Annotated in this window: 43 protein-coding genes and 1 pseudogene (2 of these 44 cut by a window edge); 10 read left to right on the top strand and 34 right to left on the bottom strand. The window is 52.7% G+C overall.

Translation table 11 applies throughout. From position 1 onward, the window contains the following. The 27 genes and pseudogenes from ITX55_RS13785 to galU (ITX55_RS13655) all read right to left on the bottom strand — a co-directional run. Positions 1-362, bottom strand: partial view of a polysaccharide pyruvyl transferase family protein gene (locus ITX55_RS13785; protein ID WP_223085153.1) — the 5' end (the start) only. 820 nt of this gene lie to the left of the window's left edge; 362 of the gene's 1,182 nt are visible here — the first part of the coding sequence; the start codon lies at positions 360-362; its stop codon lies beyond the left edge, outside the window. 16 nt (positions 363-378) lie between these two features. Beyond that, entirely contained in the window at positions 379-1,521 is a 1,143-nt protein-coding gene (locus ITX55_RS13780; RefSeq protein ID WP_072627997.1) for a glycosyltransferase family 4 protein, read from the bottom strand. A 14-nt stretch (positions 1,522-1,535) separates the two neighbouring features. After that, positions 1,536-2,435, bottom strand: coding sequence for a glycosyltransferase (locus ITX55_RS13775; protein ID WP_223085152.1), 900 nt, complete (start codon positions 2,433-2,435; stop codon positions 1,536-1,538). Next, positions 2,432-3,589, bottom strand: a complete 1,158-nt coding sequence (gene glf, locus ITX55_RS13770) for a UDP-galactopyranose mutase (RefSeq protein WP_223085151.1) — start codon at positions 3,587-3,589, stop codon at positions 2,432-2,434. The genes ITX55_RS13775 and glf overlap by 4 nt, the downstream gene beginning before the upstream one ends. A gap of 4 nt (positions 3,590-3,593) precedes the next feature. Further along, positions 3,594-5,489 carry a DUF4422 domain-containing protein gene (locus ITX55_RS13765; protein WP_108680371.1) on the bottom strand — a complete coding sequence of 632 codons (1,896 nt, stop codon included), beginning with the start codon at positions 5,487-5,489 and terminating at the stop codon, positions 3,594-3,596. Positions 5,490-5,518: 29 nt separating this feature from the next. Continuing rightward, positions 5,519-6,259, bottom strand: a complete 741-nt coding sequence (locus ITX55_RS13760) for an ABC transporter ATP-binding protein (RefSeq protein WP_072628001.1) — start codon at positions 6,257-6,259, stop codon at positions 5,519-5,521. Next, positions 6,259-7,026, bottom strand: a complete 768-nt coding sequence (locus ITX55_RS13755) for an ABC transporter permease (protein WP_072628003.1) — start codon at positions 7,024-7,026, stop codon at positions 6,259-6,261. The genes ITX55_RS13760 and ITX55_RS13755 overlap by 1 nt, the downstream gene beginning before the upstream one ends. Before the next feature lie 313 nt (positions 7,027-7,339). After that, positions 7,340-8,227, bottom strand: a complete 888-nt coding sequence (galU, locus tag ITX55_RS13750) for a UTP--glucose-1-phosphate uridylyltransferase GalU (protein WP_033650619.1) — start codon at positions 8,225-8,227, stop codon at positions 7,340-7,342. A 487-nt stretch (positions 8,228-8,714) separates the two neighbouring features. Further along, on the bottom strand, positions 8,715-9,728 hold the full coding sequence (gene galE, locus ITX55_RS13745; protein ID WP_033650618.1) for a UDP-glucose 4-epimerase GalE: 1,014 nt from the start codon (positions 9,726-9,728) through the stop codon (positions 8,715-8,717). Between the two features lie 432 nt (positions 9,729-10,160). Then, complete coding sequence (locus ITX55_RS13740) at positions 10,161-11,537, bottom strand: TolC family outer membrane protein (protein WP_033650617.1); 1,377 nt, start codon at positions 11,535-11,537, stop codon at positions 10,161-10,163. A 2-nt stretch (positions 11,538-11,539) separates the two neighbouring features. Then, positions 11,540-12,871 (bottom strand): HlyD family type I secretion periplasmic adaptor subunit, encoded by a 1,332-nt coding sequence (locus ITX55_RS13735; protein ID WP_042784051.1) that lies wholly within the window; start codon positions 12,869-12,871, stop codon positions 11,540-11,542. A gap of 54 nt (positions 12,872-12,925) precedes the next feature. Beyond that, positions 12,926-14,692 carry a type I secretion system permease/ATPase gene (locus ITX55_RS13730; protein ID WP_033650615.1) on the bottom strand — a complete coding sequence of 589 codons (1,767 nt, stop codon included), beginning with the start codon at positions 14,690-14,692 and terminating at the stop codon, positions 12,926-12,928. Positions 14,693-15,071: 379 nt separating this feature from the next. Next, positions 15,072-18,065: a DUF4214 domain-containing protein gene (locus ITX55_RS13725; protein WP_072628005.1), complete on the bottom strand. Its 2,994-nt coding sequence runs from the start codon at positions 18,063-18,065 to the stop codon at positions 15,072-15,074. Between the two features lie 647 nt (positions 18,066-18,712). Then, positions 18,713-19,783, bottom strand: a complete 1,071-nt coding sequence (locus tag ITX55_RS13720) for an acyltransferase (protein WP_232096706.1) — start codon at positions 19,781-19,783, stop codon at positions 18,713-18,715. Between the two features lie 80 nt (positions 19,784-19,863). Next, positions 19,864-21,210, bottom strand: a complete 1,347-nt coding sequence (locus ITX55_RS13715) for a cellulase family glycosylhydrolase (RefSeq protein ID WP_223524052.1) — start codon at positions 21,208-21,210, stop codon at positions 19,864-19,866. Positions 21,211-21,282: 72 nt separating this feature from the next. Then, on the bottom strand, positions 21,283-22,677 hold the full coding sequence (gene wcaJ / locus ITX55_RS13710; RefSeq protein ID WP_072628010.1) for an undecaprenyl-phosphate glucose phosphotransferase: 1,395 nt from the start codon (positions 22,675-22,677) through the stop codon (positions 21,283-21,285). A gap of 119 nt (positions 22,678-22,796) precedes the next feature. Next, complete coding sequence (gene cpsG / locus ITX55_RS13705; RefSeq protein WP_042784047.1) at positions 22,797-24,170, bottom strand: phosphomannomutase CpsG; 1,374 nt, start codon at positions 24,168-24,170, stop codon at positions 22,797-22,799. Between the two features lie 58 nt (positions 24,171-24,228). Continuing rightward, complete coding sequence (locus ITX55_RS13700) at positions 24,229-25,644, bottom strand: mannose-1-phosphate guanylyltransferase/mannose-6-phosphate isomerase (RefSeq protein ID WP_042785671.1); 1,416 nt, start codon at positions 25,642-25,644, stop codon at positions 24,229-24,231. A gap of 15 nt (positions 25,645-25,659) precedes the next feature. Then, positions 25,660-26,820, bottom strand: a complete 1,161-nt coding sequence (locus tag ITX55_RS13695) for a glycosyltransferase family 4 protein (RefSeq protein ID WP_033650610.1) — start codon at positions 26,818-26,820, stop codon at positions 25,660-25,662. Between the two features lie 173 nt (positions 26,821-26,993). Further along, positions 26,994-28,058 carry a glycosyltransferase family 1 protein gene (locus tag ITX55_RS13690; protein WP_033650762.1) on the bottom strand — a complete coding sequence of 355 codons (1,065 nt, stop codon included), beginning with the start codon at positions 28,056-28,058 and terminating at the stop codon, positions 26,994-26,996. 37 nt (positions 28,059-28,095) lie between these two features. After that, positions 28,096-29,418: a hypothetical protein gene (locus tag ITX55_RS13685; RefSeq protein ID WP_033650609.1), complete on the bottom strand. Its 1,323-nt coding sequence runs from the start codon at positions 29,416-29,418 to the stop codon at positions 28,096-28,098. A 1-nt stretch (position 29,419) separates the two neighbouring features. Continuing rightward, complete coding sequence (locus ITX55_RS13680; protein WP_147880303.1) at positions 29,420-30,556, bottom strand: glycosyltransferase family 4 protein; 1,137 nt, start codon at positions 30,554-30,556, stop codon at positions 29,420-29,422. Between the two features lie 104 nt (positions 30,557-30,660). Then, positions 30,661-32,838, bottom strand: a complete 2,178-nt coding sequence (wzc, locus tag ITX55_RS13675; RefSeq protein WP_033650607.1) for a tyrosine-protein kinase Wzc — start codon at positions 32,836-32,838, stop codon at positions 30,661-30,663. 12 nt (positions 32,839-32,850) lie between these two features. After that, a complete protein-coding gene (locus ITX55_RS13670) occupies positions 32,851-33,285 on the bottom strand; it encodes a protein-tyrosine-phosphatase (RefSeq protein ID WP_033650606.1) in 435 nt (144 codons plus the stop codon). A 10-nt stretch (positions 33,286-33,295) separates the two neighbouring features. Beyond that, positions 33,296-34,431, bottom strand: a pseudogene (locus ITX55_RS13665) (polysaccharide export protein). A gap of 436 nt (positions 34,432-34,867) precedes the next feature. After that, the gene (galU, locus tag ITX55_RS13660; RefSeq protein WP_072628009.1) at positions 34,868-35,761 is read right to left on the bottom strand and encodes a UTP--glucose-1-phosphate uridylyltransferase GalU; all 894 of its coding nucleotides are present in this window, start codon (positions 35,759-35,761) and stop codon (positions 34,868-34,870) included. A 53-nt stretch (positions 35,762-35,814) separates the two neighbouring features. Next, on the bottom strand, positions 35,815-36,711 hold the full coding sequence (gene galU / locus ITX55_RS13655) for a UTP--glucose-1-phosphate uridylyltransferase GalU (protein ID WP_033650760.1): 897 nt from the start codon (positions 36,709-36,711) through the stop codon (positions 35,815-35,817). Positions 36,712-37,329: 618 nt separating this feature from the next. Here galU (ITX55_RS13655) and ITX55_RS13650 point away from each other — a divergent pair. Further along, positions 37,330-38,913 carry a TerC family protein gene (locus ITX55_RS13650; protein WP_033642457.1) on the top strand — a complete coding sequence of 528 codons (1,584 nt, stop codon included), beginning with the start codon at positions 37,330-37,332 and terminating at the stop codon, positions 38,911-38,913. Positions 38,914-38,944: 31 nt separating this feature from the next. Here ITX55_RS13650 and dcuC read toward each other — a convergent pair whose 3' ends face one another. From dcuC to udk, 4 genes are all read right to left on the bottom strand, one after another. Then, entirely contained in the window at positions 38,945-40,297 is a 1,353-nt protein-coding gene (gene dcuC, locus ITX55_RS13645) for an anaerobic C4-dicarboxylate transporter DcuC (RefSeq protein WP_108680368.1), read from the bottom strand. A gap of 173 nt (positions 40,298-40,470) precedes the next feature. Continuing rightward, positions 40,471-42,303 (bottom strand): outer membrane assembly protein AsmA, encoded by a 1,833-nt coding sequence (asmA, locus tag ITX55_RS13640; protein ID WP_147837798.1) that lies wholly within the window; start codon positions 42,301-42,303, stop codon positions 40,471-40,473. Between the two features lie 44 nt (positions 42,304-42,347). Further along, positions 42,348-42,929 carry a dCTP deaminase gene (gene dcd, locus ITX55_RS13635; RefSeq protein ID WP_019454407.1) on the bottom strand — a complete coding sequence of 194 codons (582 nt, stop codon included), beginning with the start codon at positions 42,927-42,929 and terminating at the stop codon, positions 42,348-42,350. Between the two features lie 125 nt (positions 42,930-43,054). After that, positions 43,055-43,696 carry a uridine kinase gene (gene udk / locus ITX55_RS13630; protein ID WP_033642454.1) on the bottom strand — a complete coding sequence of 214 codons (642 nt, stop codon included), beginning with the start codon at positions 43,694-43,696 and terminating at the stop codon, positions 43,055-43,057. Positions 43,697-43,928: 232 nt separating this feature from the next. Between udk and ITX55_RS13625 the strand changes: the two genes are divergently transcribed. Next, entirely contained in the window at positions 43,929-44,558 is a 630-nt protein-coding gene (locus tag ITX55_RS13625; protein ID WP_187048758.1) for a phosphatase PAP2 family protein, read from the top strand. 44 nt (positions 44,559-44,602) lie between these two features. Here the strand turns inward: ITX55_RS13625 and apbC are convergent, their stop codons facing one another. Next, positions 44,603-45,715, bottom strand: coding sequence for an iron-sulfur cluster carrier protein ApbC (gene apbC / locus ITX55_RS13620; protein ID WP_033650602.1), 1,113 nt, complete (start codon positions 45,713-45,715; stop codon positions 44,603-44,605). 159 nt (positions 45,716-45,874) lie between these two features. Between apbC and metG the strand changes: the two genes are divergently transcribed. The 8 genes from metG (at position 45,875) to sanA (ending at position 55,632) form a co-directional block, all read left to right on the top strand. Beyond that, positions 45,875-47,902 carry a methionine--tRNA ligase gene (metG, locus tag ITX55_RS13615; protein WP_187048757.1) on the top strand — a complete coding sequence of 676 codons (2,028 nt, stop codon included), beginning with the start codon at positions 45,875-45,877 and terminating at the stop codon, positions 47,900-47,902. A 224-nt stretch (positions 47,903-48,126) separates the two neighbouring features. Then, the gene (locus ITX55_RS13610; RefSeq protein WP_042784043.1) at positions 48,127-49,194 is read left to right on the top strand and encodes a sugar ABC transporter substrate-binding protein; all 1,068 of its coding nucleotides are present in this window, start codon (positions 48,127-48,129) and stop codon (positions 49,192-49,194) included. A gap of 131 nt (positions 49,195-49,325) precedes the next feature. Further along, the gene (locus ITX55_RS13605) at positions 49,326-50,540 is read left to right on the top strand and encodes an MFS transporter (protein WP_033650599.1); all 1,215 of its coding nucleotides are present in this window, start codon (positions 49,326-49,328) and stop codon (positions 50,538-50,540) included. Between the two features lie 138 nt (positions 50,541-50,678). Next, entirely contained in the window at positions 50,679-51,086 is a 408-nt protein-coding gene (locus ITX55_RS13600) for a CidA/LrgA family protein (protein WP_033642448.1), read from the top strand. Further along, a complete protein-coding gene (locus ITX55_RS13595) occupies positions 51,083-51,778 on the top strand; it encodes a CidB/LrgB family autolysis modulator (protein ID WP_072628018.1) in 696 nt (231 codons plus the stop codon). The genes ITX55_RS13600 and ITX55_RS13595 overlap by 4 nt, the downstream gene beginning before the upstream one ends. Positions 51,779-51,915: 137 nt before the next feature. After that, positions 51,916-52,800 (top strand): cytidine deaminase, encoded by an 885-nt coding sequence (cdd, locus tag ITX55_RS13590; protein WP_223085149.1) that lies wholly within the window; start codon positions 51,916-51,918, stop codon positions 52,798-52,800. Positions 52,801-53,021: 221 nt separating this feature from the next. Beyond that, on the top strand, positions 53,022-54,719 hold the full coding sequence (locus ITX55_RS13585; protein WP_004938945.1) for an NAD-dependent malic enzyme: 1,698 nt from the start codon (positions 53,022-53,024) through the stop codon (positions 54,717-54,719). Between the two features lie 169 nt (positions 54,720-54,888). Continuing rightward, entirely contained in the window at positions 54,889-55,632 is a 744-nt protein-coding gene (sanA, locus tag ITX55_RS13580; RefSeq protein ID WP_004938948.1) for an outer membrane permeability protein SanA, read from the top strand. A gap of 843 nt (positions 55,633-56,475) precedes the next feature. Here sanA and mglC read toward each other — a convergent pair. Beyond that, positions 56,476-57,486 carry a galactose/methyl galactoside ABC transporter permease MglC gene (gene mglC / locus ITX55_RS13575; RefSeq protein WP_033642445.1) on the bottom strand — a complete coding sequence of 337 codons (1,011 nt, stop codon included), beginning with the start codon at positions 57,484-57,486 and terminating at the stop codon, positions 56,476-56,478. Positions 57,487-57,497: 11 nt separating this feature from the next. After that, positions 57,498-57,671, bottom strand: partial view of a galactose/methyl galactoside ABC transporter ATP-binding protein MglA gene (mglA, locus tag ITX55_RS13570; protein ID WP_004938959.1) — the 3' portion only. It continues 1,335 nt past the right edge of the window; only the last 174 of its 1,509 coding nucleotides appear in the window; the start codon falls outside the window, past its right edge; it ends in the stop codon at positions 57,498-57,500.

The raw sequence follows: 57,671 nt of genomic DNA, 5'->3' as shown, positions 1-57,671 counted from the left end.
TGAATGCTGGTGGTGGAGGCAAACGCCTTGGACATCAAACGTTCACGCAACGGTAGCGTGTAAGGATCGGCAAGCTTCTCTTCCAGGGAGCCATCATCGCCCAACGCTTGCACCAGCCGCCATAAATAATCCACGCATCGCACACCGGGAAACAATCCTGAGGCAACGACGGCGTCAACGGCATCCAGATAAATGACGCAATCCGGAAAGCGCCGCTGTAATTCCGTTACCCAAAATCGCGTCAGCATATCATCGCCAAAATTGGGCATACCTGCAGCGGAAACCAAATAGAACACTTTTACTACCGAAACAGGAACATCCTCATTACATTTTTTCGTCCACAGTTTCGTAAAAAAAGTCACTACGGCGCTCCTGAAGTTAATAACTTCTGGTTGCAATCGCACGTTGATAAAGCTTCAAAGTATCGTCAATCACCAACGACGACGCAAACTTATTCTCGATACGCTCACGGCTGCGCACGCCCATCTCAACGCGCTTGCTTGGACTGGTAAGCAACTGCTCCAACTTCTCTGCCAAAACCTCGATATTGCGCATCTCCACCAGGCTGCCGGTGTACTCATCAATAATCAGACTTTGGCAACCACCCACGTCATAAGCGATGCAAGCACGCCCAACCGAAGACGCTTCCAGCAAAATACGCGGAATGCCTTCTGAATACGTAGAAGGCAGAGCGACAACGTTAGAGGCCTCAATCAGGCTGTAAACGTCGCTGCAACGACCCAACCAATTGATGAGCCCCTGCTGGTGCCATTCTTCTATTTGCGACAGCGGAATCGCATCCGGATCGTCAACAATGGAAATTCCCGCCACATTCAACACAAAATCCACGCCTTTCTGCGCCAAGCGCTTTTTCACCTCGACCAGATCGCCCAAACCTTTGCTCCAGAGCAATCGGCTGGCGAACAAGACGACCGGTTTTTCGCGGTTGATTTCTAGCGAGTAGTGATAAATATCGGGGTTAATGCCGGCACCATCGATAACAACCGTTTGGCTTTTTTTCGCTTCAGTCAGCGCTAGAAGTCGATCGCGGTCGTGTTCGTGCTCAAAGGCCAGCAAGCATTTTTTGTTCTTAAAGATATGATTGTACGAATGTAACGTCAGATAACGAATGACGTTCATTGACAATTTATCTTCCATAAAGACACGCCCAAGCCCGACAAAGCCCAGAATAATCGGTTTGTTGTAAAAACGCGCAAAGAACCCCCCCATCAAACAAGGTTTGATAGTGATGCAATGCAGTACGTCTGGGTCAATTTTTTTGAGCAACGACCATACCTTGGCCAATGAACCAAAGAAGTTGAACGGGTTGATGGACAGCTCAGATACTGATGAATCGTGGCAGATAAAACCTTTATCTGCCAACTTTTGCTGAATGTCGTCTCCCACAAAGTGGCTAACAACGTGGATTTCATAGCCAGCAGCCTGAGCCGCCAGCGCTCTTTCAACCCAATGCAGTTCAAAGTACCAATCTGAGTTGATAAAATAACAAATCTTTTTCATTTAACTCTTACCGGCTAATGTTGTTTACCATTTTTACGTGATATACCGTCAACAATACCGCGCACTACGTATTTAATATATTCACCTTTTTTGCCTTGAGAGGTAAAAGAAAGTAAATATTTTGCAATACGTAACACGATAGCTCCGAGTGAGTAAGGTCTTTCATGTTTTTTGAAAAGCATCCTTGAGAGGAGCAGGTTTCTGACCAGATAGTAGACTTTCCAGGACGGGTTTATCCCCCCCTGGCTAGCAGGCACATCGTGCAGAAATACCAACTCTGGTGAGTACCGGAACCGATACCCTTGTTGACTCAACCTGTAAGAGAAGTAAAGATCATCATAATAAATAAAAAGTTCTGGCCAAATGTACTCAATGTTAGCGGCTAAAACGTCTTTGCGTATTATTGCACCAACAAATGAGAAAGTCACGACATCCGCAGGCTTAAACTCTGCGGGGATGTAACGTTCGGGTCTGGCAATATAACCCAACGTGTTTACCAACGACGTAGGCATCTTGCTGAAAGGTACGTTCATTTTGCATAACGTCCCTTGTCTATCCAGGACTCGGCAACAGTAGGCCTCATAGTCGAACCGTTGCGCCAATTCAGCGAAACGTGTCAACAATGTGCGATCGGGATAAGCGTCATCATCGAACATAAACACCCAGTCGGTGTCTATCTTACTCGCAATATATTCACTTCCGAGCCTGAACCCGCCTGCGCCGCCGTCGTTTTGCGCAGCGCGTATGGCGTGCAAACGGTTATCTTCGATACTGTTTAGCCACGACTGCGTTTCGTCGGTCGACGCGTTATCGACAATGACAATGTCATCAAACGGCAACGCAGAGGTTGCCGCCCAACACTGTTTCAATTTTTCCAGGCGATTGAATGTAACAATTAACGCCGAACATCTCATCTGATGCTGACCGTGAATACTGGCATAGCGTTTTCTTGCTCCAGACTGGCCAGATAGGTTTCAGCCGTTTTCAGTGCTTCGGCAATGGTCACGTCCATATCCAGGTAGCGATACGTACCCAGGCGGCCAATGAAGGTAATGTCATGTTCTTTTTCGGCCAAATCGACGTATTTTTCCAATAATGCCATTTCACCGACCTGACGAATCGGGTAATAAGGGATATCATTTTCTTCGCAAGTGCGGCTGTACTCTTTATAGCAAACCGACCCTTCGTGCTGTTCCCAAGGGGAGAAGTACTTATGCTCGGTGATGCGAGTATAAGGTACCGACTGTTCACAATAGTTCATCACCGCACAGCCTTGATAATCCCCTTCCACGGTAAATTTCTCAAAGTCCAGCGTACGGTAGCCGAGGCGCCCAAACTGGAAGTCATAGAACGCATCCAGCGGACCGCTGTAAAACACATGATCGTAGCCCTCACGATCCTGCATTTGGAACTGGGTATCCAACGTCACCGAGATATTCGGGTGATCCAGAATACCTTCCACCATTTTGGTATAACCGTCTTTCGGCATCCCCTGGAACTTATGATTGAAATAGTTATCATCATAATTAAAACGAATAGGCAGACGCTTCAGAATCGAAGCCGGCAACTGTGCCGGGGACATGCCCCATTGCTTGATGGTGTAACCTTTGAAAAAGGCTTCATACAGTTCTTTGCCGACAAAGCGCAGCGCCTGTTCTTCGAACGATTGCGGGTCGGTGATACTGGAATCGCCTTTCTCGGCGATCAAGGCTTTCGCTTCCGTTGGTGAACAAGTTTTTTTGAAGAATTGGTTGATGGTGTGCAAATTGATCGGCAGCGAGAAAACCTGGCCGTTTACCGTCGCTTTTACGCGGTTAACATAAGGCATCATTGTGGCGTACTGATTCACAAAGTTCCAGACTTGCTCGTTGTCGGTATGGAAAATATGCGGACCATAAGTATGCACCATCACGTCCGTCTTTTCATCCCGAGCGTCGTAGCAGTTGCCAGCGATATGAGTACGACGATCGATAATATGAATTTGATGGCCTTGCTCAGCCAATTTTCTCCCGATCACTGCACCGGAAAAGCCTGCACCTACGATTAAGATTTTCTTACTATTCTTCATCAAGTTATCCGATAATTACACGTCTGACCTTGTAATAATACTTCGTCATTAGATTACGACGCGAAGAGCCCTTTGGCGCTAACTTATTAACGACAGGCATTAGCGCGCGCTTGATCTTAGTCTGCAACAATTCTTGCTTCTGTTCTACCTTCTGACCCAACCGAGGGAAACCGGCAGGAGCTATAAGACGTTCATAAGCTTCCAATGCCCAAGGAGTCTGTATGATGTTCTTATGATAATTATCGAAGAAATCCACATGACGCGTATTCCAGGGTTTGTTTTCACCTGCAAAATGGATCATTTTAGGCTTGCTGCGTGCATCGAGAAAACGCATGTAAGTCGCAAAAGGCAAATTCGGGAAGAAATCATTAGTATTGCCATTGCCATGATAAACATTCCACTCCAGCGGCAAATAATGCACACGACCATGGAAAACTTTATTCATAATATCTTGATCAAGGAACCAATAGGTTTTGCTTTTCATTGCAGCCATCAACCTGGAGAACGTATTCTCCTGATTCATCTGCTCAATATTAAAGACTAAGATACCCGCCTGGAAATAGCCGTCCGGATCCGCCATTCCCAATGAGGTCGACAGATATTCTTTCGCCGGCATAACGCCATCGCTGGACTGCGACATTGCGCCAAACAACACAAAACCTTCCATGACGATATCTTTGACCGCCGCGATCAGGTTATCGCCTAACGGCACATCTAGCAATTCGGATAGATCGTTTTCCACTACGGTATCCGAGTCGATAAAGATCACCTTGTCAAACTGGGCAAACAGCTTAGGAATAAATAGACGAGCATAGGTCGCCGCACTGAAGTGGGCGCGAGTAAAGACACTTTTCATCTCTGAGAACGCATTGACGTCAAAGAAACGCAGATGAAAATTCTTATGTTCCGAGAGCATAGAGAAGAAACGTTTCTTACTCGCAAGTGAAACGCCGTTCTCTAACACCACCAAGTCATAATTAAGCTCGGGATTGGCATGCTTGATAATAGAGTTAATCAATGCCGCACCACTGATCGCATAGTTATCATCAAAGCAGATAACTATCGGCACATTGTTAGCCGTAAAACTTGGCTTGAGCGTGGCAGTGAACGTTTCCTGTTGAACGAAAGTGCGCTGCAATTCTTTTATTTTCAAGTTGCGTCTAGAGGCCTGATACTCAATATAAATATTTAGCAGACGCTCGGAAATGTGCCCAACAACTCGTTTTTCTTGGATACTATAATTTTTAAACCTAAGCTCAGACTCAAGTTTATCTAAAATAGAGAACAACCATACGGAATACTCATCAAACATGTCCTTTTTCATAACAAACATATTTGTATAATAACCGTCCGATGCATTATTAAACTTGTCGGCCGCAGCCTGGTACTCTGGGTAAAGCTCACCAAGAATCTTTAACGCAGCATCGTAATCTTCTATATGCAAATAATCGGAAATTTTATAATGTTGGTAATTGTTTTTACTACCCGCAGCACTGACATTCCATTTTTTCGGGAGAATAACATCCACACCGGTAAGACACCGCGAGATTTGCTCGTCATTCAAGCCAAACTGTTGGTGGTAAGCTTCATCAATCTTCTCATGATTAACAACCCCCCAGTTATCCTCTTGGTAGTTTTGGATATCAGAAAAATTAAAATGACGGCGATAGTGCATAAAACCGATAAAGTCGGCAGGCTTAGCGTTTTTCCAAACCCAATAATGAGCAGTGAGCTCACAATAAAATGGGTTTTTAAAGGAAATATTGTCACCTGTATTATCACCTGGACATCCGATATCGTTGAGGCTATTGTTCTTCCCAACGTGAATAGGATACACGAGCGTCGAATCAAGAAAGGCGCTCGGCTTATGGTGACAAGTGTATATACTAATCTTTTCCATTCAAACCACCTAATAATAAAAAAGTAAACTCAGGCCATAGCTGCTCTATATTGAGATATAATAGAGTGTGCGTCACCGATACTTTTCATTTTGTGGTTCTCGATCCAAATAACCTTGTCACAGATTTTTTCCACATCCTCTAAATTATGACTAACAAAAAGAATTGTCACGCCTTTTCTTTTAAACTCATTGATCGTATTAATGCATTTACGTTGGAAGGCAATATCACCCACTGCCAACACCTCGTCAATGATGAGAATGTCCGGATCAACCTGCGTAATAACAGAGAAACCCAGCTTCGCTAACATACCGCTGGAGTAAACTCGGATGGGCTCGTCAATAAATTCACCTAGCTCGGAAAACTCGATGATTTTATCCAAACGCTGCTTTAACTCCTTACGACGAAGGCCCAACAGCGTCGCATTCAGTCGAATATTCTCACGGCCAGTCAGCTCGGGGTGAAATCCACCGCCTAACTCCAGCATCGAAGCCACCCGGCCAACTACATGAACCGAACCGGATGATGGTTTCATCACACCGGCGACCAAACCAAGCGACGTACTCTTCCCCGCACCATTGCGGCCAATAAGTGCAACCGACTCGCCTTTTTGCACCTGGAAGCTGATATCCTCTATCGCCAGATAACTACGACCGCTCAGTAAGCTTAGTGCCCGACGCGGGTTAAAAATCAGCTCTTTAATGCCAGATCCAATATGATGGTATAATGGATAGCGCTTAGTGACGTTTTTAAATTCTATTGCTACGCTCATTATAATATCTCTGCAAATCTGTACTTCAACTTATTGAAAATGCTGACACCAATGATAATGAACAGCAACGCATATCCGTAGAGCATGCCTATTTGATGATAATCAATTACGCCATTCATAAAAAGATCACGCCAACTCAGTATCATGTTAGCCAGTGGGTTAAAATCAATCAGGAAGCGATATTGCTCAGGAATCATATCGCCGGAGTACAAAATCGGCGTGCAGTAGAACATCAGCATGATGCCCAGCGTGATGAAACGTTCCAGATCGCGGAAGAAAAGGTTCAGCGTCGATAACATCATCGCGATCCCGAAGGTCATCATCATCTGCGCAATGCCGATAAGCGGAACCCCCCAAAGCCAGTCAATCGATGGACGCATGTCATAGACATAGAGAAAAACAATAATAACCGGAATGGTGCAAAGGAAATGCAGGCATTCCATCAGGACATTACTAAAAGGAATGACCGAACGCGGAAATACGGTTTTTTTTATAATTTGCGCATTAGCAATAAAGGAATGCAAAGAGTTCGACGTAGAACTTGCAAACCACTGCCAAGGGAACAGACCTGTAATAATGAAAATGGTATAGTTTGGTATTTGAACCCGCATGACCAATTTAAAAATAAAATAATAGATCATAGCAAAGAGTAATGGATTTGCGATTGACCATAAATAGCCAAAGAAGCTGCTTTTATATCTTACTTTTAATTCTTTCTCTGTGATGACCGAAGCCAAATCCCACAGATAACCTAAGCTATACTTCATATAAAAACTCGATTTAAGATTGAAATTCCCTGACAGATGAAACATGGCCGTACGTCTTCAGGTCCAGCGTAGCCAGATGGCATGACGGGTAGAATGTGTTGCTGAATTAATCGCAGCCACGCTACCGCCCCTGGCGTTGTGGCAACCAGAGCACACTTAAAACAACCTGTTGATTTTACTTCATAACCGGGAAAACTTCCTGCACCCAGTTAGCTACACAGCGCGATGAGCGCGTGTAACCTGCCCTCAAGCTACATCCAGCCAATTCATTTTACTTTAGGAATCGGCTGGATTCGTCAGGTATAGCAGACGCTTAAGCCTGCAACATCCCCTTTAACCACTCAGAAAATGCTTCACCCTGCGTCGGATGACGAAGACCATACTCAACAAAGGCCTTCATATAACCTAATTTATCACCGCAGTCATGCGAACGCCCAACCATCGCGAAAGCCTCAACCGGTTTTTGCTCCATCAGCATGGCGATAGCATCGGTAAGCTGGATCTCACCGCCAGCGCCATAAGGCGTTTTTTCCAGCAGCGGCCAGATATCAGCAGCCAAAACATAGCGGCCAACGACAGCCAAATTTGAAGGTGCCTCTTCTTGGGAAGGTTTTTCGACGATCGCATGCATCGGTACGCTTTGGCCTGGCGCCACGGCCACGCCGCGACAATCAACCACGCCGTATTTGGACACGTCTTTTTCTGGCACAGGTTCTACCATGATCTGGCTGCGACCGTGCGCTTCAAATTCAGCGATCATGCTGGCGAGGTTATCTTTCGTCAGATCAGAGGCGATGTCGTCCATCAGCACATCCGGCAGCAACACGGCAAACGGCGCATCACCGATCAGAGGTCTGGCACAGAGTACCGCATGGCCCAACCCTTTGGATTGCCCCTGCCGCACATGCATCAGGGTTACGCCTTTCGGACAGATAGACTGAACTTCTTCCAGCAGTTGGCGCTTAACGCGTGACTCCAGCATGCTTTCCAATTCAAACGAGGTGTCAAAATGGTTTTCAATAGCATTTTTTGACGAGTGCGTAACCAGAATAATCTCTTTAATACCGGCGGCGACGCATTCATTTACGATGTATTGGATAAGAGGTTTGTCGACAACCGGTAGCATTTCCTTAGGAATCGCCTTAGTGGCCGGTAACATGCGGGTACCAAGACCGGCAACGGGAATGACAGCTTTCAGCATATCTGTGGGGGCTCCCAACGACTTCAGTTTCATTAATGCAACATGTCAAAATTATCGCGATAACATTTCGACGTTATCGCCGTCCTCGGTTATGCAACCAAGAGACCGCTATTTTCTTCGGGCTGAATTATACACCCATGTGGGAAGTTAATACATTAACGCCACATAGACAAAACGTCATTTGTCTATGCAGTAACCGCCAGCCACCAAGAAAAACCCTAACACACTGAATAACAATAAAAAATAAACCATTCATGCTTTCAAACTTGTCCTAAAAACCTCCTGACGCCAGGTGCCGTTTTTGCTACCGCAGGGTAAGAGTGGCCAAAAAAAGCAAAATTTAATAAGCACGCTAATAAAAACACCGGTTAATTGAGAATGATTATTAATTACAAGAAAAGTACTCCCCGGTATCTTCATGACCAACAACGAAAAAGCCCACATCGAGATGTGGGCTTTTTCGTTGCTTAACTTTATATCAGTTTTCTTACTTATACCCTTGCGGATTTTTCTTCTGCCAGTTCCAAGTGTCGCGCATCATGTCATCAATATTCCGACGTACTTTCCATCCTAGCTCTTGATATGCCAGATCCGCGTTCGCCCAGAAAGCAGGCAGATCGCCGTCGCGGCGAGGCAAGATTTGGTAAGGGATCGTTACGCCGGAAGCTTTTTCAAATGCCTGAACCATCGCCAACACCGAGTGCCCTACACCGGCCCCCAGGTTATAAGCCTTAAATCCGCTGATCTTCGCCAGATGATCCATCGCTTTGAGATGACCGTCGGCCAAGTCCATAACGTGAATATAGTCGCGCTCGCCCGTGCCGTCTTTTGTTGGATAGTCACCACCGAAAATACCCAACTTCTCCAGTTTGCCGATAGCCACCTGCGAAATATAAGGCAGCAGGTTATTGGGAATACCGTTAGGATCTTCGCCGATCAAACCCGATTCATGAGCGCCGACCGGGTTGAAGTAACGCAAGGCAATAATCGAAAACTGCGGTTCAGCCTTAGCGAAATCCTGCAGGATCTGCTCCACCATCAGCTTAGACGTGCCATAAGGGCTGGTCGTGCCGCCGATCGGTGTCGTTTCAACATAAGGCACCGGCGAATTGGCGCCATAGACAGTGGCGGAGGAACTGAAGATGAAATCATGTACGCCGGCACGGCGCATAGCATCCAACAGTACCAGCGTGCCGGTGACGTTATTCTGATAATACTCAAGCGGTTTGCGCGTTGACTCTCCAACAGCCTTGAGGCCGGCGAAGTGGATCACGGCAGTGATATCATGCGCGCCGAAGATACGATGCAGGCATTCAGCATCCTGAACATCGCCTTGATAAAACACCGCGGCTTTCCCCGTCAGTTTCTCCACGCGCTGCAATGACTCCGCAGACGAGTTGGACAAATTATCCAGCACCACAACGTCCTCGCCACGCTCCAGAAGCGATAGCACGGTGTGCGATCCGATGTAACCAGCGCCACCGGTAACTAAAATTGCCATATCAACCCCTTACGCTTCGATAGCATCGAAGCATAGTTACTCGTTCTATAAGAAGACCGTTTGTTTCATGAGACGTTCACGCAAACCATCCATTGATGACAAAGCGCATAATACAGCTCAATGGTTCACGCATGAAGAGAAAACGGTATGTGCGCCTCTTGAGCGATGAAGGGTTAACTGCAGCATCACCTTTTCCTGGGGGTGAACGTGGCATCGCGCTTGGGTGGCTTCTCGTTATCTTTCGGCAGAATTCGATACCCTCTCAGGAGCATGACCGCATTCCAAGCCCAAGCCCAAGCCCAAGCCCAAGCAGACATTCTTTATGAATCAAATAAAAAACAAGTAAACGCAACCTGAGAAATACACGCATGAAATTGAAAAAGAGCAGCTTAACGCTGCTCTTTCAGATTAATGCTTATAGTGGAAGAACCTCTAGCGATTACGGGCAAAATACTGCGCGACGCGCAGCACATCCTTCTCGTCCAAGGTGCCGGAATCGCTCAACAAGGTAATCCAAGACTTGATATAGGTGTATTTGGCGGAGGCCAAGTCACGCTGGGCGCTGTAGAGCTGCTGTTCGGCGTTGAGCACATCGACGTTGACACGCTGCCCCGCCAACACGCTCTGCCGGGTCGCCGTCACCTGCGTAGTCGCCGACTTCACCGCCAATTCGTAGGCCGCCAGTTTGGCACGACTGCTGATGCACAGATTGAACTGCTTGCGCAGATCGTTCAGCGTCGTGCCGACTTGCGTGTCCATTTCGGCCATCGCCTGGCCGTAGCGCGCCGCGGCCTGCCGGGTGGAGGCCGCCACGCCGCCGCCGGAGTAAATCGGCAGGCTCACCTGCACGCCGATGCTGTCGGTACGATATTTCTGGTTAACCGTGTTATCGCTGCTGGAGTCGTTTTCCGAATGCGAAGCGTAAAGTTGCACGTTCGGCATAAAGCCGGCGCGGTTTCTCTCCACTTCGTATTTCGCCGCATCGACGCCATGGCGCGAGGCGGCCAGCACTGGGTTGTTTTCCAGGGCGATCTTTTGCCACTCTTCAAACTTCGACGGGATCAGCGGCGCCACCTTGAATTGCCCTGGCCGTAAGCTCTGCAGCTCATCCAATTGATTCAACGGCACGCCGATGATCACCTCCAGCTCACGCTGCGCAGCGTCCAGCGCGTCGCGCGCTTCTATCACCTGCGCCTCTGCCAGGCTGTAGCGCGCCTGCGTTTCGGAGACGTCGGTCAGGGTCCCCTCACCCGCGCTCATCAGACGATCGTTCAACGCCAACTGTTCTTTATAGGCTGCTTTCTGCGCCTCGGCCAAGGCGATTTGATCTTTGGCATAGGCCACTTCGACATACGCGCTGATCACCCTCACCGCCAGATCGAGCAGTTTGCCGCGATAGCGCTCATCCGACATCATCGTCTGCGCCACGCCGCCTTTATAACGCGCATAGGCCTCATAATCGAACAGCGGCTGCGTCAGCGTCACCGAGCTGGAGTAGCTGCGGTACTGCTGGCGCCGCGTCGCTTCCGTAATGTTGCCAAAGAAGTCGCTTTGTGGATATTTCTGGGTTTGCCAGTTACGCGGCGAATTCTGGTAATTCAGCGATACCTTCGGCAGCAGCCCCGCCCTGCCGATATTTTCGTTTTCATCTCCCGCTTCTTTCTCTTTTATAGCCGCCCGAAAAGTCGGGTCCTTTTCTAATGCCAGCGAATATGCGTCTAAAATCCCTATCGAATAAACCGGCGCAGACATCGCAAACAAAAGGGTGCCGATAACCAGACCGGCAGCCTGTCGTTTTGAATGAATCAAAATTATTCCTCGGTTAATGAAGTATGAGCGCGATCCAAAATAGGTTTAAACAGATAGCTCAGCAGCGAGCGCGACCCCGTTTTCACGAACACCTCCACCGGCATCCCCGGCTTGATGTCCTCGCCACTGAGCATTTTCATGCCCTCCGGCGAGACCGTGACCTGCATCTGGTAGTAGGGTTCGCCATTGGTTTTGTCGACCAGACGGTCGGCGGAAACCAACGTGACCGTTCCCGGAATTTTCGGGGTTTTGTTTTGGTTGAAGGCGGTAAACATCAGATCCACCGGCAACCCGTTGTACACCTTATCGATCAGGTCGACTTTGAGGCGAGAATCCACCACCAAAGTCGCCTGGCTGGGCACAACGTCCATCAGGTGGTCACCCGCTCCCACGACGCCCCCCTGAGTGAAGATATTCAATCCGACCACGGTGCCGTCCACCGGTGAGGTGATGGCGGTGTTGCCCAGATCGAAATCGGCCATTTGCAGCTTGTTGCGGAACTCGCTGGCGTCCATTTGGGTTTGCGCCAGCTGCGTTCTGACCTCGCGCTGATAATCAGCAAAGCGCTGATCGATGCGTTGCTGAGATTCCTGCAGTTGCTTTTGCAATTGGCCAATCCGCCCGACGGTTTCGTCGATACTGCTGTTCACCTCGGCGAACTGGCGTTGAATTTCCAGGTAGCGGTTGCGCGGCAGGTATCCGTCCGCGGCCAACTGCTTCATGCTGTTCATCTGTTCACGCAAACTGGAAAGCTGGATCTGTTTATTGGCACGCGAATCCTGCAGGCCTTTCAACTGGAAGCGGATCCCGTCCATCGACTGCTTATAGCCGTCTATTTCACTTTGCAGCCCTTGGCGGCGGGAAGCGAACAGCTGCGTTTGCAGCGCAATAATCTCCGCGACGCGCGGCTGATCCTTGATCTTGGCGAAGATCGGGGAAAACGTGACATTGCCCAGCCCGTCCCGTTCAGCAAGCAGGCGCCCTTCGGTAGCCAAGGTGGTGTAGTACTGATCGCGCAGCGAATCGACCTGCGCTTGCGCCTGCACCTGGCTCAGTTGCACCAGCACCTCGCCGGCTTTCACCTTATCGCCGTCTTTCACCGCGATATTTTTGATGATGCCACTGGCCGGAGCCTGCACCGTTTTACGATTGCCGGAAACGGTTACCGAGCCCGGCGACGCCACCCCTTTATCCAGAGGCGCAAACGCCGCCCAGGCCAAGAAGCCGAACACTCCCACTCCCAGCGCCAACCACCCCAGGCGGGTATAACGACGCTCATCCAACGGGATCTGTTCTGAGTACGAGTCATGCGGCTCGCCAATATGCGTAGACATACCAACTCCTTTGACTGCCGGCGACGCAACGGCGCCGCCAGGCGAGTTCACGGCTTAATTAGTTTGAGTTTTAGGGATATCGCCTTCATCCGGCTCGGAGTTCACCGCACGCACCGCCTGCGGAGGCACCTGCGCTTTTTGCGCATTCGCCAGGGCCTGCAATACCTGCTGCGTTGGGCCAAACGCATTGACATTCCCGTTAACCAGCAGCAACAGCTTGTTGGTCATCGCCAGCAGATTGGTGCGGTGAGTAATCAGGATCACCGTTTTATTGCGCTGTTTAAGGAACGTAATGGCCTGGTTCAACGCCCGTTCACCGGCATCGTCCAGATTGGAGTTGGGTTCATCCAGCACGATAAGAGACGGATCGCCATACAGCGCACGTGCCAAACCGATACGCTGTTTCTGGCCGCCGGACAACCCGGCGCCACCGCTGCCGATCACCGAATCATAGCCATTGGGAAAGCGCAGAATCAGCTCATGCACGCCGGCCAACTTGGCGGCCTCAATCACTTTCTCCGAGTCCAGCTCGTTGAAGCGGGCGATGTTCTCCGCGATGCTGCCGGCGAACAGCTCAATATCCTGCGGCAGATAACCGATATAGGGCCCCAACTCGTCCTTGTTCCACTGGTAGATGTCGGCATTGTCCAGTCGCACAATGCCTTCACTGACCGGCCAGATGCCGACCAATAGACGCGCCAGCGTCGATTTGCCGGAGGCGCTTGGCCCAATAATCCCCAACACGTCTCCCGGCTGAACGGCGAAACTGACGTTATGCAATACCGCGCTCCCCTTCGAGCCCGGCGGCGTAGCGGTCACCCCTTCAACGGAAACCACCCCTTCCGGACGCGGCAGCGACATGCCGGTACCGCGAGGCGGATGCTGTTCCAGCAGGCGCACCAGACGCTGATAAGCCAGCTTGGCGGAGCTCCAGCTTTTCCATACGTTAATCACTTGCTCAATCGGCGCCAGCGTACGCCCCATCAAGATGGAACCGGCGATCATCATGCCCGGCGTGATGTGCCCATCGATCGCCAGCCAGCCCCCCAGCCCCAAAACCAGCGACTGGAGCGACAAACGCACAAACTTGGTGATCGATGTCACCCGCGATGCCCGCTCGCTGGCGATACGCTGACTATTCAGGAAGCGCTGGTGTAAACCGAACCAGCGTCCCTTCAGGTTAGGCAGCATCCCCAGTGCTTCGATCACTTCGGCATTGCGCAAATTCGTGCTGGCCAGATTGCCTGACATGATTGAAAGCCGGCTGGCATCCGCCAGCGGCTTCTTCGACACCACTTCGTTGATCACCGCCAGGGCGATCAACAGCAAGGAGCCCACCAGAGCGAACAACCCCAACCAAGGGTTAAACAGGAAAATCACCAGCAGATAGATCGGGAACCAGGGCGCATCGAAGAAGGCAAACAGCGCACTACCGGTCAGGAATTGGCGCACGTTGGTCAGATCGCTCAGCATCTGGCCGGCATCTGACGAGCCGTTCTTTAAATTCGCCTCGTAAGCCGCCGTATAAATGCGCGTATTGAGGCGCATGTCCAGCTGGCTGCCGATGCGGATCACCACCATGCTGCGTACGTATTCCAGCAAGGACATCATGCCGAACATACCCAGCATGATCAGCGTCAGCATTAACAGCGTGATTTCATTGCGCGAAGGCAGCACCCGGTCGTAAACCTGGAGCATGTAAATGGAAGGAACCAGCATTAACAGGTTAATAAACGCAGTAAATATACCAACGGTCCAGAAGACTTTGCTGCGTGTACGTATAACATCCGCAATTTCGTTGCGCGGGATAAATTGATTCACGTTCTGCCCTTACATCATGTGCACTGTCAGTCCAATCCGCATTGACCCCCTCCCTAAAGAAATTCCTAAAAAAGAATTATCCCGAGAAGGCTCACCCCAAAGAAATGCCCGAGACTGCAGATACTTTCGTTAACTATAGGTAGAGAAAGTGAAAACCGGCAAGGTGGGTCATAAAAAAAAAGCCGGTCAACGCGCCTGACAAAAGCCCAACAAAACAATGCGATATGAGAAAATAAAAGCAGGGAGGGAAGATAACGAAATGGAATAACTTAGAGAGAATGACGCCGCTCACAAAATAAAACATGCGGGGGATTACGCCCCCGCATTATTTAACCCCAAATAGTTCCATATGGAATTATTTGTTATTGCAACTTTACCCTTAGGCGTAGTGCAGAGTATCCACCAATTGCTGGTGGTTCTGGCCAGTCAGGTAAATGACCGTATCGTTGGCATCCAGCGTGTGGTTATTGTTATTGTCAATAATCACATAGGAGTCAGCATTGTTACCTGTCCCGCTGAACACCACCGAGGCCACGCCCACCTTCGCCGTCAGCGAGTTAGGATTGCTCAGGCCCAGGATGCCACCCAACAGACCGACAACGCCGGTGGTCAGACCGCCAACCAGCGAACCTAACAGCGCATCCAACGTATCTGAAGCGCGAGTACCGTAATCCGCCACCGCGGTACCGGTGTTGGACAGGGTCAGGCCGGAAGCGGCATCGACGATCTTGTCTTTCGCGGTGCTGAAGTCGGTGATGGTGACCCCCGCCTGCGAGTTACTGGATTTCAGATCGTAAGTATTCGCTCCGTTACCGCCAGTCAGCGTGGTGTTACCCAGCACGTTGAAGCTGTCGGTCGTCGACGTCCCTTCCACCGTCAATTGGTAACCGTTCAGACCCAGCGTGTTCAGCAGCGGAGTCAGCAGCGCCGTGGTAGCCGCACTCAACGGCAAGGCTTTCAGCAGTTGCACGATAATACCGTCACCGGTACCCGCATGGCTTGAATCCAGGTTCAAACCACCGGTATTAGCAGAGGCATTGATGTCGCGCACGTTGCTGTAACCCGCGCCCACGGTCAGGTTCAACGCATGGTCGCCGGTCACGTTGATATTCTGAACCTGCGCGTTGGTGCCTGCCAGAGACAGAATATTGCTGAACGCACCGGTCCCGCCGGAAGCCACGTTCACCGCCGTCAATGCCGTCCCCAACAGAACGCTGCTGCTGCTGTTCAGGCTGATGGCGCCAGCATTCACGTTGGCAGAGCTCACCGCATCAAAGTTGATGTTGAAGTGATCGGTAGCATTCTGCACGAAGGTGAAGTTCAGCGTACTGGCGGAGGTCGCGTCCCCTTTCACTTCCAGCTGCGCGGCGTTGCCGCCGGCGGCGTTGATGACGTTGACGTTAGCCAGGCCGGAGATCACAAACCCTTGCGCACCCAGGTTGGTCGCCGCCGCGTTCTGGGTGACAGTGCCCCCCGTGGTGCCTTCCACCGTGGACGTGCCGTTGGTCAGGCCAAAGTCGAAGGTGTTGGTCGGTGTTGTGACGGTAGTGGTAGTCGGTGAACCAACCAGCGGTGTCGTAATCAGCGTACCGACAGACTTGCCGATATAGCCGGTCAGATCAATCTGCTCGAAGTTCGAGAAGTTGTTGGCGTTACTGGTTACGGTGCTGGTACGAACGCCCAGGGCGTTCTGGTTGGTCACCACGGTTTTGGTGATGAAGTTGGCGGAGATGGAGTCCGTCCCTGCGCCGCCGTCAGCCTTGACGGTATTGGCGACGGTGTTCGCCGCGCCGGCGACGGCGTTACCCGCCCAGTGCAGGCTGTCGTTGCCGGCGCCGAGGTTAAACTGCGCGGTACCGGTCGCGAGATTTGCCGTCGAAGTAACGACCACATTGTCCGCACCTGAACCGGTGTTCAGAATGATATTGCCGTTGTTGACGGTGACAGCAACCCCAGAACTGGCGCCGTTGTCAGACAGGTTCACCGTTGCCGCGCTGGTGCCGTTGATGGTCAGGTTGGCCAAGTGATCGGCGAACTTCAGGTTGACCAGGCTGGCGGCGTTGGCGTTCAACACCACGTTGGTCAACACCGCGGTCTCCGCATTGCTCAACGCATGGCTGGCGCCGGTATTGACGGTGCCGGTGCCGTTGCCGCCTCCCGCCGTAACAGACAGGTTGGCACTAGTTTTATACAACAAGCTGGTGCCGATATCGAATTCGAAAGCATGCTGTTGGGTTACGGTTGCTGCATCCGTCGCGGTCGAAGAGCGCAGATCATTAATAATCGCTTGGGTAATGATCCCTTTGTCTGAGCCCAATGCGCTGTAAATAGCCAGTTGAGCCGTCGTGGCGGCAACGCCGTGCACCGCGGTGAAAACATGCTGGATAAAATCAGTGCCGGTTAACTGCCCGCCCTTACGTTGGAACTCGGAAGAACTAACCAGGTTACCGATCAATGAGTTATATGACATGCCGGCGGCTAACGCTTTGCTCCAGGTGTCTAAACCGGAAGCATCAACGCCGCGTTCCGGAACGCCCAGGTAGACAGCCGCGATTTGTTCCTGGAACGCCAATCCTGGGAGATGGCCTGGTTGGTACACGGTCGTAGCGCTATTGAAATGTTGCTGCGCCGTCAGATCGCCGGCCGCGACGGTGCCACGCAATCCCTGGATAATATCAACCACCAGATCGGCACGAGTCGCGCCCCCCTGCAGCAATGACAGGAAGCTGGCAGATTCGGCAGAGGATGGCGCACGCTCGTAACCAAATTGGAACAGACGAGCGATAAATGCGTCGTCACTCAGCGAAGTCAGGTAAGAACGCCCCGCAATGTTGGCGGCCGCAGCCTGAGTGATCGTCATCCCGGCATTGATTTTAGCGCCAAAATAGTTGACGGCATCGGCAGTCACGGTCGAACCGATAACATGCAAAATAGCTTGAATATCCGATGCACCTTGCCCTAAGGCAGCGGAGGCCGTCGAAGGATATAGCAACGTGTTAACCGTGTTTTGGAATGCGGTCTGTTGAGCCAATATCGTGGCGTCGCTACCGCTGTAGTTCAGCAACCCGCTGACGACATTGGAAACCGCCGAACTCAGGGTGTTGCCATTCAGGAAATCAGTCAGTTGTTGAGATGTGGCGGCAGAGCCGTACTCACGGGTATAGATAATCTGCAGAATTTCCGAGTCGGTTTTCCCAGAATAGAGCGCATTCCCGCCGGAAGAGCTGATGAAGAACTGTGCCAGTTGCGCTGCGGTTTGTGTGCCACCCTCGAGCTGCTGCCCATAGGTGTTGATCTCGGTCAGAGACGGAGTACGTCCCAAAACCGAATAGTAGATCGCCGCCGCCTGCTGCTGAGATGCTAGAGAAGCCATAAAAAACTCCTAATCTAAGTGAGATAAGGTAAAAAGAACGTTCCACACAACTTTCGATGTTCAGCAACATAAGCTTAGCTGCTGAATTTAAAGAAGTTTGGTCTTGCCTGTAAACTCAACATCAAATTAATAGCAATAAAATCAATTCCAGCTAAATAACTCTCCTAAACGCGCCCATAGTTATTTACTGAGTAAAGTATCTGATGACCGGATCTGTCAAGGAACGCAATGAGATTATTGTTATGTCAATTAAAGGCAGCACATCTAACGGTAAGGCGATGGTTAATAAGATGATTTGTTTAAACTTCGAATAAAATGGCAATGATATTGCCATTTTCATATAAAGATCGCTTCAGTGGTGGCTCAAACCTAAGTTAGACAGAGAAAAACCATACTAAATAGAGAGGATTTTTTCAGACGTGCAATGCCGGTTAGTCGCCGCGGAGGGATGGGGGATAGGGGCATAAGTGATATAAAGATAAAAACTATCTCATTGAAGAATAAGTACATTACATGAACATTGAAAAGTTGGAGCGCGGTGATGAAGGCGGGAAACAGGCATAAAAAAAGGCATCTTCATCGATGGTGATGAAGATGCCCATAGATAATACCTGTAGAAATGAATCAGGTAATTGCAGCAAACATGCTCAGAGAGGCATCGCTTTGACCAAGCTGGACTTAACTCTTCTGCCAAAGTGGATCGATGGCAACTCGATATATTTGTATACCAAATATGAAACCGGCAAAGTTAAAGTCGCCCCGACGCTCCCCCAAAGATAGCGAGTGCCATTGTCGAGATTAGCTGTCAGATGTTCGAATACAATCAATAGGCTAGGATGAATCAGATAAATAGAGTAGCTAATAACACCCATGAGCACCATGAATTTGTTATGAATTTTGAGCCGCGTTGTCAACAGGATGAACAGCAGCATGCTGAAATAATACGTCAAAGTATATCTCATCGTATGCCCAGGCTCCGAACCATAGGAATAGAAACTGACTAGCGGAATGACACAAGCAAAAATCGCGATATAGTAAATCGCCTGTTTTTTAGCGAATAGATCGCCTTCCAACAAATATGAACGCCATAAACCGCCAAACATCATGAGTGACAATGCAAGCGGCAGAGCGACAGGAAACGCAGCATCCAGTTTATGCCTGGCAACTCCCATCGCCAGAGCAACACCTAACATGACAAGCGCAGAAATAAAATTGAATCTTACCTTGTTGAGTAACCCCAGAATGAAGGCAAATACACACATGATGTAAAAGACCAGTTCAATAAACAGCGTCCAATATACGCCGACAATATCTTTCACGTGCAAAGCCGTTTGAAACATGGTGATGTTGGCCAAAATTTGCCGCAAGGGGAACTGCTCACCAAAGCAATAAGAAACAAAAAGATACAAAAACAACGAGAACCAATACCCAGGGTAAAGCCTGAAAAAGCGCGAGATAAAGAAGGCTTGAACACCGCCGTTTTCACGACGAAAACTAAAGGGAATGATAAACCCGCTGATAATAAAAAATAATACGACACCTATTTTACCGATATCAAAAACATGGGAAAAAATATACTTATCGTAACCGTAAATCGGCACCAGGAAATGGGCAATAACTACACTTATCGCCGCAATTCCTCGTATCGAGTCTACATAATCCAAACGAACAGGAGTTTTATTGTCAGCGGTGGTTTTCGCCTGTTTATCTATTTGCATAGAAACCACCTGATGTTGAGAAAAATATTTATCAGTCATAATCCAGGAAAAATAAAAGCCCAAAATAGTAAAAAAGAATATTAACGCGTCGGCGATGAGATAGGCTTATCGGATAACATCAACACGGGAGTATCTCCTTGCAACACAGTTTTCTGGCTGTTTAACTCAATCAACGGTTGGGCGGCAGACTCTTTCGTCTTCTGTACTGGCGCGCTGCTGATTAATGATCTCAAACCATTTGCCTGAGCTGAAGGTTGCACCACTTGCGGTTTTTGCCAATAGAGCATCGCATACTGATTACCGCTGCCCTTCAACGCAATACTTATCACGCCGTCAGACGATGCTTTGTAGTCACTTACGGTGAAATCGCGCGCTACCTTGGCAATTTTTTCGTAAGCCAATGCGGCAGCTTTTGGCTGTTCCTGTCGATTTAGCAAGCCAAACCGATGTTCATTGATTGCCGGGTTGTCACCATCATCAATGAGATCATACCACCAAATACCTTTGATATACGGTCGCGATTTAGCCAACATCGTATACTTAACAACGTATTGCGCCGCAGCAGCATCACTTAATCCACCGGGGCCATTGTAAGTCGGCACCCCCATCTCTGTAATGTAAACAGGGACGCTTTTCTTGGCGAAGGCTTTCACCCTTTGCTCAAATTTATCGATAGCGTTGAGGTTATCCTCTGGCGTTCTTAACGCTAAGTCCGGCAAACGGTAGGAATAAGGATGCAACGAGATACCGTCAATATCATTAAGTATGCCTAGCTTCATCAATTGGTCGAACCAACTGAGCCCCGCCGGCCCCAGAGGATTAAGCGAACCGGCGAGAACGATGGCATCAGGGTCTGCGCGTTTTACGGCGGCGGATGTCTTCCTAACCAGCTCTGCAAACACTTCAGGCGGAGGAATGGCCGTTTTTTTACTCATACCGGTTCCCACCGTCCACTCATTCCAAACTTCGTAATATTTTACCTTTCCTTTAAAGCGCTTTGCGGTCCAGTATGCATAATTGGCAAATCCATCGATAGCCGCAGGCGTTGTGGGGTAATCAGGTGCGTTATAGGCGGTATTCCCGTAGGCGAGAATGAGTAAAGAATTCAACCCATACTGAGAGAGACCGTGTTGATAAGCATCATCTTCCTTAGTCAACGGATCTGCGACGTTCATCGTACCAGGTGTTCGCTCTACCAATCCCCACAAATAGCCGGCTCGGAAAGAAGTAAAGCCATACTCCTTGATTAACGACAGATAGTTGTCTGTCGGTTTAGGGTAGTGACGTAAATGTACGTTCACACCCACCTCAAACGCATTCGCGTATCCGTATGAACCGAACAATAACGCGCCCGCAACCGCGCATGCTTTTACTATTTTCGCATAGCCGTTTACGGGGCTACGTGTGGTACCAGGCTGGATTTTCAACGCGACCTCCTGTACGCCCCCGGGCAACCTGTTGAACAGGAAGCCCGATGAGGCAATTTACCATCAGAGTAATTAATAGGCTGTTTTACTGACGAACCCTTTAAATATCGTCAAGAAAACAATCTTTACATCCAACCAAACGCTCCAGTTCCGAATGTAGTCAAGGTCAAATTCAACACGCTTTTCCATTTTATCCAGCGTGTCGGTTTCACCCCGCCAGCCATTTATCTGGGCCCAACCTGTGATGCCAGGCTTCATTTTATGCCGCAGCATATAACCCTTGATCAACTTACGATACTGCTCATTATGCGCAACGGCGTGAGGGCGTGGCCCTACAATCGACATGTCGCCTTTCAGCACATTGATAAATTGAGGCAGCTCATCGAGTGAAGTACGGCGAAGAAATGCCCCCACCGGTGTCACCCGCGAATCGCCCTTTGTCGCCTGAACGACTTTATCGCCATTCTCCATTACCTTCATGGAGCGGAACTTCCACACTTCAATCGCCTTGCCATCCATGCCGTATCGGCGCTGTTTGAAAATCACCGGGCCAGGAGAAGTAAACTTCACTGCGGCTGAAATCAACACCAGTACCGGTGAAATAAAGAGCAGGATAAAAATGGAGAGAACAATATCTTCCACCCGCTTTATCACCTGGTTAATACCACTCATTGGTGTATCAAACAACGAGACAACGGATACGCCGTTAATTTCTTCCGAGCGCGACTGCAACATATTAAAGGTGAATATGTCTGGAATCAGCATCACGGAACACGTGGTATCGGAAAGTTCAGTCACCGTATCCTTGATCAGTTTTTCTTGCTCCATAGGCATCGCGATATAAATCCGATCAATTCGACCACACTTAGCGTCCTCAATTAGTTGCGCTAAATCGCCACGGCGTTCGATCACACTATCCAATGGCTCTGCACTGTCATCATAGATACCCAGTACCCGGAATCCCATCCAATGCGCATCACTCAACGTTTCCGCGAGCCGAAGACCAACCGGCATCGATCCCATGATGGCGATATTACGGGTGTTAAATCCTAAATTCCGCATATATCCCAGCATCAAACGGATAGTGCTGCGTGTAATGACTAAACCGCAGCAAACAAATAAGTACCATTGAATATATACTATATATTCATTATTAAAATCATTGACAAATGCAACAGCGCCCGAAGTCATCACCAAGCTTATCGTCCAGTTTTGGATAATAAGCCGAATCTCTAACCCTGCTCGCACACCGCGCCAGGAACGATAAAAATCCGTAATGCCGCCGATCATTTGAAATATCACAATCGACGTTAATACCATAACCCAGTGTTGTATGGCGAAGCGCGTTCCTGAAATCAGACAGGATAAGTAGAGCCCGCAAAAAACGATAAAAATATCGGAAAATCGTTGCAACATTGATGTCAGGGACGCATTGGTATGCAAACTCCCACGACGGAAACCATTCATAGATAACGGCCTATTCGCTAGCATAGTATAGATGCCTTTTGTTAGTTTTCTCTGGTACCTATATTCCTAAAGCCGGGGCAATACAGCCCCGAACTTCCAATATAGCGTAAGTGCAGAGTTTAACTGCGGAGCAAGGCAAGAATTTCCTCTGTTTTCTGCTGCATCAATGACGGATTCGCCCGCGACTCAACGTTTAAGCGAACCACCGGCTCCGTGTTCGAGCTGCGTAAGTTGAATCGCCAGTCAGAAAACTCCAAACTGATACCATCGGTGTGATCGAACAGCAGCGCATCAGACCGATAGCATTCCAGGACTTTATCAATCGATGCCTGAGGATCTTGCAGATGGCTGTTAATCTCCCCGGAAGCCGGGTAGGCAGCCATGCGATCGGCCACCAATTGTCCGAGGGACATATTCTTCAGACAAAGCAATTCGGCAACCAAGAGCCATGGGATCATGCCGCTATCGCAATAAGAAAACTCGCGGAAATAGTGGTGAGCACTCATCTCACCGCCATAGACAGCATCTTCCTTACGCATGCGTTCCTTGATAAAGGCATGGCCGGTTTTCGACATGACAGGCACGCCACCGCTGGCGTTGACCACATCAATCGTGTTCCAGCTTAAGCGCGGATCGTGAATGATTTTGGCACCGGTTTCTTTCTCCAGAAACGCCGCAGCCAGAAGGCCAACAATATAGTAACCTTCAATAAAGCCGCCCTTCTCGTCAAACAGGAAGCAACGATCGAAGTCGCCATCAAACGCAATGCCCATATCGGCACCATGCGCGCGAACCGCTTGCGCCGTATCTTCACGACACTCAGGCAACAGAGGATTAGGAATACCGTTAGGGAAATTACCATCCGGCTGATGGTGAACCTTGATAAATTCGACCGGAACTTGCAGTTGCTTGAAACGTGCTTCAATGGCATCGATCACATGCCCTGCTGCACCATTGCCGGAATTGACCACCAGTTTAAGCGGCTTCAGATTTTTGACATCGATATAGCCTAGCAGGTGCTCAATATAGGCATCCTCTACGGAAATCTTACGGTAGCTGCCACGCGCAGAGGGATCCACTTCGGCAAACGCGTTCCCTTCGGCCAATCGCTGAATATCGCGTAAGCCGGTATCACCGCTGATCGGTTTGGCCTGGCTTCTCACCAGCTTCATGCCATTGTAATCCATAGGATTGTGGCTGGCGGTCACTTCAATGCCACCATCAATACCCAAATGGAAAGTCGCGAAATAAATCTCCTCGGTACCGCTGAGCCCGATATCCAGTACGTCAACGCCGGCATCACGCAAACCTTCAGCCAGCGCCAATTTTAGCTCTTCACTGGTCAAACGAACATCGCCACCAACCACAACTTCGCGTGGTTGCAAAAACTCACCGTAAGCCCGACCGATACGATAGGCAATATCCGTATTTAACTCCTCACCTAACCGGCCACGAATGTCGTATGCTTTGAAACAAGTTAAAGTTTGAGTCATCTAAAAATCCTTACCAAAAAAATTTACGAAAACATGTCACGCTTAAGACACATCACCGTTATTTGTATTTTCCATTATCATCAATGCGAATAATATCGTCTTCACCCAAATAAGAGCCGGATTGAATTTCAATCAAATCCAATGCAATTTTTCCTGGGTTCTCTAATGAGTGTTCAGTACCTAATGGAATATAAATAGATTCGTTTTCAGTTACAAACTTCGTCTCACCGCCTTTTATAACTTTGGCGGTACCCGAAACGACCACCCAATGCTCTGAACGATGATGGTGCATCTGCAATGAGAGTTTCTCGCCAGGTTTAACCGTTATCTTACGTACCTGAAAACGCTCGCCTTGCGCAATGGCGTCATGCTTGCCCCATGGGCGGTAGACCTCACGATGCTGCTTGCATTCCGAACGCTGTCCACGTTTCAGATGATTGACGATCTCTTTAACATCTTGCACTTTATCTTTATTCGAGATCAACACAGCATCTTTGGTTTCAACGATAACCAAGTTATCTACACCTACCGTTGCGACCAATTTATGTTCGGCACGAATATAGTTATTTGAACAATCATGCTGCAACACATCACCAAAGGTGCTGTTGCCGTTTGCATCTTTCGCACTGATGTCCCAAAGCGCCGACCAGGAACCGACATCGCTCCACCCCGCATCCAACGGCACCACGATGGCATCCGCTGTCTGCTCCATCACCGCATAGTCTATGGACTCATCCGGGCAGACAATAAAGGCTTCGCGATCGACACGGACAAAATCCAGATCCGGCGCCGTATGCAGCAAGGCCTGACGACACGCAGCCAAAATATCCGGCCGAAATTTATTCAACTCCTCGAGATAACGGCTGGCTTTAAACAGGAACATCCCGCTGTTCCATAAGTATTCTCCGCTGGCAAGATACTCTTTAGCCGTCGACAGATTCGGTTTTTCAACAAAGCGAGACACCCGAGAGGCAAGCGCCCCATCAATACTTTCACCTTTATGGATATAACCATACCCTGTTTCCGGACCGGTCGGCACAATCCCGAAGGTCGCCAGTTTTCCTGCTTCAGCATAAGGCACCGCTTGCAATACAGCCGTACGGAATGCTTCCTCATTCTGGATAACATGATCTGCTGCCAAAACCAGCAATAAGGGATCTTCGCCGCCTGCGGTCGCCTGCAACGCGGCCAGTGCAATGGCCGGTGCCGTATTGCGCCCAACCGGCTCCAAAATAATGTTGTGGGATAAACGAGTAATCTGTCGCAGCTGTTCTGCAACAATAAAACGGTGCTCTTCATTGCAGATCACCAGCGGGTTTGATATCTCCAACCCATCAAGTCTGTTGACCGTGGTTTGCAACATGGAAAATTCACTGCACAACGCTAAAAACTGTTTCGGAAATAATTCTCTTGAGAGAGGCCATAAACGGCTTCCGGTACCGCCAGCCATAATTACAGGATAAATATTACTCATAATAAATCTCACCGATCAGTATTTTATGGTTTTCGCGGTATTGAACTCATGCCATTTGGCATTAATGTATTCGGTCAGCTCACTGCGAAAACGTTCCGCAGAGAATTTGCAGGCTTGAGTACGACAGTCAACAGGGCTGATTTGGTCCTGTATTTTCTCAAATTGCTCTACGGCAGCGACCAACGAAGGGACCGTTTGTTCCGAGAAGAAAAGCCCGGTAGGATTGCTGACGCCAAACGGACGCACGGTTTCCAACGCGCCACCTTTACCGAAGGTGATAACGGGTGTTCCGCATGCCTGCGCCTCTACCGGCGTAATGCCGAAGTCTTCTTCAGCAGCGAAAACAAACGCTTTGGCTCTGGACATGTGATCCTGCAATACCTCATTGCTCTGGTATCCCAAGATCTCAACGTTTTTGCCCGCTTTGGCTTTGATCTTCGCCATCTCCGAGCCGTCGCCGATCACGATCAGCTTCTTGTCAGGCATCGCACTGAAAGCTTCAACGATCAAGTCCATACGCTTATAAGGGACCATTCGCGACGCCGTAAAATAGAAATCATCCTTGTTTTCATTAAGTAAGAATCGATCCACATCAACAGGTGGATAAATAACGTCGGCTTCACGGCCATACACTTTCTTAATACGACGCGCAATAAACTGTGAATTAGCGATAAAATGGTCAACGCCATTAGCGGTACGATAGTCCCACATGCGAATTTTGTGCAGCAACCATTTAGCCAACCGCCCTTTCATGCCCTTCATCAAGTTAGCTTCGCGCAGGTATTGATGCTGCAGATCCCAGGCATAACGGATGGGCGAATGCACATAGCTGATATGCAGCTGATCGGGTCCAGTCAGAACGCCTTTGGCCACAGCATGACTGCTGGATAGCACGACATCATGAGAGGAGACATCAAGCTGCTCAATAGCCAACGGCATCAGAGGCAAATACTTTTGATAGCTGGTCTTGGCTTTCGGTAGATTTTGTATGAATGTGGTTGTGGCATGCTTGTTGTGAATCTGTTGTCGAGCGGCATCCGACAAAAAATCGACCACGGAATAGAGAGTAGAATCGGGATATATGTCAATAAACTCTTTTATTACGCGCTCAGCTCCTGCGTAGGTCACCAACCAATCGGCTACGACCCCGACATTTAACGACTTCTGTTCAGACATACCTCTCCCCAACTCACCTTAAATTTGAAATCCCAATACAAGAATACTCTTCACTAATGATTCGGCTTTTCTGAATCGCTGAATGATATCTTCTCAACGTCTCTTCAGATATGCCAGGCATCCGTAATTTCATAATAACGTTCTACAATTACCGAATGCCTAATACCCTAGCGCTATCTCAACTGAGTGATAATATTTTCCAACTTCTTGGCCGATTCAAGCCAGGAATAATGACCGATGTTGTTGTACCCTTTCTCTTTGAGCTGTTCGCGCAACGATTCATCGTTGATAATTCTATTCAGTGCATCAACCATTTCCTGATGCTTATACGGGTTAAAATACAGGGCACTATCCGCCAATACTTCGGGTAAGGAGGCCTGGTTCGACGAAACGACGGGACATCCGCAAGCTTGGGCTTCCAATGGAGGAATACCAAAGCCTTCATAGAACGAAGGAAAAACAAACGCTAAAGCGCGTTGGTAAATCGCCACCAACTCTTCATCGGTGACTCGCCCTAAGAATTCAACATTCTTCATGGCGTTCTCATCATTGCCAGAGAAATCCATGCCTGAAAAATTCTTATTCTTTCCACCGATAATCTTAAGTTTAACATCCGTATTTTGACATGCGGCAGAAAAAGCGGCCAGTAAACCATGAAAGTTCTTATGATAGTTAGGCGAAGAAACCGCCAACAGAAAACGCTCATCAGTATTGCTGGCACTCTCGACACTTCTGCGAGAAAAAAGATCGGATACGGCATTGGCGATCACAAAGGTATTTTTCGGATTGTAACCATAAGCCGTCGTAATTTCTTTTTTAGAAAATTCACTAACGGTCAATAGTGCACGGCTGTTTTTTAGCATGATGGGAATCAGCAGGTTATACATCAACCGAAACTTTCTAGAATAGCTCTGCGGGAATTTCTTATAAGTCACGTCATGATGAGTCACGACCTTATTCTTATACCACAGCGGCGCAGTATTCCCTAAATTGATCAACAATGGATTGCCATTGGCTTTCAGATATTTTGGCAGGTCTCGTTGTTCCCATTGATGCCCGGTTCGATGTCCAACCACCTTTACATTGAGCGACTCAGCAGCCTTCGTATTCTTTATGTCACCAGGTGAAACAAAAACGATATCGTCGCGTAGTTCCCGTAGCGCCAGGCTAATCTGTTCGGCAAAGCGCTGCACCCCTGTTAACTCTTGTGTGAGAAATCGTGCATTAACAACAATCATATATACCTCTATGACGACGCCACTATACAATTCAAGCTTATCGTGTCTGCGCTTGGAGCCTTTGGGCATCAGCCATCTTAGAAAACTCATCTTGTCTAAATGACAAAAGCAAAGCAGAAATAATAATCGAGAAAACATACCCTGGATAATTAGTAATCGGGTTGTTATAAACTAAGTTGATAGATAGCGAAATCATCCAATACAGGAACACGCCCGTGTAGAACTGTCCATAACGGACTTTATTATACAGTTTCAGCAAAATAATTGACGCAGCAAGTAAGAAGATGAAAATTCCCACTCCGCCATAGTTGGAAAGCAAGAAAATATAGATACTGTCCAACGGCAGCGCAGCATCATCACCGACCGCGGCATTACCGTTAACGCCGTAACCTGCTCCGGTAAAAATTGAATAGGTGTCACTATTTCTCACTTCTTCAATCAGTAAGATCCTTTCCAGAATACTTTGCTCTGCATAATTATTATCGCTTGAATAGATAGATTTATAGATCCCCATGTCCGTCATGGTTGCGTAGAAGAATGATGACAATGCCACGCATACAAGCACCACACTGGCTAAACTGGCTTTCAACGATAGGAATCGACGAACAAACAGATAGCCAAAATAAATACCGGCCATAATTATAGCTGTTTTCGATGTGGAACAGACAATACCGGCCGAGACAATCAATATATATCTCAAGCGATTTTTCTTACTAACAAATGGACTTAATATGAGACCGAAGAATAAAAACTCAGATAGTGTAAAAGGACTACTAAAAAGACCTATCGCCCTAAAGAATCCGCTTGCGGTACGTAAAATCAGCCCATTATCTTTTCCCACTTGCGTAAATTGCAATCCAGGACTTACCCCGGTCAGCGCATAAAGCAAACCTGAAAACACGCTTTCCAGTATGGCGAAAATAGCATTGACAACGGTGACTATGACGTAAACTTTAATCAGCCTCATCAGCAATTTCATGCGATGTTCAGGCTCTAGACACACCAAGAGTGCGGCAACCAGCAACGACGAATAGGTAAACAATTCGAAGCGGAATTGCGTAACGACGTTACCAATTTTAAAATTGCTGTTAAGAATAGAAATAAGAACATATGACAGGGAAAGCATAACCATGCCAATAAACAGCAGTAGGTAGCTTCTAAAACCCGGGCCGGTTCTACTCTTATTGGCCGCCAGATAAAGCAGCAAAAATGCCGGTAATGCCAATGAATAGACATCTTTATAAAGCAGTATCAGGCGCGTCGTATTGTGAGCGACGATATTGATAACCCCACTGATTGAAATTACTACCAGATAGGTGATAACAAAATAGTCTGCGAATTTTTTCGATGAGAATCCCATATCAGCTCTTATAAACCTCTTGATAACCCGCAGCCAACCGCCCGGCGTCAAAGGGATTCACATCAACAAACTCGACGCGCTCATTTTTTAAGATTCGCAGTTTTTCCAACGTAAATTCACTCAGCTGATATACATTGGGGTAATGTTCAGCGATTTCAGCAACGCCACCGGCGAAAGAAGTGAAGACGTGCTTGCCGGCAGCAGCCGTTTCCGCTACTGCTCGGCCAAACGGTTCATTCCAGAGTGTAGGCAAATAAACCATATCAATCTGAGCCAGGAAGGATTCTACCGGCACAAACCCCAACAGATGGACGCCAGCCTCCTCCGCCCTGAGTTGCAAGGCGCGGCCTTCATCCGAGGAGGAAAAACGCCCGGCAGCGTAAAACTCCACCTCACCCGGTATCGTCATTTCCAACGCTTTGGCGCAGAACGCCTTGAACCCTTTATCTGCAGTCAAACGGCCAATAAAGCCAATCCGGATAATCGACGACGATTGGTCGGCAACATGACTTTTTTTTATCGGATTGTAGATGTGACTATGTCGGGCATTAATGGCAAAGCCGTTATCTTGATGCAATGCAGAGATGTACTTGCTGATGCCGACAAACCTATCGACATTCTTGCTTTTTCGTTTTTTCACCATAGATGTCAACTGAACCGCTGCAGAAGCTACATCCATATTTTCCCCATGTTGAAACAGCGTACAGTTATGGTGAAAGAGATAATAGTCACGAGCCGTATGGACGAGTTTTATATTCCTTTTTTTGACACAGCCCCAAATCGCAACAGAAAAGCCACTGATGTTATTGGTATGTACCACATCGGGATTAAAATCATCCAACTCTCTGGAGAAAGCCTTTCCCATCATTGGATTGAAATTGTCAACCAAATGCCAGACGACTTTTGACAACTTCCCTTTTTGCTCATTACTGAAAGGCCAGTACAGATTTTTTAGCGGTAAATAAACCACCTCAACGCCATTTATTTTCGTCTGCTTTCTGAACTTTTCATCGTGTAAACAAACTACGCGAACTCTATCGCCTTTTGAAACCAGCTCTTCCGCCAAAAGTTGCACAGACACTTCCGCGCCGCCAACCTTGAATGGTGCATATAATGTATTAACAATTAATATATTCATAATAGCCGGTTTTTATCAGGTATTTCGGCGCCGTAAGACTAGGCGCTTTAGATAAAGCGAGGTTATAAAGACACTTATAACCTCTTGAAGGGAGATTTGCTTTATTACGCGTCTTTACCGCCAGATTTGTATTCGTACTGGTAGTAACCGTAATTGCCATAATAGCTGCTTGCGCGACGTTCAACGGCGTTCAGAATAATGCCTTTGATCTCGATACCGTTTTGATCGAATCTACGCACGCTGATCTCGAGTTCTTTAACCGTGTTCATACCGAAGCGCGCGATCATCAGCGCCGTACCGACATGGTGGCCAATAATTGCCGCATCGGTGACAGCCAGGATAGGCGGGGTATCGATCAGAACCAGATCATAATGCTTGTCCGCCCATTCGACCAAATCGGCAAAACGGCTGTGCATCAGCAACTCAGAAGGATTCGGTGGAATCTGGCCGCGAGGAATGAAGTCCATACCGTTGATTTGCGTAGGACGAACCGCGCTGGCCGCATCGATTTTGCCTGACAAAATATCAGACAGACCATTTTGCCAATCGGCATCGAGCAGTGTGTGTGAATACCCTTTTCGCATGTCGGCGTCGATAACCAACACACGCTGCCCCGCCTGAGCGATAACCGCCGCCAGGTTGATACTGACAAACGTCTTACCGATGTTTGGACTGGCGCCGGAAATCATCAGCACATTATTCTTCGCTTCCATCATCGCAAAATGCAGGCTGGTGCGCAGACTGCGAACGGCTTCGATGGCAAGGTCAGCCGGGTTGCCGACGGCAAGCAACGAGTTGGCGCGCGTATTGGACTTGCGATGAGTGCGCAGCAACATTTCGCGGTCTTTTTTCTGCTGCCATTCAGACAATGGAATGCTGGCATAGACGTTGATACCGCGTTGCTCCAACTCGTCAGGACTCTCGATTCCGTGGTGCAGCATGGTTTTAAGCACCACGATGCCGATGGAGAACATCCCGCCCAACACCACACACAGCAGAACAATCAAGGTTTTACGTGGCTGAACCGGTTTTGGCTGAGTCACCGCCGGATCGACAATACGCACATTACCCACGGTACTGGCTTTGGTGATCCCAAGCTCTTGTTGCTTATTCAGCAGCTGCATGTAGATTTCTTTACCCGCATCAACATCTCGGGTTAGCCGCAAGATTTCCTGCTGCGTCTTAGGCATTACGCTAATACGTTTATTCAGCTTCGCGCGTTCCCCTTCCAGGGTCCCACGCTTCTCCATCAAAGCACGATATGCCGGGTGCTCTTTAGTATACAGCTTCGATATCTCAGCTTCTTTGAAGGTCAACTCATTCAGTTGTGCCTCGACAGAAACCACGCTGTCCAACATAGACTTGGCTTCAAGCGACAGATCGACGGAATCATTGTCCTGACGGAACTTATTCAGCTTATCTTCGGCGATGTCCAGAGAGGTTCTCACCTGCGGCAACTGCTCTTTCAGAAATTCGAGGCTCTTGGCCGCTTCTTCCGACTTACGTTCAACGTTCTGCAGCAAATAATTTTTCGAAATGCTGTCGAGCGTTTTACCCACCAGCTCAGGATCTTCCCCTTGCAGGGTCAACGCCAACACGCCGGTGTCCTTGGCTTTATCTTCAACCGTCAACGCCGCGAGCAACGCGTTAATAGCCATCAGATCGCTGCGCTTGGTCACTTTGAAGACCGTACCAGGCGCCGCGTCAATTTCGCTGACCAGCATGGTCACGCCTTTTTGATTGACCAGCTCACCCGTTTTGCCTTTGAGGAATTCATCACCATCAACGCTGAGAGCGAAACTGTTTTTATCAATCACTTCCAGCTCAAGGTCTTTCTCATTCCATGAATAAGGAATAGACAAACGCGACAAGGCTATCTTGCCGGGTTCGTTCCCCATCAAACGATTCCAACCCTGCCCAAAGATCGGGAAGTATTTTTGTTCAACGACCGTATTCAGGTTCAAATCTGCGACGGTTTTGCCAAGCACCATGCGGGATTTGATCAGCTCAATCTCCGCCGCAGAACCAGGCTGTGCCGTAGGCAACATTTCGGAAAGGTTGTTGAGGATCGAGTTACCCGAACTTTGTTCAACTTGAATCAATGCATCCGACTGGTATACAGGCGTTGCGAACAGAGAATAGACTATGCCGATCACAGCAAAGAATGTCGTAATCCCTATAATCAGCCACCGATGATCCAGCAGCGTTCCCAGCAACCGACCTAAATCAATCTCATCATTACTTGCGCCCGCAGCCGGACCCAGTTTGCTATTATCAATCATTGTCATCTCTGGTTAACGATTTAATGCTTTTGCCCATTTCTGCGCAGCTTCAGCCAGAAGGTTATATACAAACTCAAACGCTTCGTGACTCTTCTTATACGGATCAGGAACTTCAGCCTGCCCCATCCAGTGAGCGAACAGCATGGTTTTCCCCCTGACTTCGGGGGCTAAACGGCAAACGGCCTCAATGTGACTTTTTTCCATCACCAGTATCAGCGAATATTCACGACACATTTCCTTGGTCAACTGCTGTGCAACATGGTTATCCAAAGAAAGACCATGCTCTTCCGCCACCGCCACCGCAGCCTCATCCGCCGGCTTACCGACGAGTGCGCCGATACCGGCCGACGCGATTTTTTTTTGTGGCAGATGTTTTTTCAACAGCCGCTCCCCCGTCGGAGAACGGCAGATATTTCCAACACAGACAACCAAAACAGAATCAAACATAGCGTATCCTCTACGGCCAGTTACGAATACGCAGCGTACCTTCCGTCAGGTTGTTGAAGCCGTCGATGGTTGGCACCAACTGCGTGACCAGACGATTCCAACGAGCGACCGGCGCCGCAGTGACATAGACAATGTCATAAGGCTGAAGGTGGAATTCCGTCCCCATCACCATGGCTGTCGCATCCGACATATTCAACTGATAGATGTTTGCCAGTTTATTGCCCTGAGTGCCATGCAGAGGTCGAATAACGAAAATGCCTGTCGCGTCAGCACTCGATTGTACAAGCCCTTGACTGCTACCCAACGCCTCCGTCAACGTCATACCGCTGCGATCCATTTTGAGCGTGGATGGAGTTTTTACTTCCCCCATCACGAATACCTTGAGATCGTCATTACGAGGAATGTACAGAATGTCCCCGGGATAGAGCAGGCGGTTCTGGGTCAAATCCCCATTTTGCATCAGTTGCTGCAATGAAAGGCGCTGCTCTTTGCCGTTGTGAGTCAAAATGATATTGCGCCAATCGGCATCTTCCGTCAGCCGCCGGCGGCGTTGATGGCATCCATCACCGTCAATGGCACGTTGGTGATCGGTTGTTGACCCGACTTGGCGACTTCCCCCGTCACATACGCTTTCTGTGAACGGAAAGCGGCGATATTGACGTCAACCTGTGGACTTTCAATGTATTGCGCCAGTCTCCTGGCGATTTGATCGCGGATCTCGGTGACCGTTTTACCTACCACGCTCACCTTACCGATATAAGGATAGAAAATAGTACCGTCGGCATGCACCCAGTTACCGGTGTCGCTGGCGCTGCGGTATTGGCCCGCAGGCGTAGTCAGTTCAGGATGGTCCCAAACCGTTACGTTAAGGACGTCACCCACACCAATCCGGTATTCATACGTGCGCAGCGATGCGTCCAATTGCGCATTCGACTGAGCAACCACCTTTGCGGGACGCATCGAATCCAGCAGTTTAGGCGTCATAGGGTAAATATTGACCAGCTTATCAATATCGAAGTCAGCATCTTCTTGTTTTACGACATCTTTTCCACTGGTCGATAAATGGGTTCCAGGAAACACCGTGCATCCACTGATTACGCTAATTGATATCAATAGCGATATCACTTTCAATTGTCGTTTTGCCATCAAATTATCATCACTTTCAAGTAAATGTATCTGCAAAGCTACAATGCTAGCCAACCGTGGCTGCCTCGCTGTAACCTTATCAAAATGCCTGACACTTGCTGCGCCGTCTCTCAATAAGCGCCCTGTTGCAATTTTCAATAACGTTTATCTGCCGTTGATAAGAGCAAAGCTATTATTGGCAAGATAAATAAGCTGAGAAGCCTCGCATTGGCGAAAATCGATACCGGGGCCGATTCGGGCTTTAATTTGTATTAATAACAGTATATTGCAGAGCAGCCTGGCAAGTTCGTGCAAAAATCACTCGCCAAGGCAACTCAGCAACCCGCTATTGAATGTATACTAATATAAAAATTGAGACAGTGAAATTCCCCAAAATTCAACCACTCTCCTGATTTCCTTACAGTGATCGGGCCGATGGGAAACCATCCAGTCTAGTTCAAAACGTCAGCTGTTCGGCCCATTCCCGGAAAGCCTTGCCCTGAGTAGGATGACGCAAACCGTAGGTGACAAACGCCCGCAGGTACCCCAGTTTTTCACCACAGTTGAACGACTCCCCAACCAACTCTGTTGCCTCTACCGGTTTGTGTTTCAACAATTCGGCAATCGCATCGGTCAGTTGAATACGGCCCCAGGCCCCCGGTTTGGTCGTCTCCAGAAGAGGCCAAATATCCGCTGACAACACATAACGTCCCACCGCCGAATAGTTGGATTCCAACTTGGTTTCGGGCGCCGGTTTTTCGATAATCGACGTGATACGAGCGCTTTCGCCAGGAGCCAGGCTGCTGGCTTCACACTGCACCACAGAATAGTCATGCAGGACGTGTTCATCCGCCGTCTGAACCAACACCTGGCTCAGACCGGTTTGTTCAAAGCGCGCAATCATGTGTGACAGATTGTCTTTCTTCAAATCGGCTTTTGCGTCATCCAGCAAGATATCCGGCAACAGAACGACAAACGGCGAATCACCGACCAAAGGTTTGGCACAGAGCACCGCGTGGCCCAACCCCTTTGGCTGCCCCTGCCGGATATGCATCAGCGTGACGCCTTTTGGCGTTATCGACTGCACCTCATCCAACAGCTGCCGTTTCACACGAGCCTCCAGCATCGCCTCCAATTCGAATGAGGTATCAAAGTGGTTTTCGATGGCGTTCTTAGAAGAATGCGTCACCAAGATGATCTCTTTGATCCCGGCAGCAACACATTCATTGACAATGTATTGAATCAGCGGTTTATCTACGATCGGCAACATTTCTTTCGGAATCGCCTTGGTCGCCGGAAGCATACGCATACCCAGCCCTGCCACAGGAATAACCGCTTTCAACTTCGTCATAGTAGCCCTCATTCAATCTGGTGATCGCTTTCAGCCGCAGTGGCGACAGCCTGTTACTTATTCAACGTCTGCTTCAACCAGCGACTGAAGTTTTCGCCTTCGGAGCCGTGACGCAATCCATACTGCACAAATGCCTTCATGTAGCCAAGCTTGTCACCACAATCATGGGATTTACCGCTCATGTGGAACGCTTCCACCGTTTGTTCATCCATCAACATCGCGATCGCATCGGTCAGTTGGATCTCATCGCCCGCGCCGGGCGGCGTTTTTTCAAGCAACGGCCAAATATCGGCGGCGAGCACATAACGGCCAACAACCGCCAGATTGGAAGGCGCATCCTCGCGAGCCGGCTTCTCTACCACGGCCGTCATCGGCGCGCTTTCACCCACAGCGATCGTCGCGCCGGCGCAGTCAACTACGCCATATTTGGACACATCCTGTTCCGGCACCGGTTCAACCATAATCTGGCTGAATCCCGTCTCGTCGAAACGCTGGAGCATTCTGGCCAGATTCTCTGTGCGCAGATCCGCGGTTGCATCATCCAGCAAAACATCCGGAAGCAGCACCACGAAAGGAGAATCGCCTATCATCGGCTTGGCGCACAATACGGCATGTCCCAGCCCTTTCGCCTGGCCCTGGCGCACTTGCATCACGGTCACATCCGGTGGGCAAATGCTTTTTACTTCGGCCAACAACTGACGCTTCACGCGCGCTTCGAGCATCGCCTCCAGCTCAAAGGAGGTATCGAAATGGTTTTCAATCGCATTTTTTGATGAATGGGTAACCAAAACGATATCTTTGATGCCCGCCGCTACGCACTCACTGACGATGTACTGAATTAAGGGCTTATCGACCACCGGCAACATTTCTTTAGGGATGGCTTTGGTTGCCGGCAACATTCGGGTTCCCAAGCCCGCTACAGGGATCACTGCCTTGAGTCTTTTCTGCATTTTCATTCCAATTCATCGTGGCGCTGCATCCCCGCGGCAAGTAAAAAGGGAACATTCATCAAGCATGCTACCGCCCTTGGCTTGCAGCTACCAAAGTACTGTTATTGACGTTTTCACTCACGTCACCCCGTGAGCCAAATCACTTTTTGTAAAGCGGCATTTGCTCTTAATCTGGATTGCCGCACCGCTCACAAAACAATAAAAAAACTGGAGCCTTTATAACCAAACAATGTTAGTTACTGACGTTTATATGGCTAGGATTCTTATACTAATGTCCAAGTGATACAAGCCTTAGATCCCCCCAGCCAGCCGTTTTCAGAATAAGACTACTCATGCCACATACCGTAACGAGTCCCTGACGTGGAGAGAGATTTTAATATTTTGATTTAAATAGATTTATAGAGACGTTCTTTTTATGAGCGAGGCGTATTCCGGCAAAAACAGCCTGATACCGCCCGCCGCTTTCATGCCCAGCATCGGCGAACAATATTTGTTGCGCAAAGTCTTGCAACGCCCGTTTTTGTCGACATGTCCCGGATTAGAGTTGAATTTTGCCGCCTCAGCGCCCATCATTCCCGTGCGGCATAAGCCGTAGAACTTACAGGTGAAATTGGGCGTATGGAATGGATCGCTGATCCAACAATTTGGGCCGGCCTGGCCACATTGGTCGTGCTGGAAATCGTTCTGGGTATAGACAACCTTGTCTTCATCGCCATTCTGGCGGATAAACTACCAAAACAACAAAGAGATAAGGCTCGTGTCGTCGGTCTGTTGCTGGCGCTGGTGATGCGTCTGGCGTTGCTCGCCTCCATCTCGTGGCTGGCGACGCTGACCAAACCGATGTTCATCGTCGCAGAACACCCCTTCAGCGGCCGCGATCTGATCATGCTGGTCGGCGGCATATTCCTGCTGTTCAAAGCCACCATGGAGCTGAACGAGCGGCTGGAGGGCAAGGATGAAGAGCAGCATGGCACACGCAAAGGCGCGCGCTTCTGGCCGGTGGTGGCGCAGATCGTGGTGCTGGATGCCGTCTTCTCGCTCGACTCGGTGATCACCGCGGTCGGCATGGTCGACCACCTGGCGGTGATGATGATCGCGGTCTGTATCGCCATCGGCCTGATGCTGCTGGCCAGCAAACCGCTGACGCGCTTCGTCAACGCTCACCCGACTATCGTCATTCTGTGCCTGAGCTTCCTGCTGATGATCGGTTTCAGCCTAGTGGCGGAGGGCTTCGGCTACCACATTCCGAAAGGCTATCTCTACGCGGCGATCGGCTTCTCGGTGATGATCGAAGCATTGAACCAACTGGCGCAATTCAACCGCCGTCGTTTCCTGTCGAAGGTGCGGCCGCTGCGCGAGCGTACCGCCGAGGCGGTGCTGCGCATGCTGAGCGGCAAACATGAAGAAGCCGAGGTCGACAGTCATTCCGCCAATCTGCTGGCCGACAGCGACAGCGAAAACGGCGAGATCTTCAATCAGCAAGAGCGGCGCATGATCGAACGCGTGCTGGGTATGGCGCAGCGCACGGTCAGCAGCATCATGACCTCACGTCACGACGTCGAATACCTTGAGCTGAACGATCCGCAGGAGAAGCTGACGCAATTGCTGGAGCGCAATCAACACACGCGCATCGTGGTGGTAGAAAGCAGCGCCAGCGATGAGCCGTTGGGCGTTATCCACACTATCGACGTCCTCAAACAGCAGCTGGCGCAGGCGCCGCTGGATCTGCGCGCGCTGATACGCCAACCGTTGATCTTCCCGGAACAGCTCACGCTGTTGAGCGCCCTTGAGCAATTCCGCCAGGCACAGACGCACTTTGCCTTTGTGGTCGATGAGTTCGGTTCCGTCGAAGGCATCGTCACCCTGACGGACGTGATGGAAACCATCGCCGGCAACCTGCCGGAGGCCGGCGAAGAGGTGGATGCACGCCACGACATTCAGCAAAACGAGGACGGCAGTTGGACCGCCAACGGCTATATGCCGCTGGAAGATCTGGTGTTGTACCTGCCGATGCCGCTGGAAGAAAAGCGCGAATACCACACGCTGGCGGGGCTGCTGATGGAACACAGCCAGCGCGTGCCGCAAGAAGGCGAACAAATCACGATCGGTGACTACCTGTTCGAGCCGTTGGAGGTCAACAGCCACCGTATCCTGAAAGTGAAGATCACCCCGCCTCCCCCACCGGAGGACTACGAGGTTTAACATTGAGGCCGGGCATTGCCCGGCCTTGGTTTTACTGGGGAACCAGCAACTCCGTCGCCACGATCACCACCACCAGCCCGACAATCACCGGCACCGAAGTGCGCTTCACCACGTCGAACGGTGAGATTTTCGCCATGCCGGAGACCGCCACCACCACGCCGGAGACCGGCGACAGCGTGCGGCCGAGGTTAGACGCCTGCAGCATCGGGATCACCAGATAAGCCGGGTTAACGCCCATTTGCGCCGCCAGTTTCGGGATCAGTTCGACAAACGCATAGAACGGCGCATTGCCGGAGCCGGTGGTCATGGCCGCCAGCATGGTGATCACCACCAGCACCAACATCATGATCAAACCGCCGGTGCCGAACGACTGCGCCAGCCCGATCAACCCGCTGATAAAGCCGACGGTGCTCAACCCTTGCGCGAAGACCCCGGCGGCCACCAACAGCATGACCACGCTGGCGAATGCGTCCGCCATGCCGCGATAGGCTACCTCCAGGCCGCTGAACACCTGTTTCGCGCTGAAACTGCGCACGAACTCAATCAATGCCGCCAACAGTATGCAACCCACCAACACGGTAATGATGTGCAGCTCCGGTCCCCATTTGCCGTCGAAAATCAGCACGCCGAGGATCGGTGTAAACGGCAATATCGCGTAAAATCCCGGCGCATGGGTTTTGATTTCGCTGACGTCCATGATGTGATGCTGTTCATCGCTCTTTCTGTCGAGATAACGCTGCCAGAAAAAATGCGCCACAGCCATGCAGACAATGGCGGCAATCGAGATAGGCAGCGTGGTTTTGAACGCGAAGTCCACCAGCGGCATCTCCGCCGCTTTGGCCGCCAGCACCACATCGCCGGACGTCGGCGCCAGAATAATCGCCGCCGGCGAAGCGCAAATGGCAGCCGCCGCGCCGCGGCTGATGCCCACGTTCACCATCAACGGGAACAGCGTCGCCATCAGCAGCACGCCGAGACCAGTGGCGGAAGAGACCGCCAGCGACATCAGGCAAGCGACAAAATACGCCGCCACCATCAGCAGATAAGGCGAATTGATCATCTGCAGCGGACGCGAAGCCAGCTTGACGACCACGTCGTTGGCGCCGATATGCGTCATGTAGGCGGCAAAGCCGCACAGCATCATGATCATCATGCCGAGATCGCCGCCGCGGCTCATCAGCAAAATCTTGACGTACTCGATCATGTCGGTCGCGCGCCAGCCGGTTGAGGCGGCGCCGGACGGCAACAGCGTTTTCCCCATCAGCGCGCTGATGCCGAGCAGCAGCAGCCCCCCCACCAACAAGACGCCGGTAGCGGAATATCCCTTGATAATGTAACGGCCCACGCCCGCCGCGACTGCGGCGCCAATAAGGAGCTCTATCATGTTTCCTCAACTCGTCATTTTTTCGCGCTCAAGCGCATAGTAATAGCAAAACTGGCCCCTACTCTGCACAAACTGAGCAGAGGTCTTCATGACCTTCATCAAGGTAACGGAGAGAAATTATCGCGGGAACCTCGATATTGACGCGGGCCACACTGTGGCCCGCATCGGAGGGATTACAGCTTGTCGAGCAGCTTTTTCAGATCCTGACCTTCGCGCGAATCCTTGTTCTTTTCAGCCCATTTGTTCAGCGCATCTTTAGCCCGATCCTGCAGCGTTTTACGCAACACCTGATCGACCTGCAGTTGATAATTGAGCTGTTGCCACGGCCCATAGACCCGCAGCGGGATCGGTGTTTTTTGCAGTTGCTCGATCAGCTCGCCGCGCCCTTGCCATCCGCCGGTGACGCGCACGTTAAGCGCCATATCGCACTGTTTGCCCGGCATATCGATGCTGCCGGCGCCGGTCAGCGCCAGCAAAGGCGAATCCGCCGTCAGACCGCTGAGCTTGATCGTGCCTTGATTCAGGCTGGCCTGCGCCGAGACGTTTTTGACCTCGGTATAACGCTGATAGCTGTCTTGCCCGCGCACGCTGTTATCGTTGCGCGCCACAGCCTGCTGGATCAGCTGCTGAATGTTCAGGCCATGCAGCTGCGCATCCTGCATCGCCAGCTGCGCCGTACCGCGCCAGCGGCGCTCAAATGACTGTGAAGAGAGGCGATCGCCGGTCAAATCCCCTTTCATGCTGAATTTGCCGGTCAACATCTGCGGCATGTCGAAGGCTTTGAGCACCGTGCCCAGTTCAACCTGGTTCAGCGCCGGCTGCACGCTGATCACCGGTTTATTGCCGCGCGCGTCCAGCGAGCCCGGCAAGGAGAAATCACCGCCGGCCAATTGTCCGGCGAGTTTATGCAGCGTCAGCAGTCCGCGTTGGTTGTCCGCCACGACGGCCAACTGAGTGACGTTCATACCGCGATAGGTCAACTGCGCGGCCTGCAGATTCAACTGCGCATTGAAATCGCGCAGCGCCTCTAAATTCTGCTGCCGATCGTCAACCTGGCTGGCGATCACCGGCGCGGAAGTCACGGCGGGTTGTTCGGCGGTATTGGTGCTGGATTGCCAGCCGGAGAGCGCATCGAGATCGAGGTTAGCCGAATTGAGGTTCACCACATAGCCGGGCACCGCCCCCAGCGTGGCGCTGATATCGCCGGTCAATTGGCTGTTATTGGCACTGACGCTCAGCTGGCTGACGGCAATCTGCGCCGGCGTCTGCTGATAGACCACCTGCGCATTGCCCTCTCCCTGAATACCGCCGTTCGGAATATCCGCACCCGCCAGTTGATAATTGAACTGGGTGACTTTGGCGCCAATCTGGCGAGGGAACTGCTGCAAGTCGACATCGGCCGCCATGCTGAAGGTCAGGTCGCGCTGATCGCGATTGACCCGGCTGGAAAGTTCCAGCTGCGCCTGTCGCGTCTGCGTTTGTTGCAGGGTGAGATTGATATCCCGGACATTAATTTGCTCATTGTCGGCGCGCTGCCAAATCAGCAGACTGTCCACGACCCGCAGATTATCGATATCGAACTTCCAGGCCGCATCTGCCGCGTCTGTGCCAGTGCCGGCCGGCGCGATCGGGGCATCCATCTGCGAATGCTCTTCGCTATCGGGCGTGAGGCGAATGACGGCGTTTTTCAGCATCACCTGTTTCACAAACAGCTGATGCGACAGCAGAGGCAACAGTTTGACATCGAGGCGCATATTTTCCGCGCTCACTACCGGCGCTTTCGCGCCCGGCGCGGTCAGCGTCATGCGCCCGGCCAAAATGCTGAGCTGCGGCCAGATATGCCAGCGCAGGTCGCCTTCGAGCGTCAGCTGATAGCCGCTCTTCTGCTCGACCTTTTTGACCATGTAACCGCGAAAATCATTCGGATTGACCAGCAGTACCAGCGCGGACATCCCCGCCACCACGACCACCAGTAAAATCGCCAATGTCGTCAGTAATCTTCTCATGCCACCCTCTTGTCAGCGCCACACCGACGGTGCATCCCGCGCCGTTAGTCCTTGTCGATTCGACTGGCTACTGCGCCCTGCTGATCGCGATACTTCGCGTCCTGCCGGCTGTTGTATGGCCGGGCCGCCGGGCCGGACAACGGTTCAAAGCTCAAGGCCCCGATCAGCATGCCCGGCCGCAGCGCCAGCGGCAGCTTGCCGGAGTTGTAAAATTCCAGCACGATGCGTCCATGCCAGCCCGGATCGATACGGTGCGCAGTGACGTGCACCATCAACCCCAGGCGCGCCAGAGAAGAACGGCCGTCGAGCCAACCCACCAGATCGTCCGGCAGCGTCACGGATTCGAACGTCACCGCCAGGGCCAGCTCGCCGGGATGAAGGAAAAACGCCTCGCCTTCCGGCAGGACAATTTCGTCGCTCATCACGCGATCCAACGCGGCGCTGACTTCGTCTTTCGGCCCGCTGAGATCGATAAAAGGCGCGGTATGGCCGCTGAATACGCGGAACTGGTTGCCCAAACGGACATCTACTGTGGCCCCGTTGATGCGTTCGAGCGGCGGACGCGGGGAAATCACCAGTTTCTCGCTATCCAGCCAGGCTTCTATATCGCGGTCGCACAGTCTCATGTCTCTCTTCTCCATCAAAACGCGTAACTAAACAAAAATTGCCACACAACGGGCGAAAGGTCTACGCCGGGGTGCAAATAGTTGGCCACCGGCCGGAAATACACATTTCCGGCCATTAAGCGGCATTATTCAAAGAATTGGCTGATTTTGGCTTTCAGAATATCGATCGCGATGCGGTTTTTGCCACCGCGCGGGACGATGATATCGGCGTATTGTTTGGAAGGTTCGATAAACTGCAGGAACATCGGGCGCACGGTCTTCTGGTATTGCGCCATCACCGAATCCATCGAGCGGCCGCGCTCGTTGACATCGCGCTTCATGCGGCGCATCAGGCAGATATCCAGCGGCGTGTCGACGAAGATCGAGAAATTCATCTCCTGGCGCAAGCGGATATCCGTCAGCAGCAAGATCCCTTCCAGAATAATGACTTTTTTAGGTTTCAGGTGGACGGTTTCTTTCTTGCGCGTGTGCTCGGTGTAACTGTACAGCGGCAGTTCGATCGCTTTGCCGGCCTTCAGCATCTGCAAATGCTGGAACAGCAGGTTGTGATCCATGGCGCTCGGGTGGTCATAGTTGGTTTTGACCCGTTCTTCCATGGTCAGGTGACTCTGGTCTTTATAGTAACTGTCTTCTGGAATAACGCCGATGTGCTCATCGCCGACCTGCTCGCGGAGTTCGCGGTACAACGTGCTGGCAATAAGGCTTTTTCCGGAGGCAGATGCGCCAGCTATACCAATAATGACGCACTGATGCGGATTGTCAGTCATAAAATTAAAGACCTGATTTCGTAATGTGAAGGGAGGGAACTAAAACGCGACAATTATAGGGAGTCGTCGGGGTTTGCGCCACTGTATATTGCGCGACGGCGGGCGAATTCAGGCTATCGCGCCCTACCGGCGATATGACATTTTAAGAATCTCACGGCTAGGGCAATGCCCCGCAACAGGTTACACTCCTGCGCTGACTTAGGGACCCCGTAGTCTTTCATCGGAGAATGATGTGCTGGATTGGTATTTTTTGACTTTTTTCGGCGACAGCATGCTGCTGCTGCCCTGCGCGCTGATTCTTTTTTTATTGCTGCTCGCATCGCCCGCCACCCGCGTTGCAGGCTGGCAATGGGCGCTGATTTTCGGTTTCACCGGCGGGCTGGTCTGCCTGTCCAAGTTGGCCTTTATGGGCTGGGGCATTGGTAGCGCAAGTTATGACTTCACCGGATTCAGCGGCCATTCGGCCCTCGCCGCGAGCATCTGGCCGCCGCTGCTTTGGGCTTTAACCGGTCGATTTTCCCATCCGGTGCGCAGCATCGCGTTGTTGACCGGGTGGATATTGCCTTTCACCATCGGCGTGTCGCGCCTGGAAATCCGCGTGCATTCGGTATCCGAGGTCATCAGCGGGCTGATTTTAGGCTACCTGGCCAGCGCACTGTTTTTATGGCTGCAGCGAGGGAAAGCGCGACCACAGCTGGCCTGGCCGCATTTGGCCATCGCGCTGGCCTTGCCGTTGGCGCTGATGGGGCAGCGGCAGCCGGCTCCCACCCAGGGATTGCTGGAACATATCGCCAAAACGCTGGCGCAGATCGAACGCCCTTATACCCGTGCCGACCTGCACAAGCCTACCCGTACCCCATAAAAGAACCCGGCGTTAAGCCGGGTTCTTTCACTGCCGCAAACAGATTACAGCGCGCGGAACGCAATCTCCGTCGGGATCGCCTCGCCCTGCCAATACATCTGCGCAGCCACACGGCCGGCCAATTGACGATACATGTCGGCGAATTCGCTGTCCGGGCGGCTGATAACCGTCGGCGTACCGCGATCCAGATCTTCACGCAGCGAGATATGCAGCGGCATCTGCCCCAGCAGACGGCTGTTATATTTCTGCACCAGCTTCTCGGCGCCGCCGGTACCGAAGATCGGCTCATGGTGGCCGCAGTTGCTGCAGATATGCACGCTCATGTTCTCGACAATGCCCAATACCGGCACATGCACTTTCTCGAACATTACGATGCCTTTGGCGGCATCCAGCAAGGCGATATCCTGCGGCGTGGTGACCACCAGCGCGCCGGTCACCGGAATGTTCTGCGACAGCGTCAGTTGGATGTCACCGGTGCCCGGCGGCATATCCAGCACCAGGTAATCCAGATCCGGCCACAGCGTATCCTGCAGCAGCTGCATCAACGCCTTGCTGGCCATCGGGCCGCGCCACACCATGGCGTTGTCGTCGGTCACCAGATAACCGATGGAGTTGGTCGCCAGCCCGTGCGCCATGATCGGCGCCATGTGCTGCCCGTCCGGCGAGGTCGGCCGCTCGTGTTCGGTGCCCAGCATGTTGGGGATCGACGGGCCGTAAATGTCGGCGTCCAGAATGCCGACCTTGGCCCCTTCGGCGGCCAGCGCCAGCGCCAGGTTGACGGCGGTGCTGGATTTCCCCACTCCGCCTTTGCCGGAGCTGACGGCGATGATGTTGCGCACGCCTTTGATCCCGGCCTGCGCGTTGGCGCGCTTCAGCGTCGTGATATCGTGTTTCAGCTTCCAATCGATGGCGCCGGCGCCGGTCACGCGCAGCAGTTCGGGGCCGACGCTCGCCTGCAGCGCTTCAAAACCGCTCTGCCAGGCAAAGGGCATCGTCAGTTCGATATGCAGTACATCGTCCAGCAACGCGCAGTGATGGATAGCCTTCAATGCGGTCAGGTTGTTTTTCAACGTCGGGTGTTCAAAGGCGGCCAGTACACCGGTCACCAGGGCGCGCAGAACTTCGGGGTTGGTCTGCTCAGGGGATTTTGCGTTCATCCCGGCTCCTTGATTTTGAATGGGTAGCTTCCGGCTAAGCATACCAGAACTGCGCGGCGGCTGGCGCGTATAACCTGTAAGAAACCGCCCTAGCAGCGAAGGGCGCGATCGGTTAACATCGAAGGCCCTTTTATTCATTACAGAAAGCAAGTTCTCACTATGGCTCAAGTCGCGAAAAAATTATTGGTGACGTGCGCGCTACCGTACGCAAATGGTTCCATCCATCTCGGCCACATGCTCGAGCACATCCAGGCGGATATCTGGGTGCGTTACCAACGAATGCGCGGCCACGAAGTGCATTTCATCTGCGCGGACGACGCGCACGGCACGCCGATCATGCTGAAAGCGCAGCAACTGGGCGTTAAACCGGAAGAAATGATCGCGGAGATGAGCCAGGAGCACCAACAGGATTTCGCCGGCTTTGGCATCAGCTATGACAACTATCATTCGACCCATAGCGATGAAAACCGTGAGCTGTCCACCCTGATTTACAGCCGCTTGAAAGAAAACGGGTTTATCAAGAACCGCACCATTTCTCAGCTGTACGATCCGGAGAAAGGCATGTTCCTGCCGGATCGTTTCGTGAAAGGCACCTGCCCGAAATGCAAATCGCCAGACCAGTACGGCGACAACTGCGAAGTGTGCGGCGCCACCTACAGCCCGACGGAACTGATCGATCCGAAGTCCGTGGTTTCCGGCGCGACGCCGGTGATGCGCGACTCCGAGCACTTCTTCTTCGACCTGCCGGCCTTCAGCGAAATGCTGCAGGCGTGGACGCGCTCCGGCGCGCTGCAAGAGCAGGTGGCGAATAAGATGCAGGAGTGGTTCGAATCCGGCCTGCAGCAGTGGGACATCTCCCGCGATGCGCCTTACTTCGGCTTCGAAATCCCGGATGCGCCGGGCAAATACTTCTACGTCTGGCTGGACGCGCCGATCGGCTACATGGGCTCCTTCAAGAACCTGTGCGACAAGCGCGGCGATCTGGACTTCGACGAGTTCTGGCGCAAAGACTCCACCACCGAGCTGTACCACTTTATCGGCAAGGACATCGTCTACTTCCACAGCCTGTTCTGGCCGGCGATGCTGGAAGGCAGCCAGTTCCGCAAACCGAGCAACCTGTTCGTGCACGGTTACGTGACGGTGAACGGCGCCAAGATGTCCAAGTCGCGCGGCACCTTCATCAAGGCCGGCACCTACCTGCAGCACCTGGACGCCGACTGCCTGCGCTATTACTACGCCGCCAAGCTCTCTTCACGCATTGACGACATCGATCTCAATCTGGAAGACTTCGTGCAGCGCGTGAACGCCGACATCGTCAACAAGGTGGTGAACCTGGCTTCGCGCAACGCCGGCTTTATCAACAAACGCTTCGGCGGCAAACTGGCCGACACCCTGGCCGATCCGGCGCTGTACCAGACCTTCGTCGACGCGGCCCAGAGCATCGCCGAAGCCTACGCCGCCCGCGAGTTCAGCCGCGCAATCCGCGAAATCATGGCGCTGGCCGATCTGGCCAACCGCTATGTGGATGAGCAGGCGCCGTGGGTGGTGGCGAAGGAAGAAGGCCGCGACGCCGAGCTGCAGGCCATCTGCTCGATGGGCATCAACCTGTTCCGCGTGCTGATGACTTACCTTAAGCCGGTGCTGCCTTCGCTGACCGAACGCGCCGAAGCGTTCCTCAACGCCGAGCTGAGCTGGGACGCGATCCCGCAGCCGCTGCTCGGCCATCAGGTGAACGCGTTCAAAGCGCTGTTCAACCGCATCGATCTGGACAAGGTCAACGAGATGGTCAGCGCCTCGAAAGAAGACATGGCCGCCGCCAAGCCGGTGACCGGCCCGCTGGCTGACGATCCGATCCAGGAAACCATCACCTTCGACGACTTCGCCAAGGTCGACATGCGTATCGCCCTGATCAAGAGCGCCGACTTTGTCGAGGGCTCCGACAAGCTGCTGAAGCTGCAGCTGGATCTGGGCGGCGAATCGCGCCAAATCTTCTCCGGTATTCGCTCCGCTTACCCGGACCCGAAAGCGCTGGAAGGCCGTCTGACCATCATGGTCGCCAACCTGGCGCCGCGTAAAATGCGCTTCGGCGTGTCAGAAGGCATGGTGATGGCGGCGGGCCCTGGCGGGAAAGAGATCTTCCTGCTGAGCCCGGACAGCGGCGCGCAGCCTGGCATGCAGGTCAAGTAATCGCGCAGATGCGCGGCGTAGGGAGGGTCGAGCTTGCTCGGCCCTTTTTTATTGCCCCAACCCCCACGTTATAAGCATGAAGAAAAAGTCATAACCGCCCTGATTCCCCTGCCCGCCGCATCCGGCTATGATGCTCCGAAACCCAAAATAGACGTCCAGACAGAAAGACTGCTATAACAGACCTTCACCGGGATCGTTTCCCTGCTTTTTTGGAGCCTATAATAATGAAAAACCTCAAGACTTCGCTGCTCGCCCTCAGTCTGTTGTCCGCCCTGCCGCTGCAGGCGGCGGAAAACGCCGCCGTACCCGCCGCCATCGCTCAGCATCAGGGGCCGGTGCGCATCGCGGTGATCCGCAACCTCGGATCCGACGACAACACCACGCAATTTTTGGCGGGCGCCATTCAGGAAGGGCGCAAGCTGGGCTTCAAGGTGGATACCTTCCTCAGCAACGGCGACGACGCGCGCTTCCAGGACTTCGTCAATCAGGCTATCAGCCAGAAATATGACGGCATCATTCTCTCGCAGGGGCGAGCCCCCTATTCCACTGACCTGGTCAAGCGCATCGCGGCGGCCGGCATCGCCGTCGCGGCTTTCGATACCGACGTCAGCGGCAGCGTTCCCGGCGTCACCGTCTCGCAGCAGGACGACGCTTCACTGGCCAATGCCTCCTTCGGCCAACTGGTGAAGGATTTCAACGGCCAGGCCAATATTGTCAAGCTGTGGGTGGCCGGCTTCCCGCCGATGGAGCGCCGTCAGGCCGCTTACCAGCAGTTGCTGAAACAGCATCCGGGCATTCATGAGCTGGAATCGATCGGCGCGGTCTCATCCGACGTGCAGGGCGATACCGCCAACAAGGTGGGCGCGGTGCTGGCGAAATACCCGAAAGGCAAGATCGACGCCATCTGGGGCACGTGGGACGCCTTTACCCAAGGGGCTTACAAGGCGCTGAAAGAGAACGGCCGCACCGAAATCAAGCTGTACAGCATCGATATCTCCAATCAGGATTTACAGCTGATGCGCGAGGCCGGCAGCCCGTGGCAGGTCAGCGTGGCGGTGGATCCGAAGCTGATCGGCGCGGTCAACCTGCGCCTGGTGGCCAACAAGATCGCCGGGGAAAGCACGCCGGACAACTATCAGTTCAAAGCGGCGGTCATTCCGCAGGCCCTGCTGCTGGCGCAACCGGGGCCGGTCAACGTCGCCGGCCTGGCGAAGATCATCCCCGGCTGGGGCAGCAGCAGCGATTTCGTTCAGCCGTGGTTCGCCACGCTGCAGGCCGAACACGGTAAATAATGCTGTTTTTCACGAGGCTGCCGACGCAGCCTCTGTTTTTCAGATAAATATCGGCAGCCCCCTTCCGTCCCCGCCAAAATGCGCTATGTTATCTGCATCGCCCAATAACTGTATGCATAAACAGGTTTCAAATGAAGGGATTCCCCTCGCTGATCAACGTACTGCTGGCCAGTTCGCTGGTGTTGACCATCGGCCGCGGCGTCACGCTGCCGTTCATCACCATCTACCTCACCGAGCACTTCCAGCTGTTGCCGAAAAGCGTGGGCGTGATCCTGGGCGTCAGCCTCACCCTCGGCATCATCGCCAGCCTGTACGGCGGCTATCTGGTGGACAAATTCAGCAAAAACCGCCTGATCCTGCTGTCGATTTTATTGTTCGCGCTGAGTTTCTTCGCCATTCCCTGGATCCCGCGTCCCGGCGGCGTGATCGTGGTGCTGGCGATCCTGCATACCTGTTATTCGGTGCTGAGCATCACCATTAAGGCCTGTTTCGCCGATTGGCTGCCGGTCGAGCAGCGCATCAAGGCTTTCTCAATCAACTACACGCTGGTCAACGTCGGCTGGGCGATCGGCTCTGCGCTCGGCGTTCTGGTGGCCGGGCTGAGTCCGCTGCTGCCGTTCTACCTGTCAGGCGGCCTGGCGCTGGCGACGGTGACGGCGCTGAGCCTGCGCTTGCGCGGTGGTGAACAGCGCCCGGCACCCAGCGCCGCCGCACCGGCCGCGCTGGCCAACTTCCGTCAAACGCTGGCCATCTTGCGAAGCGATCGACGGCTGATCTACTTCACCCTCGGCAGCACGCTGGGCGCGGTGGTGTTCGGTCAGTTCACGGGCTATCTGTCGCAGTACCTGATCACCGTCTCCAGCGCCGAGTTCGCCTACAAAATCATCGGGTTGGTGATGATCGTCAACGCCGGTATCGTCATCGCCCTGCAATACCTGCTCAGCCGCGGCATGCGCCAGGAGAATATGCTGCGCTGGCTGGCGCTGGGCACGCTGTTTTTCATCGTCGGGCTGCTCGGTTTTATGGTGGCCGGCCAGGCGGTCTGGCTATGGCTGGCGGCGATGGCGGTGTTTACCTTAGGCGAGATCATCGTTATCCCGGTGGAATACATGTTCATCGACTTTATCGCGCCGCCGCACCTGAAAGGCAGCTACTATGGCGTACAGAACCTCAGCGCATTGGGCGGCGCCATCAACCCGGTGCTGTGCGGGGTCATGCTCAGCTACGCCGCGCCGCCGCTGATGTTCGTGATGCTGATCGTCGCCGCGCTGCTCAGCCTGCTGTTTTTCTTCCTCGGCCATCGTTTGGCGGAACGTTCTGCGGCAACGGCCGAAGACGCGCGCTGACCCTGCCTGCAACTCTCAAAGCAGGATGTCAACCCGCCGATCGCGCATGGCAGGCATAGCGAGAATTCATAGTGCGATCTGTGGCGTGGCTCACAGTTTAATTGTATGATGAATGCGTCAGTTAAACGGGAAAAGACAATGGCCAACGTGCTCACACTGTGCTGGAAATACCTCAGGGCCCTGCTCCTCATCTACCTGTGTCTGTTCGTCGGCAACGCAGTGGCGGCGCTGCTGCCGTTCGCCATTCCCGGCAGCATCATCGGCATGCTCTTGCTGTTCGCGCTGCTCTCCACCCAGATCCTGCCGGCCAAATGGGTTAAACCCGGCTGTCATTTGCTGATCCGCTACATGGTGCTGCTGTTCGTGCCGATCGGCGTCGGCGTGATGAAATATTACGACCAGATCGTCGCGCATCTGGGCCCGCTGGTCATTTCTTGCCTGATCAGCACGCTGATGGTGCTGGTGGTGGTCGGCTATACCTCACACTATTTTCACCGCGAGCGGCGCATTGCCGGCAAGCCCGACGACACGGAGGGCAACTCATGATCCATGAAATCTGGTGGTCGCTGCCGCTGACGCTGGCGGTCTATTTCGCCGCGCGCTGGCTGGCGCGCCGGTTGAACATGCCGCTGCTCAATCCGCTGCTGGTGTCCATGGCGGTGATCATCCCGCTGCTGCTGCTCAGCGGCATTTCCTATGAGCGCTACTTCCAGGGCAGCAGGATCCTCAACGATCTGCTGCAGCCGGCGGTCGTCGCGCTGGCCTTCCCGCTGTATGAGCAGTTGCACCAAATCCGCGCGCGCTGGAAGTCGATTATCACGGTGTGCTTCATCGGCAGCCTGAGCGCCATGATCAGCGGCGGCGCCATCGCCCTGTGGTTGGGCGCCACGCCGGAAATCGCCGCCTCTATCTTGCCGAAATCGGTCACTACGCCGATCGCGATGGCCGTCGCGGACTCGCTCGGCGGCATTCCGGCGATCAGCGCGGTTTGCGTTATTTTCGTCGGCATCCTCGGCGCCGTGTTCGGCCACACGCTGTTCAACCTGTTGAAAATCACGACCCCCTCGGCGCGTGGCCTGGCGATGGGCACGGCTTCCCACGCGCTGGGCACCGCGCGCTGCGCGGAGATGGACTATCAGGAGGGCGCCTTCGGCTCGCTGGCGCTGGTGATCTGCGGCATCATCACCTCGCTGCTGGCGCCGTTTGTGTTTCCGGTGCTGTTGCATCTGTTCGGTTGATCAGGATGAAACTTGCGATACATCTCGCATTTACGCCTTTTATTGCATTGATTTCATCATTTAAGAGATATTGATCACACTTTAATGTCTCTGGCCTGCCTAGAATGTGATCCCGTTAACCTGTAGAGAGACCTTCCATGCATCCGCGTTTTCACACCGCTTTCAGCGCACTGCCCGCGACACTGCAATCCGCCCTGCAGCCCTATCTGGACGCGCCCGACTTTCCGGCGATGTTCACGGCCGAGCAAGCGGCGGCGATCCGCTCAGGGTGCGGGTTGGACGATGACGCGCTGGCATTCGCGCTGCTGCCGCTGGCGGCGGCCTGCTCGTTAACCCCGATATCGCATTTCCACGTCGGCGCCATCGCGCGCGGGCAAAGCGGCAATCTCTATTTCGGCGCCAATATGGAATTCAGCGGCGCGCCGCTGCAGCAATCCGTACATGCGGAACAAAGCGCAGTGACTCAAGCCTGGCTGCGCGGCGAAAAAGCGCTGGCCTCGATCACCGTCAACTATACGCCGTGCGGCCACTGCCGCCAGTTTATGAATGAGCTGAACAGCGGCGGCGCGCTGCAAATCCGTTTGCCTGGCCGCGCGCCGGCCACGCTGGCGGACTATCTGCCGGACGCCTTCGGCCCGAAAGATCTGGATGTCGCTTCACTGCTCATGGACGAGGTCAATCACGGGCATCAACTGCCGCTGAACGATACGCTGACGCAAGCGGCGCTGGCGGCGGCCAACCGGAGCCACGCGCCGTACAGCAACGCCCACAGCGGCGTGGCGCTGGAAACGGCAGACGGCAGCCTCTACGCCGGCCGGTATGCGGAAAACGCCGCTTTTAACCCGAGTCTGCCGCCGCTGCAGGCTGCGCTGATCCTGCTGAACCTCTCCGGCGGCGACTGCCGGGCTATCCGTCGCGCCGTCCTGGCCGAACCGCAGGACGCGAGCATCAGCCAATGGGACGCCACCCGCGTCACCCTGGCGGCGCTGGGTTGCCAAAACGTCAGCCGCGCCGCCTTCTAAGCGCACGACGGCGGGGCCATCCGGTTCCGCCGTTAACAGCACCGCCCGCCAAATACAATGCCCCGACGCCGCCAGAGACACTTTCTTTAGTTAAAAAATCATTTGATTGTCGATAATTACGCCAACCTGGTTCATCATCGGGCAACAAATGCTGTACATCTTCTCTTTATCTTTTAGGATCGTCGGCAATACAGTTATCTGATACGTGAAGAGTAAAACTGATGGAACTAGAATACGAAAGCAAACGCCCGCTCTACATCCCTTACGCCGGCCCGATTCTGCTGGAATTTCCGCTGCTGAACAAAGGCAGCGCTTTCACCGAGGAAGAACGTAGCCACTTCAACCTGCACGGCCTGCTGCCGGAAGCGGTGGAGACCATCGAAGAACAGGTGGAACGCGCCTACCGTCAGTATCAGGATTTCAAGAACGATAACGATAAGCACATCTACCTGCGCAACATCCAGGACACTAACGAAACCCTGTTCTATCGCCTGCTGGACTCGCACCTGAGCGAGATGATGCCAATCATCTACACCCCGACCGTCGGCGAGGCCTGCGAGCACTTCTCCGATATCTACCGCCGCGCGCGCGGGCTGTTCATCTCCTACCCGAACCGCGATCGCATCGATGACATGCTGCAAAACGCCACCAAACAGAACGTCAAGGTGATCGTGGTGACCGACGGCGAACGCATTCTCGGCCTGGGCGACCAGGGCATCGGCGGCATGGGTATCCCCATCGGCAAGCTGTCGCTGTATACCGCCTGCGGCGGCATCAGCCCGGCCTATACCCTGCCGGTAGTGTTGGACGTCGGCACCAACAACCCGCAGCGCCTCAACGATCCGCTGTACATGGGCTGGCGCCATCCGCGCATCTCCGGCGAGGAATACCACGCCTTCGTCGAAGAGTTTATTCAGGCGGTCAAACGCCGCTGGCCGAACGTGCTGCTGCAGTTCGAAGACTTCGCGCAGAACAACGCCACCCCGCTGCTGAACCGCTACCGCGACGAGATCTGCTGCTTTAACGACGACATCCAGGGCACCGCCGCGGTCACCCTCGGCAGCCTGATCGCCGCCAGCCGCGCCGCCGGCAGCCAGCTGCGCGATCAGACCGTCACCTTCCTCGGCGCCGGTTCCGCCGGCTGCGGCATCGCCGAACAGATCATCGCGCAGATGAAGTCCGAGGGGTTGAGCGAAGACGAAGCGCGCGCCCGCGTATTCATGGTTGACCGTTTCGGCCTGCTGACCGACAAACTGCCGAACCTGCTCGACTTCCAGAGCAAGCTGGTGCAGAAGAGCGACAACCTGGCCGGTTGGGAAACCGCCAGCGACGCCATCTCGCTGCTGGACGTGGTGCGCAACGCCAAGCCGACCATTCTGATCGGCGTTTCCGGCCAGCCAGGGCTGTTTACCGAAGAGCTGATCCGCGAGATGCACAAGCACTGCGAACGCCCTATCGTGATGCCGCTGTCCAACCCAACCTCGCGCGTGGAAGCCCGTCCGGAAGACATCATCAACTGGACCGACGGCGCCGCCCTGGTCGCGACCGGCAGCCCGTTTGCGCCGGTAAGCTACAAAGAGCAGCTGTACCCGATTGCCCAGTGCAACAACTCCTACATCTTCCCGGGCATCGGTTTGGGCGTGCTGGCCTCCGGCGCCACCCGCGTCACCGACGCCATGCTGATGGCCGCCAGCCGCGCGCTGGCGGATTGTTCGCCGCTGGCGACCGACGGCCACGGCGCGCTGCTGCCGAATATCGACGATATTCAGGGCGTATCCAAGTGCATCGCCATGGAAGTGGGCAAAGCGGCGCAGCTGCAGGGTGTGGCGATCGTCACCTCCGAAGACGCGCTGTCGAAAGCCATCGAGCACAACTTCTGGCGGCCGCAGTACCGCAGCTATAAGCGCACCTCGTTCTGATTGACGCGCTGAAATGACCCAGCCCGGCTCCGCCGGGCTTTTTTGTGCGGCAAAACCGCCGAAAAATGCGGCGACGCGCGTGCTTCAGGCGGTTCGCGTCTTGCGTCGGTCGGTCAGGTAAAGTAGCCTTGATCCATCTTTTTCAGCCCGGCGCGCGTAAGGCAACAACATGTGGAAACGCCTGATAATCAGCCTGTTCATCATCATTGCGGTGTTGATGGGCTCGGCTATTGCGCTCGATCGCTGGATCAGCTGGAAAACCGCGCCTTACGTCTACGACGAACTGCAGGAATTGCCGCATCGCCAGGTCGGCGTAGTGCTCGGCACCGCCAAGTATTATCGCACCGGCGTGATCAACCAGTACTACCGTTACCGCATTCAGGGAGCGATCAACGCTTATAACAGCGGCAAGGTAAAATACCTGCTGCTGAGCGGCGACAATGCCCAGCAAAGCTATAACGAACCGATGACCATGCGCCGCGATCTGATCGCCGCCGGCGTGGCGCCGAGCGATATCGTGCTGGATTACGCCGGCTTCCGCACCCTGGATTCCATCGTGCGCACCCGCAAGGTGTTCGACACCAACGATTTCATCATCATCACCCAGCGCTTCCACTGCGAGCGCGCGCTGTTTATCGCCCTGCACATGGGCATTCAGGCGCAGTGTTACGCGGTGCCGTCGCCAAAGGACATGATGACGGTGCGCGCCCGCGAGATCTTCGCCCGTCTTGGCGCGCTGACCGATCTGTACATCCTCAAGCGCGAGCCGCGCTTCCTCGGCCCGCTGATCCCGATCTCCGCCATGCACACCGTGCCGGAAGACGCCCAGGGTTATCCCGCCGTGTCACCGGAACAGTTGGTGGAGCTGGAGCACAAGCTGAAAGAAGAGAAACAGAAAGCCAAACAGCCCTGACGCAGCAAACGCCCAAAAAAGCCGGAAGAATAGGCCTAATGCCGGTCACTTAAGCCTGACTGGTATTTTTTATCCAGTCTCTTTACGTGACGTGCAGGATGAATTGCCGTAAATCCCCCGAATTTCTCTGTTACTACAATGAACGGCAATTGGAGGGGCCGAAGGCGCGGCCCCTCCACCCGCGCCCTTGCTTAACACCGTCTGCCCGCTGTGCGGAAATTACTCGGCCCACCCTGGGCCTCGCCCCTTCGGGGCCGCTGCAAGCAGCGTTCAAATCTGCTCCCGGCAGATTTGTCCTCGCCGCGTCTGCATTGTCGGGCGGGTCGGCTGCGACAAACGTCCCTGTTAGTCTCGCCTCAACGGCCTTCCCTGGCCGGTTGCCCCTGACAACGCCGTCTTGCTCGGCAGCCGGTGATGCGCGCCTAAGGTCAACACCCGAGCTGGCAGCTACCGGGCAACCTGTCCCTTATGAGGTTATGACAGAGAAGCGTAATCGGAGATGAGCACGGTATTGGACGCCCTTGAAGACGCCGAACGCAGGCATAGTGCATTAGGAGAAACCGCCATGGACGGCGGTTTCAGGTGAGACAGGCAGGGACGCCTGTCGCAACCGGCCTCAATGCGCTATGGCGGAGAGAGGGCAGTTGGCAAAGCCAACCGTCTGATAGGGCAAAGGCGCGGGTTGCCAGGGGCCGCGCCTTCGGCCCCTGGCTCGGTCGAGGTGCTGGAGCCTCATGATGCACCTCTCATTTATCGACCGAAAACGACTCGAGTACTTCAAAAAAACGCTAACTGACCAGCATTAGGCAATAGGCCGGCCTTGTCGTCTCTGCTGCGGCAGATCTACTTCTTCTTGGCGTATTTCAACGAGTCCAGCGCCACGGCGAAGATGATGATGCTGCCCTTGATGATGTACTGCCAGTACGGGTTGATGCCGATATAGGTCAGGCCGTAGTTGATGACGGTAAAGATGATCACCCCGGTCACCACGCCCCACACCGTACCCACCCCGCCGGCAAATGAGACGCCCCCCACCACGCAGGCGGCGATGGCGTCCAGCTCATACATAAAGCCGAGGTTGTTGGTGGCGCTGCCGATGCGCCCCGCTTCCAGCAAGCCACCGAAGGCATAGAACACGCCGGACAGAGCATAGATCATGATCAGGTTCAGCGGCACATTGACGCCGGACACTTTGGCCGCTTCCGGGTTGCCGCCGATGGCGAAGATGTTCTTGCCGAAGCGGGTCTTGGTCCACAAGATCCAGACGAAAATGATGGCAATCAGCGCATAGAAGGTGATGTACGACAGCTTGAAGTCGCCGAAGCGCAAGAAGCCTTGGGCAAAGGTGGAGAACTTCGGATCGAAGCCGGCGACCGGCGACGCGCCGACCGAATCGTAATACAGCGAGTTGATGCCGTAGACGATGATCATGGTGCCCAACGTGGTGATGAACGGCGTCACGTTGAGGTAGGCGATAATCAGGCCGTTAACCAGGCCGATCACCGCGCCGACCGCACACACCAGCAGGATAACCACGGGAATCGACCAGGTTTCCATGTGCGGGAACACTTTGTTGACGTTATCCATCGACTGCAGCAGCGTGGCCGCCACCACCGCCGCCAGCCCCACCTGCCGCCCGGCGGACAGGTCGGTGCCCTGGGTCACGATCAATCCCGCCACGCCCAGCGCGATGATGATGCGCACCGAAGACTGCGTCAGGATATTGCTCAGGTTCATCAGGCTGAGGAAAGTGGGGTCCTGAATGATGATGATGGCCAACAGCACCAGCAACACCACGTAAATGCCGCCTTCCTTGAAATAGGTAAATAAGGTTTTTTTATTTAGCGCGTTCATAATTCGAATCCTTAAAGGTGCAGGGAGGCGAGACGTAAGATTTCATTCTGCGAGGTCTGCTTGGTGTTAACGATGCCCGCAACCTGGCCGTTGCTCATCACCAAAATGCGGTCGGTGATCCCCAAAAGCTCCGGCATTTCGGACGAGACGATAATGATCCCCTTGCCCTTCTTCGCCAGCTCGGT

The sequence above is a fragment of the Serratia sp. EWG9 genome (assembly GCF_019913725.1).
GTDB lineage: Bacteria > Pseudomonadota > Gammaproteobacteria > Enterobacterales > Enterobacteriaceae > Serratia > Serratia ureilytica.
The sequence above is the reverse complement of the archived record's forward strand: the minus strand, read 5'-3'. Positions and strand labels throughout refer to the sequence as shown.

Excerpts from the sequence above, each read along its gene's own strand:
- ITX55_RS13725 (WP_072628005.1), bottom strand. The coding sequence starts at position 18,065 with ATGGCTTCTCTAGCATCTCAGCAGCAGGCGGCGGCGATCTACTATTCG.
- ITX55_RS13720 (WP_232096706.1), bottom strand. The coding sequence starts at position 19,783 with ATGCAAATAGATAAACAGGCGAAAACCACCGCTGACAATAAAACTCCT.
- ITX55_RS13700 (WP_042785671.1), bottom strand. The coding sequence starts at position 25,644 with ATGAGTAATATTTATCCTGTAATTATGGCTGGCGGTACCGGAAGCCGT.
- asmA (WP_147837798.1), bottom strand. The coding sequence starts at position 42,303 with ATGAGAAGATTACTGACGACATTGGCGATTTTACTGGTGGTCGTGGTG.
- apbC (WP_033650602.1), bottom strand. The coding sequence starts at position 45,715 with ATGAACGCAAAATCCCCTGAGCAGACCAACCCCGAAGTTCTGCGCGCC.
- udk (WP_033642454.1), bottom strand. The coding sequence starts at position 43,696 with ATGACTGACAATCCGCATCAGTGCGTCATTATTGGTATAGCTGGCGCA.
- ITX55_RS13670 (WP_033650606.1), bottom strand. The coding sequence starts at position 33,285 with ATGTTTGATTCTGTTTTGGTTGTCTGTGTTGGAAATATCTGCCGTTCT.
- wzc (WP_033650607.1), bottom strand. The coding sequence starts at position 32,838 with ATGATTGATAATAGCAAACTGGGTCCGGCTGCGGGCGCAAGTAATGAT.
- cpsG (WP_042784047.1), bottom strand. The coding sequence starts at position 24,170 with ATGACTCAAACTTTAACTTGTTTCAAAGCATACGACATTCGTGGCCGG.
- ITX55_RS13695 (WP_033650610.1), bottom strand. The coding sequence starts at position 26,820 with ATGTCTGAACAGAAGTCGTTAAATGTCGGGGTCGTAGCCGATTGGTTG.
- dcuC (WP_108680368.1), bottom strand. The coding sequence starts at position 40,297 with ATGATAGAGCTCCTTATTGGCGCCGCAGTCGCGGCGGGCGTGGGCCGT.
- galU (WP_033650760.1), bottom strand. The coding sequence starts at position 36,711 with ATGCAGAAAAGACTCAAGGCAGTGATCCCTGTAGCGGGCTTGGGAACC.
- sanA (WP_004938948.1), top strand. The coding sequence starts at position 54,889 with ATGTGGAAACGCCTGATAATCAGCCTGTTCATCATCATTGCGGTGTTG.
- ITX55_RS13765 (WP_108680371.1), bottom strand. The coding sequence starts at position 5,489 with ATGGAAAAGATTAGTATATACACTTGTCACCATAAGCCGAGCGCCTTT.
- cdd (WP_223085149.1), top strand. The coding sequence starts at position 51,916 with ATGCATCCGCGTTTTCACACCGCTTTCAGCGCACTGCCCGCGACACTG.
- ITX55_RS13755 (WP_072628003.1), bottom strand. The coding sequence starts at position 7,026 with ATGAAGTATAGCTTAGGTTATCTGTGGGATTTGGCTTCGGTCATCACA.
- ITX55_RS13775 (WP_223085152.1), bottom strand. The coding sequence starts at position 2,435 with ATGAGATGTTCGGCGTTAATTGTTACATTCAATCGCCTGGAAAAATTG.
- ITX55_RS13610 (WP_042784043.1), top strand. The coding sequence starts at position 48,127 with ATGAAAAACCTCAAGACTTCGCTGCTCGCCCTCAGTCTGTTGTCCGCC.
- ITX55_RS13595 (WP_072628018.1), top strand. The coding sequence starts at position 51,083 with ATGATCCATGAAATCTGGTGGTCGCTGCCGCTGACGCTGGCGGTCTAT.
- ITX55_RS13585 (WP_004938945.1), top strand. The coding sequence starts at position 53,022 with ATGGAACTAGAATACGAAAGCAAACGCCCGCTCTACATCCCTTACGCC.
- dcd (WP_019454407.1), bottom strand. The coding sequence starts at position 42,929 with ATGAGACTGTGCGACCGCGATATAGAAGCCTGGCTGGATAGCGAGAAA.
- ITX55_RS13600 (WP_033642448.1), top strand. The coding sequence starts at position 50,679 with ATGGCCAACGTGCTCACACTGTGCTGGAAATACCTCAGGGCCCTGCTC.
- ITX55_RS13685 (WP_033650609.1), bottom strand. The coding sequence starts at position 29,418 with ATGGGATTCTCATCGAAAAAATTCGCAGACTATTTTGTTATCACCTAT.
- mglC (WP_033642445.1), bottom strand. The coding sequence starts at position 57,486 with ATGAACGCGCTAAATAAAAAAACCTTATTTACCTATTTCAAGGAAGGC.
- ITX55_RS13605 (WP_033650599.1), top strand. The coding sequence starts at position 49,326 with ATGAAGGGATTCCCCTCGCTGATCAACGTACTGCTGGCCAGTTCGCTG.
- wcaJ (WP_072628010.1), bottom strand. The coding sequence starts at position 22,677 with ATGAATGGTTTCCGTCGTGGGAGTTTGCATACCAATGCGTCCCTGACA.
- glf (WP_223085151.1), bottom strand. The coding sequence starts at position 3,589 with ATGAAGAATAGTAAGAAAATCTTAATCGTAGGTGCAGGCTTTTCCGGT.
- ITX55_RS13760 (WP_072628001.1), bottom strand. The coding sequence starts at position 6,259 with ATGAGCGTAGCAATAGAATTTAAAAACGTCACTAAGCGCTATCCATTA.
- galU (WP_033650619.1), bottom strand. The coding sequence starts at position 8,227 with ATGCTGAAAGCTGTCATTCCCGTTGCCGGTCTTGGTACCCGCATGTTA.
- ITX55_RS13650 (WP_033642457.1), top strand. The coding sequence starts at position 37,330 with ATGGAATGGATCGCTGATCCAACAATTTGGGCCGGCCTGGCCACATTG.
- galU (WP_072628009.1), bottom strand. The coding sequence starts at position 35,761 with ATGACGAAGTTGAAAGCGGTTATTCCTGTGGCAGGGCTGGGTATGCGT.
- ITX55_RS13780 (WP_072627997.1), bottom strand. The coding sequence starts at position 1,521 with ATGAAAAAGATTTGTTATTTTATCAACTCAGATTGGTACTTTGAACTG.
- galE (WP_033650618.1), bottom strand. The coding sequence starts at position 9,728 with ATGGCAATTTTAGTTACCGGTGGCGCTGGTTACATCGGATCGCACACC.
- ITX55_RS13690 (WP_033650762.1), bottom strand. The coding sequence starts at position 28,058 with ATGATTGTTGTTAATGCACGATTTCTCACACAAGAGTTAACAGGGGTG.
- metG (WP_187048757.1), top strand. The coding sequence starts at position 45,875 with ATGGCTCAAGTCGCGAAAAAATTATTGGTGACGTGCGCGCTACCGTAC.
- ITX55_RS13735 (WP_042784051.1), bottom strand. The coding sequence starts at position 12,871 with ATGTCTACGCATATTGGCGAGCCGCATGACTCGTACTCAGAACAGATC.
- ITX55_RS13680 (WP_147880303.1), bottom strand. The coding sequence starts at position 30,556 with ATGAATATATTAATTGTTAATACATTATATGCACCATTCAAGGTTGGC.